Here is a 54204-nt window from a genome sequence, read left to right as displayed (position 1 = left end):
TCAAAGCGGGCGGATCCCGTTTCTGATAACGCGCAGCGCATTGCCGCCCATCAGCGCGCGAATTTCGGCTTCGGAGAAGCCCGCGTCCATCAGCGCCTGGGTCACGTGGACTAGCCGCGATGTGTCGAACGCCACTTCGGTCGCCCCGTCATAATCGCTGCCCAGCGCGACATGCTCGGCCCCCACGAGATCGCGGATATGCTTCATTGCGGCGGCGATCGCGCTGGGCTTGGTGTCGCAAATCGCTCCGGGCCAATAGCCGACCCCGATCACGCCGCCATTGGCCGCAACCGCGCGGATCTGCTCGTCGGTGAGGTTGCGATTGACTTCGCAAGTTGCCTGTACGCCGCCGTGGCTGGAGACGACCGGGCGCCGCGCCATGGCAAGAATGTCGCTCACGCATTGCGGGCTGCAATGCGCGATATCGACGATCATTCCCTTGTTCTCCATCGCACGGATGATCTCGCGTCCGAAGTCAGTCAGCCCCTGCTTGCTTTCTCCATGCATCGATCCGGCGAGCTCGTTGTCGAAGAAATGTGTCGGCGAGGCCATGCGATACCCGGCATCGTACAGCCTATCGAGATTGGCGCCGTCCCCCTCCAGGTTGTGCAGCCCTTCGATCGACAGCATCGCCCCGACAGGCTGGAGCATTTCGTCTCTGCGCGCGGCGTTGCGCGTGCCGAGCAGACTGCCGAGATCACCTGGCGTCTCGATTTTGCGCAATACGCCCTGCGAGCCGCTCACATTCCCGTTGAGCTTTCGCGCATGGAATAGCGAGCGCTCGACAAGTGACGACCACGTTTCGAACGGCTGGACCTGCGCCACGGCCAGCAGGGTCATGTTATCCATAGCGTCGGCCGAATTGTTGTCGTAGTTCTGGCCGCGCGGCGACTTGGTGACGCTGGAGAACACTTGCAGAGCCACATTGCCGTCGATCAGGCGCGGCACGTCCATATGGCCGCGCTGCGATCTCGCCATCAGGCTGCGGTCCCAGATCAGCGTGTCCGAATGCAGGTCGACGATGGTCAGGCTGGCATGCAGCGCACGGGCTTCATCCCGAACCTCGGGCAACTCGCCTACGGCTACCGTATTCATCGACCGTTCGGTCAGCATCGGCCCGAGAAGGAAAAACGCTGCGACCAGCGCAAGCACCAGCAGGAATAGGCCTGTCGTGATCCGCTGCATGATCATGGAGTTTTCTCCAGCGTGAGGAAGGAATATGCGGGGAGGCCATTGTGCGCAGGATGATCTTCGCGTGCAACCGTTTCCCATTCAGCGCCCAGTTGGGGCATGAAGGTATCGCCTTCGTATTCCGCGTGGATCTGGGTCAGCTCGACGCGCTGACAGACTTTCAGGAATACATCATAGATCGCCGCACCGCCCACGACTGCGATTTCGCCTGCGCCGGCTACGGCCAATGCTTCGGGGATCGAGCGAACGACTTCCGCTCCGGTTGAATCCCAGCGCTCTTTGCGGGTCAGCACGATGTGGCGCCGCCCCGGGAGAAGGCCGGGCAGGCTTTCGAAGGTCTTGCGGCCCATGATCATCGGTTTGTCCATGGTCAGCGCCTTGAAGCGTTTCAGATCTGCCGGGATATGCCATGGCAGCTTGCCATCCTGCCCGATCACGCCATTGGCGGCGCGGGCATAGATGCAGAATACTTCTTGATGGTGCTCTTCCTCGGCCATTAGCGCACGAGCCTCGTCACATGACCCATCTTGCGGCCTTCCACCGCTTGTTTCTTGCCGTAGATATGGACGTGTGTATCGCTCTCGCGCAGCCTTTCCAGCGCTCGTTCGATATCGGGACCGATAACATTGTCCATCGCCAATTCGCGCGCCACCAAGGAAGTAATCCCTAGCGGCAAGCCGCAAATCGCGCGGATGTGATTGGCGAACTGGCTCGTGGCAGCGCCTTCGATCGTCCAGTGACCCGAGTTGTGGACGCGCGGAGCCATTTCGTTGAAGATGGGGCCGGCAGAGGTGGCAAAGAATTCGAGTGTGAGCACGCCAACGTAATCCAGCGCGCTGGCAACCTTCGCGGCGAGTTCACGGGCCTCCTCGACCTGATCGACGATAATGGGCGCGGCGGGGAGCGATGATCTGGCGAGAATCCCGCCTTCGTGCACGTTTTGCGAGCTGTCCCAATAGCGGATCGCGCCATCGTGCCCCCGGGCAAGGATAACCGAAAACTCTGCTTCGAACTCGACGAAGCCCTCGTAGACAGTCGGCGCTGAAGGCAGGCGGATCGCTTCCGCATCGCGAGCTGATCGAATGCGCCACTGGCCCTTGCCGTCATATCCGTCGCGGCGGGTCTTGAGGATACCGGGCACGCCGATGCGTTCGATCGCCTCGGCCAGGTCAGTCTGGCTTTCAACCGGATGAAACGGCGCAGGTTTCCCGCCAAGCTCGGTAACGAAGCGCTTCTCGTTGAGACGGTCTTGCGCGATTTCGAGCGCACGTACTCCGGGAAATAGTTTGGCTGCGAGCGGTCCAAGCGGTGCGACCGGCACGTTTTCAAATTCAAGGGTAATGACATCGCAGTCGTCCGCGAACGCTCGTATCGCCTGATCATCAGTCCATGGTGAGCATGTGGTCTGATGGGAGACTTCACCGGCGACAGAATCGCGCTCCGGTGTGAAGACATGGCAGCGATAGCCCAGCGCCGCGGCTGCCATCGCGAGCATCCGGCCCAGCTGTCCGCCGCCCAGAATCCCGATCGTGCCCCCCTGATCGATCATGAAATGTCCCGCATCGCTCCCGCGCTCAGCCGGTAGGTCGCTCGGCGACGGCATCGCTGCGCGCCTGGCGCCACGCCTTCAGCCGCGCGGAAAGCGCATCGTCATGGGTCGCCAAGATAGACGCGGCCAGAAGCCCGGCATTGGTGGCTCCGGCCTCGCCGATCGCCAGCGTTCCCACGGGTACACCCGCGGGCATCTGGACAATCGAGAGCAGGCTGTCCTGGCCGCTCAATGCCTGCGATTTTACCGGTACACCCAACACCGGCAGATGCGTCATCGAAGCGATCATGCCTGGCAGGTGAGCGGCACCGCCAGCGCCGGCAATAATGACTTCGATGCCAGTATCGGCAGCGCCCTTGGCAAATGTCACCATTCGGTCCGGTGTGCGGTGTGCAGATACGATGCGCACATCGGTCTCGACTTCCAGCTCGGCCAGAACCTCGGCGGCGCAGCGCATGGTTTCCCAATCGGACTGGCTGCCCATCACCACAGCGACCTTGGCTCCCATCAGTCACGCTCCTTCAGATAGTAGCGTTCACCCGGACGCATCGCCTCATCGAATTCGTAAATGATCGGCTCGCCAGTCGGGATCTCTAGCCCGGTAATGTCATCGTCCGAAATGCCCGACAGGTGCTTGACCAGCGCGCGCAGCGAGTTGCCATGGGCGGAGATGATCACCGTTTCGCCGGACGATAGCACCGGGAAAATCTTGCTTTCCCAATATGGCAGCACGCGCTCGATCGTCAGTTTTAGGCTCTCGCTTGTCGGGACGCGCACCCCGGCGTACCGCGGATCGTCCGAAAGATCGTACTCGCTGCCCGATTTGATTTCGGGCGGAGGCACGTCGAAGCTGCGGCGCCAGATATGGACCTGTTCGTCACCATGTTTGTCGCGAGTTTCCTGCTTATTGAGCCCGGTGAGCCCTCCATAATGGCGCTCGTTGAGCCGCCAGTCTTTCACTTCAGGGATCCACAAGCGGCCCGCCTCTTCCAGCGCCAAATGTAGCGTCTTGATCGCGCGGGTCTGGAATGAAGTGAATGCCCGCGTTGGCAGTACGCCCTTGTTCTTGAGCAATACTCCGGCCGCCTGGGCTTCGGCGATCCCCTTTTCGGTCAGATCGACGTCCCACCAGCCGGTAAAGCGGTTTTCGAGGTTCCACTGGCTTTGACCGTGGCGAACTAGGATAAGGGTGGGCAAGAGTTGCTCCAATAAGCCGTCAGGAGCGCGACTTGTTAGCTCTCGCTGCGCTTGTTGGAAAGGCTTTCTGCGTCCGATTCGCTTGAACAATCGCCAGTTTCGTTCGCCATTTCGCGTCCTTGCGCCTTTCGTCGGCGCAGGTTCTCGCGCAATTTGGCTGCCAGCCGCTCTTCTCGCGACATTTTCTTGCCCGGTTCTTCACACATGTGAAATGCCTTGCCGATAGCGCCTGAACACTTCAAGCTTAGCTTGACATTGGCGGTCTCCGCAACGATAGGCGCGCCACCTCGAAAAGGCGCCGCGGTAGCTCAGTGGTAGAGCGCACCCTTGGTAAGGGTGAGGCCGAGAGTTCGATTCTCTCTCGTGGCACCATTTTCTGGCGCCAAAGCGTTGAGAAACGAGCATCCTCCACCCCCATTTTTGACGATTACCCGCATGCGCCGCATCCGGTAGGCCGTTCCCCAATACACCTCATTGGGAGAATGCGATCATGGATCTGGGACTAGCAGGCAAAAAAGTCATCATGAACGGCGGCGCGCACGGGCTGGGCCTCGCCTCGCTGAAGCTCTTCGCAGCAGAGGGCGCGGACGTCGCCTTTTTCAGCCGCAAAGATGACAAGATCGAAGCGGCCAAGGCAGCAATCGACGGTTGCGGCGATGGCAAAGTCTTCGCCGAAGTATTCGATATGGCCGAAGGCGGCGATGCCTACAAAGCGTGGCTGGAAAAAGCGGCTGGCGAGCTGGGCGGCTGCGACATCTTCATCCACACTGCCAGCTCCTCCGGGACCGGTGGTACGGGTGATTGGCAAAATGGTCTCGACATGGACATCATGGGTGCAGTCAACGGTGTTGAAGCACTTACTCCGCATCTTGCCAATTCGGACAGCGGATCGATCGTATTCATGAGCTCGACCGCAGCACTCGAGACCTTCATTGCGCCGCAGGCCTTCAATGCGCTTAAAGCTGCGCTGATCACCTATGGCTCCCAGCTTTCGCAGGCGCTTGCGCCGCAAGGTATCCGTGTCAATTGCGTGTCACCCGGTGCGATCGAATATCCCGGCGGGAACTGGGAGATGATCAAGGCGGGCATGCGTGAGCTTTATGACGCGACGCTCGCCAAGATGCCTATGGGCCGACTCGGCAATGACGAGGAAGTGGCGAAAGGTATTGTTTTCGTTGCAAGCCCCGCTGTGCCGTACATGACAGGCTCGAACATCGTCATCGATGGCGGTTTCACTCAGCGCGTCCAGTTCTAACTCAAGCTTAGTACAGAAAGGGCCCACCTATGGCCGAGATCGCCAAAGAAATCGGGCGCGATAAGCTGCTCGATATCTACACCCGCACGATGAAGGTGAACCGCACCGATGAGAAGTTCCGTGCCCTGCTGATGGAGGGCAAGGTTGCGGTAATGTATTATTGCGTGCGGGGACAGGAACTCGCTTCGGCAGCGGCCATGGCTGCGCTCGATGACGATGACTACGTTGTTTGCACCTATCGCGGCCAAGGCGAACAGACTGCCAAGGGCATTCCGATCAAGAAATGGTGGGGCGAATGCCTCGGCAAGGCCACCGGTACCTGCAAGGGCAAGGGCGGAACCATGCATATCACCGATCCGGAAACCGGCATCATGGTGACAACCGGCGTGGTTGGATCGGGCATCCCGATCGCCAACGGTCTTGCCATGGCGAGCCAGAACAGCGGCGATGGCAAGGTCACCCTGGTCAGCTTCGGTGACGGCGCAGCCAATATCGGCGGCTTTCACGAAGCGATGAATATGGCCCAGCTCTACAAACTACCCGTAGTCTTCTTCTGCCAGAACAACCGTTACGGCGAACACACGGCCTATGCCGACCATACGGACAGTGAGAATATTGCTTCGCGAGCAGCCGGCTACGGCATGAAGGGCGTGACCGTCGACGGGAACGATGTGAACCAGGTCTACCCGGCGGTGAAGGAGGCGGTCGACCGCGCTCGTGCAGGCGAAGGGCCGACCCTGGTCGAAGCCATGTGTTACCGCATGATGGGCCATTTCTTCGGATCGGATTTCTCCTACATGCCAAAGGAACATCTGGCCGAGATGCAGGCGGAAGATCCGCTTCCCAAGCTGCGCCAGGTCATGCTCAATCACCAGTTCACCGAGGACGAGCTCGACAAGATAGTCGCCGATATAGACGCCGAAATCGAAGAGGCTGTGCAACACGCGCTCGATGCGCCGCTGCCGGATACCGATGAAATCTACAAAGATGTGCTTGAGGAGGTCGGGTAATGGCTGAAATTACAATGACCGAGGCCCTCAACAAGGCCATCGACGAAGCAATGGGTGAAGATGACGGCGTGTTCTGCCTGGGCGAAGACGTTTCAGCCAAGCAGGGCGGCGGTGTCTTCAAGGTGACGCAGGGCCTGAGCGAGAAGTATGGCGCGCACCGTGTGCGCGCTACGCCGATTTCGGAGACGGCGATTATCGGCGCAGCAGTTGGTGCAGCGCTCGCGGGCCAGCGCCCGATTGCCGAAATCATGCTGATGAATTTTGTCGGCGTCTGCATGGACCAGATCGTCAACCACGCCGCCAAGCTGCGCTTCATGTCGGGCGGGCAAACGCCGTGCCCGATAGTGATCCGCACCACCACCGGTGTAGGAGTCGGTTTTGGCGGTCAGCACTCCGATATGCTCGAAGCGTGGTTCGCCCACGTTGCCGGTATCCATGTGGTGACGCCGTCCAATGCAGCCGATGCGCGCGGGCTGATGCGCTCAGCAATCGACGCAAATGATCCGGTGGTCTTCATCGAGAATATCCTTTGCTACGGCCTCAAAGCGGAAGATCCGGGGCCCGGATATCGCGTCCCGCTGGGCAAGGCTGCGATCGCCAAGGAAGGAAGCGATCTTTCGATCATCACCTATGGCCGCACCGTGCTTGATGCGCTCGAAGTGGCGGGGGAAATGGAGAAGGAAGGCGTTTCCGTTGAAGTCGTCGACTTGCGCACCATCGCTCCCTACGATGAAGCTACAGTACTGGCGTCGGTCAACAAGACGGGCCGCGCGCTCACGCTTCATGAAGCCGTTCGCCCTTTCGGCACGGGTGCTGAAATCGCCGCCAATATTCAGGAGAAATGCTGGGACAACCTCAAGGGACCGGTTCGCCGGATCGGCGGAACTTTCTCGGCTGTTCCCTTCGCCTCGCATCTTGAACAGGCATGGATCCCCACCAAGGGGGAGATTGTCGAACAGATCAAGGCATCGGTAGGTAAGGACTAGGGCGCGATGGCATCCGAAATTCGCATTCCCAAGCTCGGAATGAGCGCTCAGGAAGTCACGTTGACCGAATGGATGTTCGGCGATGGCGAGCAAGTCGAGAAAGGCGATGTGATCTACACCGTCGAAACCGACAAGACGACCAGCGAGATCGAGGCGCAAGCATCGGGCATCATCCACCCCACCGGGGTCGAAGGTGAGGTCTACAAGGTCGGCGCAGTCGTCGGCACGATCGACTAGGGCGGACCGCGCCATGTCCACTCCGCGCGAGCTGCTGTCGGCGATCTATGCCGCTGCCGGTGCGCGCGAGTGGGACACGGTCGCCAGCCTGCTGCACGATGATTTCGTCCTCCATGAGGCGGAAGTATTGCCGTTCGGCGGCGAATGGCGCGGCAAGGACGCCCTCCAGCGCTGCGCGGCTGCCATGTATGGGACCTGGGAAGAAGCCAAGGTCGACATCCATGACATTACCGGCGGCGACAGCTGGGCGGTTGTGGTGCTAACGTTGACAATGACGCCCAAGGGTGGTGGCGAGACTTTCCAGCAAACCGTTTGCGAGGCGGGCTCGTTCGAGGATGGCCTGCTCAAGGACCTGCGAATCCACTATTTCGACGCGGCCGAAGTCGCAGCAAAGGCGTAATCCAACCGTGGCAGACATCGAAAAAGTACTCGTCCTTGGCGCTCCCGCCGATCAGGGGATGCCGCTGGTCGAAGCGCTCCTGCGTGAAGGACTGAAAGTCACGGCCGGAGTGCGCCGCGCCGATGCGCTCAGGGAAACGCCGTTCCCCGACCTGCCGACTACGGCTGCCGACATTACCGATGCCGACGCGATGGCCGAGGCATTCAAGGGGCAGGACGCCGCCGCTTTTCACTTACCGTTCGAATTCGACCGCGAGCGAGCGGCGCTGTTTGGCCGTAGCATAGCCGAAGGGGCAAAGCGCGCAGGCCTCAAGAAGATTGTCTTCAACACTGCCTGCTTTGTGGCAGATCGCGATCTTGACCTGTCTGCGCATGATGGTCGGCGCGATATCGAGCGATCGCTTGAGGAAACCGGCATCCCCTGCGTCTTCATTGAGCCGACCGTATTCATGGACAACCAGTACCGCATCTGGACCAGGCCGCTGATCATGCGCGACGGGATTTTCGCCTATCCTGCCAAGCCCGATCTCAAGATCAACTGGGTGTGCCTTGAGGACGTGGGGCAGGCCATGACCAATGCCTTGCTCACCGACAAGGCCGACGGCCAGCACGTCCCGCTCGGAGGTCCGCAAGCGATGGTGGGCGACGAGGTTGCCGCCAGCCTTTCCGAGGCGCTCGGCCGGGAGGTTCGATTCCAGAGCCTAGCGCCCGAAGAATTTGCGGCGCGGATGAGCGAGCTGGTGACCGGATCGCGCGAAGTGCAACCGCTCAGCATCTATGACGGCATGGCCAAGTTCTACGCGTTCTACAATTCGCAGCCCACATCGCCCTTGGTGGTCGATCCGCAGAATGTGAAAGACCTACTGGGGCTTGAGCTGACCCCGCATCTTGAATGGGCGAAATCAAAAGACTGGATGGCGGGGCTGGGTTAAGACCTGGCGTCAAGCCATGCACGCGATGTGCGAGCCACTTCGCGTGCGCGTTCGTTCAGATCCGGGAAGGCGTTGCGGAGCGCTTCTGAGCGTTCTTCGATCGCGAAAACGATATCGCCGGGCAGGGCTTCGACCAGATCGCAAATCGCCAATCCGCCTTCACCCATAGGCATGCGGCGATTGATCGCATCATCGATGATGGCCTGCGGATCGCTCAAATCGGGAGGCTCGGCTGGTGCGTCGCATAGCTGCGCGTAACCGATCCATTCGCGCGGCACGGCGGTGACGTCGGCACCGGTTGCACCCGAGCGTGACCAGTGGAGCGCGTCGCACAGCAGGCCCTTATTCTCGCCTTCTACCTGATCGAGAATGTCGCGCGCTGCATGGATAGTCTTCACTTCGGTGAAAAGGCCATACTCGAGATTGACGCGCACATCCGTGCCCTTGGCGCGGTCCACCATGGCCTGGAACTTGGCGGCGGTTGCGTCCGATTCTGGCTCGCTCGATACGCACAGCAGGTTGGTGGCTTCCAGCGCGGCGGCGATATCGACCAACTCACACAGCCACGGGTCGGGGGGACCGGGCATGATCCAGGCGACTTCGAGATCCAGCAACCGGACTCCCGCGTCAGCAAGTTGGCGGCGAATCCTGCGCGTTGTTTCGGGGGTCCAATCGTCCTTCTCAACCCACATACCGCCAAAATCGAAGTCTGAGGCTGCAGCTGCCTCTACGAGTTGCGAAGGGCTAGCTTCGGGCATGATCCCGGCGGCCAGTGAAATCTGTCGCCTACTCATGTTCCATTTTCAAAGCGTCTGCCCGTCATCGAGCACGAAATCGGTGCCGGTCACGAACTCGGCGGCATCCGAGCACAGGAACAGCAGCATCGCGTCGAGCCCCTGTTCTTCCATCAGCCGTTTGCGCGGAAAGCGTGAGATCTGCTTCTTGCCCGGCTCGGTCTCGAACCAGTCGGCATTGATCTCGGTGCGGATATAGCCGGGCGAAATGGTGTTGATGCTGATCCCGCGCCGCGCCCACTCGCGCGCCATGCTCCGGGCCGCCTGGATCACACCTGCCTTGCTCGCTGAATAAGCGACCAGGCCGGGCGAAGGCTCGAACGCGGTAATCGACGCGATCATCACGATACGGCCCTTGGTAACGCCGGCTGCCATCATCCGTTTCGCGCCTTCGCGCGCGGTCAGGATCGCGCCCTTGAGATTGACATTGAGCGTCTGCTCGATTTCGGCTTCGGGCATCTCGGTGGCCATGCCAGCGCCATCGATGCCGGCGTTGGCGATGACCGTGTCGATCGTGCCGAAAGCGCTCTCGGCTGCATCGAAGCCTGCGATGATCTGGCTTTCGTGCACCACATCCATCGAGATCGGGCATGCGGCATTGCCGATTTCGCCGGCCAATGCCTCAAGCTTTTCCTTGCGCCGTGCAGCGAGCGCGACCTGCGCCCCCGAGCCCGCGAGGATACGCCCGAAGCGCGCACCAAGGCCCGAAGACGCTCCGGTTACGAGCGCCTTACGCCCCGACAGATCGAACGAGAAGCTCACCTCAGGCGGGGAGTTCGCCGTTGATATACTTGCGCAGCGTGGTCTGGAAATGGCGCACGCGGCTGTCTTGGTATGCGCCCAGTTCCATCACCCCGTTGCCGGATGCTTTCATCCCGGTCTGCACATGCGGCAGATTCGCCATGTCCTGATCGAACACATTGGCCAGCGCTTCGCCCATCGTCTCTTTTGCCCATGCGAAGGGCTCGTCATCCGGGATGTAGAGACGTTCGACTGCACGCGGCCGTTTCTCGCCTTTGACGGTTGGGAAAAGCAGGCGGATTTCCATCACGCACCAGTCGGGCGTGTCGCCAGGCAGCCAGCGATAGCACAGCGTCGGTAAGTAACCGATCCACGGAGCGAAGTTCGGAAAGATATTGTAGGTAAAATTGTCGAGAATTTCGGAATCCGACTTGTCCGAATAGTCGTAGCCATAGGCTTCCTTGAAACCGGCACGGCTTGCCTCCGCAAGGATCTTGCGGGCGCTGAGTTCGTCGGCATTGTCCACTTGGACTTCACTGTCGCTCACCGCATATCGGCGGTTTGTTTCCGCATCCGATCCGCCGGAAAATTCATTCTGCTTGTCGAGGATATATTGCTGATCCTTGCCCTTCAGATGGGGGCTGAGCACGCCCGATGGCGTGATCGCGCGATTGAAGTGATCGCCGATCAAATCGTATCGCGAGTTGGCATCGGCCAGGAACGGCAGCAGCTGCGGGTGCGTGGTTATCGAATGCCAAGCTTCCATGAAAGCCTCGGCAGTTGCCTTCCAGTTTGCCGGTATCCTTTTCGCCACCCACATGCCGGTGTAGCGATTCTCCATATCGTAATTGTCATAGTGGCTGGCAGCCGGACCAAGCCAGGTTTTGAAATCGGGCAGGTCGTGATTTTCCGTGATCATCACGAAGCCCTGCCATAGTTCCACCCGCACTTCGGGCAGACTGAGGTCCTTGTCTTCGAGATGCTTGAAATCCCATGCGCACGGAATCTCTTTCAGGCTACCGTCATTCTTCCAGGCGAAGCCGTGGAACGGACATTTCAGCTGGGCGGTATTCCCGGCCTTGGTGCGCAGCTTACGACCGCGGTGGAGGCACGAGTTGTAGAACGCCTTGACGCTGTTATCTTTCTGGCGAACCAGCAGGAAACTCTTGTCGTTGATCTCGAACACGACGGTATCGCCGACATCAGGCAACTCATCCTCGCGCGCTGCGAAGAGCCACACGTTGGGCCACAGCTTCTCGCGTTCCAGCTGGGCGAACTCTTCGCTGACGTAGGGTTCGATCGGCAGCGGGTCGGTCGGCATCTCGATGTTCGTTTCTTCGAACAGGTAATCCGGCGGTGTCCTGCTATCGCCTTCGAGCATGTCGGTATAGGTCATCCCCGGGCAACGGTCCTCACGGGGGGTGATTTTCTTGACCTCGTTCATGGGCTTAGCCCTCTCCTCGCAAATTGCGCAGTGTCTCTCGGCAATCTTATCGCACAAGCTGCGCGCAAGATCATCCTAGCGGATTGAAGAGGAGTTTGCAGCATGGCCAAGGCAAGTGGAATCGCAGCACTGGGAGAGATCATGCAGCTTGCGTTCGTGCCCGAGGATTTCGATGCAGCGATCAGGCACTGGACCGAGGTGATGGGTGTTGGCCCGTTCTTCCTGATCGAGAACATTCATCTCGAAGGGATGAAATATCGCGGCGAGCCGACCGATGCCGTCTTCTCGCTGGCGCTGGCCTATTGGGGCGATCTTCAAATCGAATTGATCAAACCGCATGATGACCATCCCTCGATTTACTCGGGCGAATACGCCGAAGTGACGGGACTGCACCATGTTTGCATCCTGGTCGATGATATCGCCCATGCGCGGGCCGTATGCGATGCGCAAGGAGCTGAAATCATGATCGAAGGCAAGTTTGGCGCCAGCGAGGTGATCTATGTCGATCCAGGTGAAGGACCCGGTAGTCTTGTCGAGATTCTTCAACAGGACCCGAGCGGTCCCGATCTGTTCGGAATGATCAAGGCAGCCGGAATCGATTGGGACGGTAACGACCCGGTTCGAACGCTAGGTTAGGCGATTGAATCCCTAGCTGCTGGCGCCAAGGTACCCAAGTTGACCCGCCTTGAATATCGTCTGAGCGCGGTTGACCGAATCGAGCTTTTCGCCAGCGCGGTGCACATGATAGCGGATCGTGGCGTGCGAACGCTCGAGGATCATGCTGATTTCCTTGTCAGTCTTGCCGATCGCCGCCCAGCGCAGGCACTCGACCTCACGTTTTGACAGAACACAATCTGAAGGAATCCGGCGTTTGGTCCGCATCGCCTGGACATATCCCGCGATAAAGCGCCGGGTGAGCTGCGAGAACAGCGATCCGTAAAGCGCGAATTCTTCGCTCAGATCTTCCTTCTCGCGGTCCATGCTGATGAAACTGTTGGCCGAAATCTGGCCGAATGGCAGATGAACCGGAATCACAATCGCCGCCTTACACAAAGATCGTTTCTCGAAATCGCTCAAATCAAGCTCATCAAGATAGGAGTTTGGCCAGCGGGTGTTGAAACCGTGTTCATTCACCCAAAATGGCTCGCTTTCGTAGCGGCATGCGCGCGGAAGCGGCGAATGCAAGGCAAGGCGATGGTCTTCCCACCAACGCGCTCCATCATCGAGCCAGCGGAAGATATCGGCGTTGAGGATCGTCCCCTCGGCATCGACCATTGGCTCCTTCGAAGAGATATCCTCGCACAAAGCCACCTGCAGTCCGCGCTCTTTCGCGACCCTAGCCAGCGTCACCGCCGCATCATGGATATCCTCCACGCAGCGAATGGTGACTTCTTCGAGCAATTGCTCAAGCGACTCGCGCCCATGCGGAACGCGCAACTCTATGACATTCTCACCCATGAGCTGAAATGTTCACGATTCTTCCGAGTCGCGCAAGAGCGTTGCGGTGAGCGCCCCGATCTCGCCTGACAAATTACCTAGATACAATTTCGGTGACTACCCGCTAGACGCTGAAACGATGACCGAATCGCAGCCCAATCCGCCGTTTCCCGGAGCCAATTTCGGGGTCGCCCTCAAAGCTATCGCGCAAGCCGTCGAACCGGATCGACCGGCGCTCGTGCACGGTGAGGAATCGATCAGCTGGGCCGAGTTCGACCGGATGACCGATTCGCTGGCCGCGATCCTGCTTGGTCTTGGGCTTTTGCCGGGCGATGTGGTCGGGCAGATGCAGCGCAACACCCCTGATTACATGCTCAATTACTTCGGTTGCCTCAAGGCAGGGCTGGTGCCGGTCAATGTGAACTTCCATTACAAGGACCGCGAACTGGCAGACATCTTCAGCCGGTTCGGCCTCATGGGTCTGTTCGTCGAGCCTGAGTTTGCCGACCGGGCGGAAGCGGCGATGCCGGAAGGCTCCTATCCGCCGATTGTCATTGGGGGTCCGATGAGCAATCGCGGTGCGCTGATGCTTTCGCCCTTGCCTGAGGACTTCGCACTGCATGACGATCCCGCCGCCCTTTTCCTGACTGCAACGGGCGGGACCACCGGCATGCCCAAGGCGGTGATGTGGCCGCATCACCAGGCGTGGCAAGCGTTCAGCATTTCCGTCTGGCAGCGCCCGCCCGGTGAGCCGCCATTCGTGGCTACATCGCTTGAGGAGCAAGCCGCCGAAGCTGCGCGCCTAACGCCCGGTCATCCGGCCAGTTCGTCCCCGATGCTGCTGCTCAGCCCGCTGATGCACGGTGCGGGTCAATTCACTGCGGTGATCCACCTGCTCAAGGGCGGCACGCTGGCGACATTGCCTTCCGAGAAATTCGATGCCGACCTTGCGATCGACGAGGTCAAGCGCCTCAGCGCGCGCGGGCTGTTTATCGTTGGCGACGCCTTTGCGCTGCCGCTGGCCGATGCGCTTGATCGAAGGCCCGATGCGGCCGATGCGATTGCCAGCTTGCGCACTATTGGCTCATCGGGCGCGGTTTTCTCCGAAAGCGTCAAGAAGCGGCTGATCGCGCATAATCCGGGGCTGATGATCTTCGACGCGCTGGGATCAAGCGAAAGCTCGGGCACGGCGATCGTGATCACCACGGCGCAGGGATCATCGGGCGGTGGAAAGTTCCAGGCGCTGCCGGGGCGCTCGACCAAGCTGTTCGACGAGAATCTCAATGAAGTGAAACCCGGATCCGATGGCGTGGGCATCGTCGCGCGCTCGGGCCCATTGCCGCTGGGCTATCTCGGCGAAGATGAGAAGAACGCCCAGACCTTCCCTGTCATCGATGGTGTTCGCTACCTGATGACGGGCGACCGCGCGCGCTGGGCCGAAGACGGCACGCTCGAATTCATCGGGCGCGACAATATGTGCATCAACACCGGCGGCGAGAAAGTATTCCCCGAAGAGGTCGAAGCTGTGCTGCAGGAGCATGCGCTGGTGAAGGACGTACGTGTGGTGGGCGTACCCGATCCGCGCTTTGGCAAGAAGATTGCCGCAGTGGTCGAGCCTCTGGGTGAAACCGGAGAAGATCTCGAAGAATTGCTGGATGCGCATGCCCGCGAGAGCTTGGCGGGCTACAAGATCCCCCGGCTCTACGTCTTCACCGGTGAGGGCTTGCGGCTGAACAATGGCAAGCCGGATTACAAGACCGCGCAACGGCTGGCCGAAGAAACGCAATCCTAGCTTGGCTCAAGTTGCGCGAAGCGCGGCCGGCTCCAAACGATGTGGCTAGACCGCCCGATCCTTCTTGTCCTTCTCATTGGTACCCTTGATCATCGCGCGCAGCTGTTCCCACTCGGTATCGCCGAGGCCTTGCAGCGGCGTCCAGAAGGTCCCGCCTGTCGCCTGGTATCCCGCACCATCGATCGCGATGGTCTGGCCATTCACGAATTCCGCACCGGGCCCCATCAGGAACACAGCGAGGTTTGCGAGTTCGTGCATCTGGCCGTGACGTTTCATCGGGTTGAGTTCATCGTTCGAATTGTCGCCGCGTCCGCCGGGCGAAAGCCGCGCGCTCATCCCCTTGGTCGGGAAAAGCCCCGGAGCGATCGCATTGAAGCGCATATTGTAGCGGCCCCACTCAACCGCGAGGCTTTGCGTCATCGTGTTGATCGCACTCTTCGACATCGCTGAAGGCACCACGAATGCCGAGCCGTTCCACACCCAGGTGGTGAGGATCGAGATGAAATTGCAGCGCCCGCCTTCGGCAATGATCCGCTTGCCGACATTGAGCGTGACGTAGAATGTACCGCGGAAGACGATATCGGCGATGGCGTTGAAGCCGTTGACCGAAAGATCTTCGGTTCGGCTGATGAAGTTACCTGCCGCGTTGTTGACTACGCCCGTCAGCGAGCCGCCGTCGGCCCAGATTTTGTCGATCATGTCGTTGATCGCGTCGGCATCGCGAATGTCGCAGGCATGGGCAACGACCTTGCCGCCATGCGCTTCCATCAGCTCGGCAGCTGTCTCATCCAGCTTGTTCTGCCGGCGTCCGCAAATGTAGACCTCGGCACCCAACTTGAGAAAGCCCTCGGCCATTTCGCGGCCCAGCCCGGTACCTCCGCCGGTGACGAGAATGCGCTCGCCTTCCATCAGGCCGTCGCGGAACATGAGTTTGGAAACGTCCATCAGGTATTCTCCAAGAAATGGGATTGAGGCGCGTGGCTAGAGGCCCAGCACCATCTTCGCGATAATATTCTTCTGCACCTCGTCCGAGCCGCCAAAAATGGTCGAGGCGCGATTGTTGAGATAGCCGCCAAGTGCCACCTGCGCCTCGCGCGAGCCGACCGGTTCGGGTGCCTCGTTGCCATAAAGCGGCCTCTCCATCGGCAATTGCAGGCTGTCATAGCCGAGCAGTTCCAACTCAATTGCATCGAGTCCTTGCCCGATATTGGTACCCAGCATCTTGGTGAGCGAAGTCTGTGGGCCGGGCTGGCGCCCCTTGGCCAGCTCGGCGAGAATCCGCAGTTCGGTGACTTCGAGCGCCTCGGCATGGAGGCGGGCCTGTGCCAGCTTGTCGCGCCAGCGCACGTCATGCGCCATCGCGCCATTCACGCCGGAAGGTTGTTCGTTCGCCATTGCCTCCAGCCGCTCGCAGCGCTGGATCAGGCGCGGAGCGAAGCACGATCCGCCGCGCTCGTTCTCGAGCAGGAACTTGGCAATCGTCCAGCCCTGGCCTTCTTCGCCGATGCGATTGTCGATGCTGGTGCGGGCATCGCTGAAGAACACCTGGTTGACCTCGTGATCGCCTGACATCGAGGGGATGGGTGAAATCTCGATCCCATCCTGATCCATTGGCACCAGCAGGAAGGTAATACCCTGTTGCTTGCGGCCCGAATTGTCAGTGCGCACGAGCGCGAAAATCCAGTCGGCATGGTGCGCATGCGTGGTCCAGATCTTCGAGCCGTTGATGACGTATTCGTCGCCATCGAGCTTTGCCGCTGTCGACAGCGACGCCAGGTCCGAACCGCTGCCGGGTTCCGAATATCCCTGGCACCAGTAGTCCTCGCCCGAGAGGATGCGCGGCAGGAACCGTTCTTTCTGCTCGGGCGTACCGAATTCGGCGATCACCGGGCCCACAAGTCGCAGGCCGAGGATCGAAATGCCCGGCGCGCCCGCCAGCGCGCATTCCTTTTCGAAAATGAACTTCTGCGTCGGCGTCCAGCCTGTGCCGCCGTGCTCCTTGGGCCAGAGGGGAGCGACCCAGCCTTTCCCGGCGAGGATCTTGTGCCATTCCATCCCGATATCGGGTTCGACAAAGACTCCCGGCGTGCGCGCAGCACCTTCCTTGAGGCGCTCGGTCAAGTTCTCTTTGAGAAACGCCCTGACCTCTTCGCGAAACGCGAGATCCTCGGGTGTGAATTCCAAGTCCATCGTGCTGCCCCCTCAGCTTTCTTCGCGCATGGCCCATGCGATCCCGCGGCGCAACAGATCGTAATAGACGTCGTAATTCCACGCGCACATCTCTTTGTGCGGATAGAAATCCTGCATTCCCGGCAGGTCGTAATGGCCACGGCAATGGCCAAGCGCGTTGTAGACGATCCGGCCCTTGCCGATATCGCGCGTGTAAAGGATCGGGACAGAGGTCTTGTCCCACTCGCCCTTGACGAATCCGGTTGCCTCGCCCTCGAATGTAGTCTGCATCAGCGTGACGATTGGCGCGGTTGTGTTCGAGAGATACAGCTCGTCGACGATCTCGAAATCCTCGATCCCCTTGGTCAACTCGTGCGTCTTGTTGACCACCTCTACTTCGAACTGCCCGATCGGCGGATGCGCTTTGAACTGGGTGCCGACGATTTCCATGAAATCGGCACGGCTGTCGGGTGCATCGACCAGGCCTTCCTCGGTGAACACCAGGATCGAATTGGTGCCGTGTAGCGCCAACCACTTGCCGCCCGCTTCGAGCCAGCTGCGCAGCTGCTTGGCCTGTTCTTCCGTGGGCACCAGATCGCAGGTGTAGGTCACCAGGAAGCGGCACTGGTCGAGCCGTTCGAGACCGGAATAATCCTGCGCCACCGTGGTGCGGATATGCGGATGTTCGAGCAGGAGCTTCAGCAGCTCTAGCCGCGCGTAATCGATATCGTGATACTTGCCAGCGGCGACAAAATGCGCGTCGATCCGGGTTGCAGGTTGCTGTCCCATAGCCCTAGCTCCGGATGCTTCCGCCGCCGTCGACGGTCAGGTCGACACCGGTCGTAAAGCTCGCTTCGTCGCTGGCGAGCCAGACCACCGCACGGGCGACTTCCTCGGGCTCGCCGATGCGATTCATTGGATGGGCCGCGGCCATGCCGGCTTCGATATTCTCCGGTTCATCTGCACCGGAGAACTTGTATCGCTCGTACATCGGAGTGCGGATCGCGCCGGGATGGACCATGTTCGCGCGGATCGGCACTCCGCGTTCGGCGCAATCGAGCGCGACCGAACGAGTCAGGCCTTGCAGGCCAGCCTTCGAGGCGCTGTAAGCAGCGACGAAAGACGCTGCGCGCATTGCTATCATCGAACCGATATTGACGATGGCGCATGGCTCGCCCGAGGCCTCCATCGCCGGGATCGCTGCGCGGCAGCCGTAGAATGGGCCGTTGAGGTTGATGTCGATAGTGCGTTCCCACACATCGAGCGTGCCATCAGAGATCGTACCGGGCTCCGAAATACCGGCAATATTGCACAGCACGGTCAGTTTGCCGAAGCGATCGGTGGTGGCTTTCACAGCGGCATCCCACTGATCGACATTGCGCACGTCTAGTTCGAAAGCGTCCGCGCGTTCGCCCAATTCGTCGGCCAGCGCCTTGGCCTTGTCGATCTGCAGGTCGCACAACATCACGCTGCCGCCTTCTGCGACCATCTGCCTGGCCACGGTCGCGCCGATACCTTCCGCGCCGCCCGTGATCAGTGCAACTTTCCCGTCCATGCGTCCCATGGATCTTCTCCTCTAGCGCTGAAGGATCGCGACAGCCGAAAGGCCGGGCGCGCCATAGACGTGGCTGTAAGCCACCTTGGGATTGTTCGGCACTTGCCGCGCTCCGCCTCGTCCGCGCAATTGCTGCACGTTTTCGTAGACTTGCCTGAGGCCTGAGGCGCCAATCGGCTCGCCGCAGGCGAGGCAGCCGCCATCGGTATTGACCGGCATGGCGCCGGTGATCTCGGTGCGGCCCTCGGCCAGCCACTGTTCCTGTTCGCCATCCTTGCAGAAGCCGTTCTCCGCCATGTGCATGATTTCCGCTCCGCTCTCGGTGTCCTGCAATTGCGCGACATCAATATCCTCCGGACCGATGCCGGACTTTTCGAACGCGGCCTTCGATGCGAGTTCGGTCGGCTTGCCGCCGTCCTTTATGCTGATCGCGGGCTGGAACACCTCGAAGCTGTCCGGCGGGCGCGTCTTGACCGAGATATTGGCGATCTTGACTCCGTCTGCGCCGAGTTCCTGCATCTTCTTCTTGCTCGCGAGGATCAGCGCCACGCCTCCCTCGGCGGGCGAGCAGAACATGTATTTGGTCAGCGGATCATTGATCATCGGCGCGTTGAGGATCGTGTCGAGATCGACTTCGCTGCGCCGCCAGGCGTGATCGGTTTTCGCACCGTTCCGGAAGGCTTTTTCCGCCACCAGCCCCAGTGTCTTGCGGCTGATCCCGTGCAACTGCATGTAGCGCTGGATCTTGAGGGCGAAGAACTGCGTAGTCAGCATCATGCCGGTCTTGCCGTACCACTCTGGCAGGCCGTAGGCCTTCGGATCGGCGTTGAAGGCACCGCGCTCATGCTTGTCGAACCCGGTTGCCAGCGCGAGATCGAACGCGCCCGAACCGACCGCATATTGCGCCGAGGCAAGCGAGCTACCGCCGGTCGCGCAGCCATTGGCGACATTGGTGAAGGGGAGGCCGGTCAGGCCCAACTCGTTGACCATGACATCGGCCGAGCCCGAAGAAGCCGAACCACCATAGGCGCATTCGATATCTTTCCAGTCGAGCCCCGCGTCATCAAGCGCCTGGCGCACGGCGAAAACGCCCTGCTCGCGGCCCGAGCGGCCCTCGGTACGGCCAAACGGGTGGATCCCGGCTCCGATGATGTAGACGTCTTCCATCGCTATTTCTCCGGCCGGAATGCAAATGTGGTGTGCTGATCGTTGAACGGCACGACGGCGAATTCCATCGCCATGCCAAGCTCGAGGTCTTCGAGATCAGCATCGACGAGCAGGCTCTCGACGATCACTTCGCCGGGCAATTCGACATAGCCGACAAGATACGGCTTGAAGTCATGCGGGCCTTCGCCCGGCCCCTCGTAGGGGGACTTGGGCCGGAAACCCTGGCTGGTGAAGGACCATAACTTGCCTGTGCGCGAAAGCGGGTACGGTTCGACGCCTTCGGCTGCATCGCCTTCAGGCATTGGAAAGATCACTTCGCCCGAAGGAAGCTTGCCACCCATGAGGCGCGGATCGGCTTCGTTGGTCCAGAGGTTATCCGCAATCGGTGTGCCCATGATTATGCCGCCTCCGCATATTCGGCGCGCGCCGTTTCGCCATCGCCGAACAGCTTGGCGAGCAGCATGACGCGTTTCATCGCATGCCCGATCGATAGCTCGTCGGTTATGCCCATACCGCCGTGCATCTGCACGGCTTCGCGCGCGACCATGTCGATCTGATCGGCGAGATAGGCTTTGGCTCCGGCTGCCGAGCGTTTCCATGCTTCCACATTGCTGCGATCTGCGAGCGCAGCGCGGTAGACCATCGAGCGTGCCTGCTCGAGCGCGCCATAGCATGTAACCAGCCGGTGCTGCAGCGCCTGGAAGCTGCCAATCGGCACGCCGAATTGTTCGCGTTCCTTCACATAGGTGAGCGTATCGGCGAAGAGCCGCGCGCCCAGGCCCAGCAGTTCGGCCGCACTGAGCAAGCGCACATCCGAAACGATTTCCTCGAGATCGGCCAGATTCAGATCGAGCCTGGCAGCGCTGTCAACGTTGCAACCGTTGAGGCGCAGCTCGCTCGCCACGCCTCCGTCCGCGATGCGGTAGTCGCGTCGATCGAGGCCTTCGGCATCTCCGGCGATGAGAAATGCGGCCGTCTCGCCATCCAGTACTGCGGTGACGATAAAGGCATCGGCCATCCCGCCGCCCAGTACGAAGGTCTTCTCGCCCGACAGCAGATAGCCATCGCCTGAAGCCAGGGCTTTCATGCTGCTCGCCGCCAGATTGTAACGTTGGCCGCGCTCGGCGTGCGCGAAAGCGACGATCGAACTGCCCGAAATAACACCTTCGAGCGCGTCAGCTGCGCCGCCTTTGGCCAGCAGCCGTACAGGCAAGACGCCGTTTTCCAGCCATGGATCGGGCGCAATGCCGTTACCCAGGGCTTCTGCGATTACGGCTAGATCGATCGCCGATCCGCCCAAGCCGCCCGCTTCCTCGGGTGCGGCGACCGCAATCAGGCCAAGCTCGGCCAACTCCTGCCAGCGCGCACGGTCATAGCCGTTGTCCTTGCTGCGCAGCTTGCGCCGGAACTCGGTATCGATCGGTTGAACGAAACGTTCGGCACTGGCCTTGAATAGCTCCTGCTCTTCGGAAAGGTCGAAATTCATGCGGCCTTCTCGAAGGTGATCGGAAGCTTGGTGACGCCGCGCAGCAGGATGTTCGGCAGAATCGTGATCGCATCCTCGTCAGCGAGCTGGAAATTGTCGAGCCGGCTCAAGAGCTCGTCGAACGCAACGAACATTTCCTTGCGGCTGAGCATGTTGCCCACGCACATATGCGGACCCTTGCCGAAAGCGAGGTGCGCGCGCGCGTTCTTGCGCTCGATATCGAATTTGTCCGGGTTTTCGAACTTGGCAGGATCTCGGTTGGCGGCCGAATAGCGCAGCTGGAGCATGGTTCCGGCCTTGAGCTCCACACCGCCCAGCTCTGTATCTTCCTTGACCACGCGCCACATGCCCGCAGTTGGCGTTTCATAGCGAAGCGCTTCCTCGACCATGTTCTGGATAAGCTTGGGATCATTGCCACCCGCTGCCGCCTTGGCCTTCTCCATCTGGTCCGGATTGCGGATCAGCTGGAGCATCGCCCCGGCGATAGTTGACGTCGTCGTCTCGTTACCCGCGACCATGAATTGCTGCATGATCGAGGTGATTTCCTCGTCGGTTAGCGGAGTTTCGCCTTCGACGCGCGCTTCGACCAAATCGGTCAGCAGGTCGTCGCCGCCATTTTCGCGGCGATCGGCGATCTTGCCCATCATGTATTTCTGATATTCGACAAACGAGCGGGCGCATTCGAGCTCGCGCTCGCGGTCGACCATCTGGCTGAAGCGATCGACGGCCGCGTCGGACCAGGCTTTCACCTGCTTGGGGTCGTTATCGAGCCCGATCTGCTGCGCAATCATCGCGACCGGCAGGGGAATCGAGAACTCTTCGACGAATTCGCATTCGCCACGGTCCGCAAATCTCTCGATCAGCTCGATCGATTTGGCGCGCATGTCATCTTCGATTGCGTTTACGCGCGGTGCAGAGAAAGCGAGATTGACGAGCTTGCGATTGCGCGTGTGGACCGGATGATCGGCAGTCAGCAGCGTGGGGGGATTGTCCCACCCTTCAGCCAGAATTGCCTCGATCTCCTCGTCTTCGGAGCCCATCGCGCCGCCGAAATCATTGGAGAAAACTTCGGGCCGCCCGGTCGCTTCCGAACACAGGTCATAACTATATACCACCCACGTGTTCATCTCCGGCAGATGCTGCATCTTCGTACCCGAAGCATGCATCTCCGCATAGAAGTCCCACGGATCGAGCAGCGTCTCCGGTGAGAATACGTGCTTGTTGTCGACTGGCTTGTTCATCGCCCAAAATCCCGATCTACTATCGCTAACTTCCTAGCGAGAGGCGGGCCTGTGTGGCGATGCGTGAAAGTGTTAGGAATCCGCGCTTCCGGGCGGAATAGAGCCTACCCGCCTGCCAGATCGCCGAACTCGCGCTGGAATTCGGCACTGTCAAAATAGTCGCGCCATTTCGCGATCTTGCCGTCACCGTTGAGCTCGAAAGTGCCCATCACGCGAATGGTGCGCCTCTTGCCCTTCATCTCGAACCAGTCGGTCCGCTCGGTGAGCACGACATTGCCGTTTGCCGCGATATGGTGCGTATCGAAGCCGCATGCCTCGACTCCGGGGAACGCCGCCATCTTGGCGCGGACCTGGTCGATCCCGTTGACGATCGAGAGCGGCACATCTTCCCACATGATATCGTCAGCCATGAAGGAATAGATCTTCTCCAGATCATACTCGTCCCAGGCGGCGATAAAGGCTTCGATGGTTTGGGTGGGGGTCATCACTGTGCTCCTGATGTAAATGCAAGCGCGTTGGAGAGCGCGCGGCGGACGAAAGGGTTAGCGTAGGTTTCGGGGCCATCGCCGAACTGGAGGTAGACCAGCCGCGAGGTTCCGACTTCTTTCCACCAGGCGACGAGATTGCTGCCATCGGGATGGTCCCAGTCGGTGTTGGAGAACATCTTCCCCGCGACAGCCTGTGCGGCGGAATAGAAATTGTCGCGGGTGAATGAGTGTCGCGCGCGGATCAGCGGATGGACGGCTCCTTCATCGATTGGCGCGAGGTAGAGCTCGTCGACCATAGGGAATGTGGCCGGAAGTCCGGCTGTAACCGGATGGTCGGCGACGACTTCGGCTTCGTAGGCGACATCGTGACGATAACCCGAATCGGGCATTGGCTCGCCGCGCCATTCGCCCGGCTGGTAAAGGAAACGCCCGCCCAGCACTTCCGCCCATGCGGGCCAATCGGCCCATCCGGCAATCGCGTGATGCATCGCGACCGCACCTTTGCCCGCAGCAAAACGTCTTTCGATCGCTTCCTTGAAACCTTTGGACGGCGGCCGCGATGTGACCTTGCCATCGGCAAATTCATATCCGCCCATATCGTAGAACAGCAGCGCATCGGCATGATCCGCCGCGCCCGCAGCGACACGCTCTTCCGCTTCCGGATGGACCAGGTGCGTTACGTCCCATTCGCCTAGCGAATGCGCCACCGAGCGGATCAAATCCTCGAATGGTTCGGCTTCGTAAGGGTGCCCGCCGGAAAGAACGAGCAAGTTTGCCATTAGGCGATCTTGAGGATCATCTTGCCTTGGTTCGAACCGGCGAAGAGCCGCATGAAGGCTTCGTAGGCATTCTCGAGGCCGTCATCGATGTGCTCGTCGACCACCAGCTTGCCCGCGCTGGCCCACTCGCCCATCGTCGCCGCGCCTTCGCCAAAACGCTCGACATAGTCGGCCACCAGCAGCCCCTCGATCTTCGCGCGCTTGACGATGAGGCGCCATAGATTGCGCGCGCCAACCGGATCAGTGTTGTATTCGCTGATCAAGCCGCACAGTCCGATGCGCCCCTTCATGGCGATATTCTCAAGACCTGCATCGAGGATGATCCCGCCGACATTCTCGAAAATCACGTCGACGCCATTGGGTGCTGCAGCGGCAATTTCGGATTCGAGTGCCGCCTGGTCCTTGCCGCGATAATCGATCGCAACATCATAGCCATAGCGCTCGGTCAGCTTGGCGCATTTCTCCGGCCCGCCAGCTATGCCGATGACCTTGCAGCCGGTGATCTTGGCAAGCTGGCCAACAATCGAGCCGACCGCGCCTGCAGCGCCTGTGACCAATACCGTCTCGCCCGCCTTGGGTTCGCAGACATCGAACAGGCCGAAATAGGCGGTCATACCCACCGCGCCGAACAGCGAGAGAAAATTCGTGACTTCGGGTACCATGCCCGGATCGATCGGCTGGGTGAAACCGCCCGCCTGGCTGACGGAATAGTCTTCCAGCGCATGCAGGCCCATCACCCACTGGCCCTTCTCGAAGCCATCGGCGCGGCTTTCCTCGACCACGCCGATTGTGCTGGCGCGGACAGGCGCGCCCAGCGGAATCGGCGGCATGTAGCTGTCGGCGTCGTCCATCCATCCGCGCATCGCCGGATCGAGCGAGGCATAATGATTGCGGATCAGGAACTGGCCATCGGCGAGCTCCGGGGTGTCTTCGGTGATCAGCTCGAAGTCTTCGGGGACCGGCTCGCCGTCTGGCCGGCGCTGGAGGAGGAAGCGCCTGTTCTGGGGCATGTCTAATCCTATCTATAGTTCGTCTAAGCGGCGGCGATCTTCACCGGGATTGCGCTTTGCAGTGCCTGTCCGGTGATGGGATCGTAATCCACTTCGTCGCTGGTAAGGCGATTGGTCGAACCGCCCATTTCGCGCACATTGTGCTTGCCCGCTTCGCTGTCGCCAAAGGCATGCGCCATCGAGATCAGTCCGCGCCGTACGCGGTCGCTGGGTTTGGCCACGCCATGGATCGAAGAGTGAGGCGAAGTAATCTCGATCACATCGCCCTCCGATATGCCCTGCTCGGCCATGTCATCCGGATGGATGTAGGCGGGGTTCGTGGTGACCTTCTTGCCGAGGTTCTTGAGCGGCTGGCCAATCGAATTGAATCGGCCCTTCGAACGGCGCGAGATCAGGCGGAAATCGAACCCGGCGGCGCGTGCATCTGCCTTGCCATACTTTTCGAGCTGTTTGGGCATGTCGCCTGCTGCGAGCTGGAAGCGGTGCATATGCTCTTCATCAGGCGCGGTGATGACCGGGTGCAGGTCGTCATAAACGACCGCCGCCCCGCCAGCCGCCTGCGCATCCTTGCGTACCTGGCTTGGCGGGACGATACATCCGGCCGTCATCAGGTCGAGGAACTCCTGCTTGCTCGGGCACTCGTCCATCGGTACATCGCCGCCGGGTAGCTGCATCTGCACACCCAAGTGCTTGCCGATTGTCCAGAGCATCTCATACTCGTCGATTGTGTCACCGGGCGCATCCGCCAGCGCCTCTGTGTAGCGGGCGTAGGCGGTCTCGTGCCACCACTCGGAAAGGTTGGTGATGTCCTCGCGCTCGAGGCATTGCTTGGGCGCGAGCACCACGTCAGCGCGTTTGGCGCTGGCGCTCATCCACGGATCGACTTGCACGAACAGCTCGAGGTCATCGAGCGCCTTGCGCATCTTGAGCTGGTTGGGGAAGCCGACCTCGGGATTCCCGCCGACCGAGATCAGCGCGCGGATCTGGCCTTCACCGGGTGTCAGGATCTCGTCCGCCATCACATTGCAGGGCATTTCGAACAACAGTTGGCCCAGCCCGCGGAAACGGGATTTCGCCATGCCGGGGGCGCCGAACATCGGGGCCGGCGGAGCGACCTGAGCGCGCTTCGGGCCTTGCGGCGTCGTGAAGACACCGGGGACGCCGCACTTCTCGCCTTCCTGCTTGAAGCGTGCGCAAACGGTGTTGAGGCAGGTGACAAGATATTCGGTCAGCGTACCATTCCCGGCCATTTCGGGGCCGGTCCCGGTAACTGCGCAGCCTTTCGAGCCGCCTGCGAACATCCGCGCTGCAGCGACTAGCTGGTCTTTTTCGACACCGGCACGCTCTGCGGCGACGTCGGGCGTAAAAGCGGCAACCGCTTCCTTGAGCTCCTCGATGCCGTCGACATGGGCGGAGACAAAATTGCGATCGTAAAGCTCTTCATCGAAGATCACGTTGAGCATACCCGCGAGCAGCGCGGGGTCCTCGCCGGGTTTCACAGGGAGGTAGATGTCAGCCAGCTGGCCGACTTCCGCGAGCCGCGGATCGGCGACGATCAGCTTGAGACCTTCCTTCTTGCGGTCGCGGATCCGCTTCGACGGGCTGAACGGTGGAACTCCGCCGACTGGCGCGTAATGCGACACGATCGGATTATTGCCGATGAACAGCGCGACATCGGCATCGGAGAAGTTGTTCACGCCCCCCATCCATTTGCCATAGCGTTCGGTCGTGAACACCTTGGCCGGCTGGTCGAGCGTCACCGAAGTGAAGAAATGCTTGGTGCCGATTGCCCGTGCCAGGCTGAGCGTCGCCATCATCGCCGAGCTATTCTGGTAGCCGCCCGAACCCATGAAGAGCGCGATGCTATCTGGCCCATATTTGTCGATGATGCGGCGGAATTCGCTCCCGACATGCGCCAGCGCCTCGTCCATCGGCGTCTCGACAAACTCGCCGGCGTCATTGCGCACGAGGCTGTGATGCAGGCGATCTTCCGAATTATGCGAATCCGGCAGTTCGCGGCCCTTTTTGCAGGTGTAGCCGCCGTACTCAGGATCATCGGGATCCCCGCGCACGGCTTTCACTTTACCATCCTCGACATCCACCAACATCGCGCAATTGGCGTGGCAGAAGCGGCAGAAAGTCTTGTGTGTCTGGACACCCATGGCGTTCAATCCTCTTTCCTATAGTGTGCAGGATACCAGATAGGGCGCTGCGAACGACTGACACTTTTGTCCGTGGCTAGCGGGCCGGTTGCACCGCATTAGGCTGGCCTGAAAACCATCAGATACGGAGCGCTTCATGCCAACCACCACTCGCCAATGGCTCTTGAACGGACATCCGCGCGGGCGGGGCATAGTCGAAGATGACTTCAAGCTGGTTGAGACCGAGCTGCCCGATCCCGGCGAAGGCGAGATGTTGCTGCAGACGCGCTGGCTGGGATTCGATCCGGCACAAAAAGGCTGGATGGAGAACATTGCCGACTATGTCGCGCCGATGGCGATCGGCGATGTGATGCGCGGCAGCGGCATTGCTGAAGTGATCGAAAGCAATGGCGGGCGCTTCAAGGTGGGCGACATGGTCTTCGGTACCACTGGCTGGACCGAGCACCTGGTTACCGACGGCAAGGATTTGACCAAGGTCGAGACCGACCTCTCGCCGACAGCAGTGCTTTCCGTACTCGGTACGACGGGCGTTACGGCCTATTGCGGGCTCTTCAAGGTCGGCAAGCCGGTCGCAGGCGACACAGTGCTGGTGTCAGGCGCGGCAGGCGCGACCGGATCGGTCGTGGGGCAACTCGCCAAGATCGCCGGCTGCCGCGCAGTCGGCATCGCGGGCGGGCCTGACAAGTGCAAGTGGCTGGTCGAAGAAGCCGGATACGATGCCGCAATCGACTACAAGGCGGGCGACGTGAAAGCCCAGATCAAGGAGCATTGTCCGCGCGGCGTCGACGTGATCTTCGACAATGTCGGCGGCGAAATTCTCAACGACATGCTGGCGAATATCGCCACCGCAGCGCGCGTGGTGATCTGCGGCGGGATCAGTCGCTACGAAACAGGATCACTCCCGGCCGGACCGCAGAATTATTTCAATCTCGTGTTCCGGCGCGCTTCGATGGCGGGCTTTATCGTGCTTGATTGGGCGAGCGAGTTTCCGCAGATTCGCAAACGACTCGAAGGCTTTGTGCATGATGAGACCCTCCACTACCAGGAGGACATCCAGCACGGATTCGAGAATGCGCCTGACACGCTGCAACGCCTGTTCTCGGGCAAGAATCGCGGCAAACAGATGCTGGAGCTTTGATCCTGATCTGAGTGAAGCCGTAGCCACACGTTCTACACCAGGTCCTCGGGCCGGTTCACATTTGCAATTGGGGGATCGAAGCGCTCCAGCCTCGCGCCCACGTGTTCGGCAAAGCCATAGAGCGCTCGCCCGCCACCGGCGATGAACGCATCCAGATCACGCGCCAGCGAAGAGGGCCAATATCCGATCACCGGCTGGCTTTGGACCACGCCCGGGCCATCACCCGAGAGGTGTTCGGCCAGGCTTTCCGGAAGGTTGAGCGCATCGCAGCCGCTCGAAAGAACGGCTTTGAAGCTGTGGGTTTGAGCATAGTGGAGGGCTGCGCATAGCCCGCCCAGCGGGCCCAGGCCTGGCTCCGGTCGATCAGCTATGCAAGTGAACTCCGGGTCCTCTCGCCCGCAGACGACCAAAGCATCGGTCTGGCCGGAAAGACTGGCCGCTACGCGGTCGATCAACCGCTTGCCACCGATCCGCGCCTCGGCCTTGTCGCTGCCGAAGCGCTGCGCCTTGCCGCCCGCGAGGATGGCCCCGAGAAGGCGATCCGGTTGGCTCAGTCGAAAGCCTCGGTCGCTTGGCCCTGTTCGTTGTAAACGGGGCCTTCCCGGTCCACGCGATACTTCTTGCTGGCGGCTCCGGTCAGACCGAATTGCCCGATGTGGTCGCGCATCCCCGTGTAGGCTGGGTCCTTGAAGTGGTTGGCGAGGTCCTCCTCGCTTTCCCATTCCTCAAACACATTGACCCGTGCATCGTTGAAGGGATCGGCGCTCCATGAGTAATGGATGCAACCCTTCTCCGCTAATGCGGCATCGATATGCGGCTTGGCCTTGCGTAGCGCTTCTGCGCGCTGGGCCGGATCGAGATCGATCTGGGCTGCGATAACAATTTTGGCCATACTCAGCCCTCCTGTGCGTTATATTCGGCAACAACCTTGAACACGCGGCTGGTATAAAGCCACTTTCCGTCGATCTTCGCCAGCTTGTCGTCATAGAGGCCGCCGATCACGCGCGTGTTGCCATCGGCCTGCTTCATCACTTCCTGCGTTTGTACGCGGCTCGTCGCGGTGTCACCATCGACTTCGATCGAGGCCGGCACACAGGAAAAGCTGACCGCTTCGAAATTGGTCATCGCGCCTTGCCACATCTGGACAATGGCGGCCTTGCCTTCGACTTCCATCCCCATCAGGTTCCAATGTGCATCATCCGCCCACACCGAACCCCATGTGTCGGCATCAATGCGGACGACACCGTCGCCGTAGGTCTCGTGTAGTTCGCGGATCGCCAGGCGATCTTCAATCGGTCCGGTAAACATCTGCACTCTCCTTCAAGCCTGCGCTATCGCTGTGAGCACCCGTTTGCGGCAATGGACACTTTTGGGAAGGGCAGGTCCTAGTCGAAACGCCTAGGGTGACTTCCAACCAACAGAATCGGAGGGCGACATGGCTCTATTGGAAGGCAAGAAAGCAGTAATCCTGGGCGCGGCCAGCAAGGACAATATGGGCCAGGTCACGGCGCGCAAGTTCGCTGCCGAAGGCGCGGAAGTGATGGTCGCCGGGCGCAACGAAGACGTGCTCAAGGAACTGGCCGAGGAGTTGGGTGGACACTATGTGATCTGCGATATCACCAAGCGCGCCGATAACCAGGCGATGGCCAAGGAGGCGGCCGAGAAGATGGGCCGGGTCGATGCTGCGGTCAATTGCACCGGCTGGGGCCTGCTCAAGAGCATGGAAGAGATCACCGAAGAAGAGCTCGACCAGATCGTCGACCTCCAGTTCAAGGGCGTGCATCACTTCCTGCAAGCCTTCATCGAGCAGATGATGGCGCAGGATCCGCAAGGCGGCTCGTTGATCTCGCTATCAAGCGCGACGACCAAGGCGCATATCAACAATCATGCCGCATACATCGGGACCAAGACAGGCTCCGAAGCGCTGATCCGCTGCGTCGCGAATGATTATGGTCAGTATGGTATCAAGGCGAATACCGTCTCACCAGCATTCACTTCATCGCCGATGACCGAAGGAGCGTTCGCGACCCCGGGCCTCGTGGACGCTTTCCTGCCGCGCTATCCGATGGGGCGGCTCAATACGTCTGAGGACGTGGCAAATGCCTGCGCGTGGCTCTGCAGCGACGAAGCCTATGTCACTGGCGAGAATATCCAGCCCAACGGCGGCCTGCGCATTCGCGGCAACCCGCAAGCGTTTGATATCGAGCGCACGGTCGGCGCTGCGATGGCGAAGATGCAGCAGGAAAGCTGAGTAGCCTCAGTACTGGGCGGTTCCCCCATCGACACTGATCGCGGCGCCGGTGATCCCGGCGCCTGCTTTAGACGCCAGTAGTAGTGCCACCGCAGCAATCTCTTCGACCGTATTGGGCCGCTTGATCGCCGCTTCGGCAGCGAACATCTCGATCATCTCGTCGAATTCCATGCCCATCGCCTTGGCGGTTTCGGGGCCATTGTTCTTGATGATGTCGGTGATGACGAGGCCGGGGCAGATGCAATTCGCGGTAACGCCTGCGGTGCCAACTTCGCGTGCGAGCGATTTGGTCATGCCGATCACTGCGTGCTTGGCTGCGGTGTAGGCAGTGAAAACCGGTTTTCCGTGCTTGCCCTCCATCGATGACATGTTGATCACACGGCCCCATTTGCGATCGATCATGCCGCCCAATGCGCGGCGTGTGGCCCAGAATGTCGAATAGACATTCCATTTCATTGCTTCGTCGAACGCCTCGTCGGAGAGCATGTGCAGCGGCTGCAGATCGCCAGCGCCTCCGGCATTGTTAACGAGGATATCGACGCGGCCAAAGCTCTCCGCCGTCTTGTCTATTAAACCCTCGACATCGGACTGTTTCATGACGTCGCCGGAAACGAAGATTGCTCGGTCGCCGACTCCGAGTTCTTCGAGCACCGCGGCGCCCTTCTCTGGATTGCGGGCGAACAGCGCGACACTGGCACCTTCCTCGAGAAATGATTCCGCGATCCCCCGACCGAGGCCTGCGGTCCCCCCAGTGATGGCTGCAATCTTGCCTTCGAGCTTCATCGTGATCTCCTTTGCGGCGTGTCTAGCCGCGGATGCGGATCCACGCACCTCGCCAAAATGAAGGGTTGGCGCCGGGAGCCACGCAGCGCAACACGGGGCGCATGGAAGAAGTCGATGTCATAATCCTGGGTTGCGGCGCTGCGGGCATGACTGCAGCCCTGGCTGCGCATGAAGCGGGCGCATCGGTTGCGCTGGTTGAAAGGTTCGACCGGATTGGCGGAACCGCTGCGATTTCGGGCGGTGTGATCTGGGTGGCGAACAATCCGCGCCAACAGGCGGCTGGGATGGACGATAGCCGGGAGGAGGCACTGGCTTACTTCCGCGCGCTCGATCACGGAGACCTGGTCGACGAAACGCTGGAAGCATTCGTTGACCGCGGTCCCGAAGCGCTGGCTTTCCTTGAAGACATCGATGCGCTCAAAGTCTCGCTGCTGGCGGGATATCCTGATTATTACATGGATCGGCCGGGTGCGAAGCCGGAGGGCGGCCGCGCGCTCGACCATGATCTATTTGCGCTGGGCGAACTCGGCGAATGGGCCGGGAGGATCTATTCGATCGAAGAGCCCAAACCGATGATGCTGCGCGAAACACCGCTTGGCGGCGGCACCGGCGTCGTCGAGCCCGAAGAGCTGGGTCGCCGGATGGCCAAGAATGAGCGCGGCTTCGGGCAGGCGATGGTCGCGCGCTTGCTCAAAGCCTGCCTTGCGCGCGGAATAGAGCCGATTACGGGGGTCGAAACCAAAAGCCTGGTGCGCGAAGGCAGAAAGATCACCGGAATTGACGGGGAGAAGGACGGAGAACCGTTCTCGCTGCGCGCGCGCAACGGCGTGATCGTCGCCACCGGCGGTTTCGAATGGGACGAAGAGATGCGGCAGGCCTTTCTGCGCGGCCCAATGGACGCTCCTGCCAGCCCGCCGACCGCGCGCGGCGAAGGGCTGAAGCTCGCGATGCAGGCGGGTGCGAAAATCGGCAATATGACTCAAGCCTGGTGGGCTCCCACGCTGGTCACGCCCGACACGCCGTGGGAAAGCGGCGAGCAGCGGGCTGCTCCCGTCCTGATCGAGCGCACCGTACCCCATTCGATCATGGTCAATCGCCAGGCCGAGCGGTTCTGCAACGAAGCGGCGAATTATTCGGCGCTGGCCGGGGCATTTCATGCCTTCGATCCGCAAAGCTATGATTATCTCAATTTGCCTGCATGGTTGGTGTTCGACGAGAACTATGTCGAGCGCTATCCGATCGGGTCGCGATTGCCGGGCCAGCCGGTGCCCGAGTGGGTAATGTGCGCCGATACGCTAGGCGAACTTGCAGAAAAACTCGGAATCGATGGACCGGTGCTTGAAGCGACCGTCGATCGCTTCAATGCGCATTGCGAAGCAGGCGAAGATCCCGATTTCCAGCGCGGCACCTCGGCCTATGACCATTTCTACGGCGACCGTACGCGGGAAGGCACTGCAGTTACGCTCGGCCCGATCAAGCGCGGACCGTTCTACGCAGTCGAGATTCGCATGGGGCTGCTCGGTACCAATGGCGGGCCACGCACGGATAGCTGCGCACGCATCCTCGGCCATGATGGCGAACCGCTGCCCGGGCTCTTCGGCGCAGGCAATGCTATCGCTTGCCCCACCGGCGGGATCTATGCGGGTGCTGGTGGAACGCTCGGCCCGGCGATCACCTTCGGCTATATTGCAGGGCGCACCGCCGCGAAGGTCAACGCGCACTAAGACCTCGTTTCCGAACGAGTTGGGCCAGGAGATATTCCGCCCATGAATTTTCTCCGATTGATGCAGGTCAATGCGGCGCAAGAATCCCTGGGTAAGCTGGCGTTATAGTGAGACGACATAGTCATGCCCCCAGACAGGAGACAGAAGATGTTTACCAGGATAGCCACTATTCCCGCGGTATTTGCATACCGTTTCGAAGGCGAGATCACCGCATCCGACGTCGATGAAATCTATGACGAGCTGCTTGCTGGACTCGATGAGCACGACAAAATCAGCGTTTATGCCGAAGTATTGGGCGAGTTTGATATGAATGGCGATGCGGTATGGCGCGACATGACGCGCGCGCATGAGATGTTCGGGCATTTTCGCCAGTTTGATCGTATCGCATTTGTAGCCGCGCCTAGCTGGATCACTACAATTGCAAAGCTTGAGGAATCCCTCCTGGCGTTCTTCGACTTCGAAATGCATGTGTTTGACCCGTCAGAGGGCGATTATGCCTTGGCCTGGGTGAAGGGTGAGAAAGACGAAAAGGACGCTTCCTCGGTGCGCGAACTCCCCAGCGAAGATCCGGGCATCGCAATCTTCGAGATCGACGGCAAGATACGTAAGCGCGACCTGGAAGTTTCGAAACAGATACTGAGGAGATTTCAGGACGACTCGGAGCCGAGGAAACTGATGGCAGTTATCAAAAGGTTCACCGGCTTCGAGATCGCCCTGCTCGCCGATCGTGAGCTCTTCAAGATGAAGCTCGAAGCGGCGAAGCACCTTGATCGTTATGCTTTTGTCGGGGCACCCGACTGGCTGAAAGGCTATATCGAGACGATGGACGGACTCCTTGATACCGAGATTCGCACCTTCGATACCGACGAACGCGCCGATGCAATCGCTTGGCTCAGGGAGGACGAATTGGTCAGCTAGCCGGACAAAAGATCCAGATCGAACTCAAGGCTTCTTCGGCTCGAACTCGATGTGAAGCTGCTTGAGACTGCGCAGCAGGAAATGTGGGTGGTAGGAGAAGTCATTCTTGCCGTCCGCGAACCACATATCCTCGAAGCGGTCGACCACTGCGGTGAAGCCCCAGGTCAATTCGCGTCTGGCAAGTGGCGCACCGAGGCAATGGTGTACCCCTGAGCCAAAGCCCATATGCGCACCAGCTTTCGGCCGGTCGAGGTCGAGCTTCTCGGGGCATTCGAATTGGCGCTCATCGCGGTTGGCCGCGGCAAAGCGCACATTGATCATCGCCCCGCCGGGAATGGTCACGCCTGCCAGCTTAGTATCCTCAGCGGCAAAGCGCATCAGGCTCTGCACCGGCGATTCGAGCCGCACGACCTCCTCGACGAAGGTCTTCATGTACTTGTCGGGATCGAACTTGAGCTGCTGCCACACGTCCTTGTTTCCAATCAGCAGCTTCATGCCTGCAGCGAGCGCATTGGTGGTCGTTTCGCTGCCGCCCACGAAGGTATCGGCCATCATCTCGGCATGCAGCTCGTTGTCGTTGAGCGGGCGGCCCCACTCCTCGATCACGGTGTTGACCAGCACACTGATCAGCGAATCGTCCGGCTCACTGCGCAATTTCTCGAATATAGGTTGGAAGTAGTGCTGTGCCTCGATCTCGCGGTCTACCATCTCGAGGTGCTGGTCTTCGGGCAGCATGAAGGAGATTCGCTGGAAGAAGGCATCGGTCCAGCGTTTTATCTGCCACATGTCCTCGCGCTTCGCGCCCATCTGCTCTCCGATGATGAAGAGCGGCAAAGGGATGCAGAACTGGCTAACCCATTCGCAATGCCCATTATCGACGAAGCCATCGATCAGCTCGTAAGCGAGGTTCTCGACCTGCGGGTCGATCTCTTTGATTTTCGATGGCTTGAACGCCTGGTTGAACATCGCGCGCATCTGCTTGTGCACCGGATCATCGCGCCCGTTGAGCGTAGGCGCGGGTAACCAACCCTTCTCTTCGAAGCGCTCTGCGACCTTCTTCGCCCGCTCCAGATCGTTCGCGCCAGCCCTGAATTGCGTATCCGCCGCCGAGCTGGGAAACCGCGCCGGGTCCATCAGCACTTCGCGCACATGCTCGTAGCGCGAGACGACATACATGTCGGTGCCGGGAATGTTGTACACTGGCGCTTCGTCGCGCAGCTCCCGGTAGGCATCATAGGGGCATTGCTGCACCTCAGGGTCAAACAGGTTGATTTCTGGCTGATTTCCCAAACTGCCCTCCCAAAAACGCGCGTGGCCATTGCCGGGACGCTGAAGCGATAAGGAAGGGGGCGCAATTGGCGCATTTGGGGAGAGAGCGATGGACGCCGCGATTCGGGAATTGCTCGACAAGAAAGCGATCGAAGAAGTCGTATGGCGCTATTCGCGTACGCTCGATTGGCTGGATGATGAAGGGCAGGCGAGCTGCTACTGGCCCGATGCGGATATCGATTACGGCTTCTTCAAGGGAAAGGCGGCGGAGTTCTTGCCGATCGTGATGGAGATCGAACGCGGCTCGGACCGGCGTTGGCACATGCTGTCCGGCCTCATCATCAAGCTCCATTCGGCGACCAGTGCGAGCAGCGAGTGCTATGGTTTGTTTGCCGGCGCAAGCAGGCAGGACGACGGGACGCTCGCAGGCAATCTCTATGGCGGGCGCTATCTCGACGAATGGGAGAAGCGAGGAGGAGGCGATGGACCCGAATGGCGCATCTCCAAGCGGCTCTATCTGGTCGACTGGCAACACGATCTGAAGAACCAGCCGGACTTTGCGCCCAATCCGGATTTTCCGCTGCCGACTGCGCAGATCGCCGAAAGCGGACACCCGCTGTATCGGAAGTTGTAGGCTGAGCTACTTCTTCATCAGCGCGGCGATGCGGTCCCGCATATCCGGGCCGCGGCCTTCGCCTTCCATCCATTCGCGAATCAACGCTTCGTCTGCGGCCTTGCCATCGGCACGATCAAGCAAGCGCTTGTTCGCCGCATGGCTGAAATGGCTCTGCGCCGCGATCTGCAAGGCGAGCTTTTCGATCTCAGCATCGAACGTTTCATCAGGGACCGAGTATTCGGCGAGACCGATCCGCACCGCTTCGTCCGCGCCGAACATCTGCGCGGTAAACATCAACCGCTTGGCCGTTGCGATACCAACGCGGCGCGGCAGCCGCACGCTCATACCCCAGACGGGCGTGAGCGCGAACTTGGCATGCGTATCGCCGAAGCGCGCGTTCTCGCTGGCGATGATGAAATCGGCTGCCAGCGCGACTTCGAGCGCGCCGGTGTAGCAATGGCCATGCACCGCCGCGACGACGGGGATCGGCAGCTTCTCGAGCATGCGCAAAGTCTCGGAATGCCAGCCTTTTGAGGGCGGGTGCTCGCCGGCAGAGATGTCGGAAAGGTCGTGTCCGGCGGAAAAGCACTTGCCTGCGCCCCGGATCACCACGCAGCCGATGCCATCGCTGGCGGCAAGGTCTTCGATATGGCTGCGCAGCTCGGCAAACATGCCGACAGTAAGCGAATTGAGCTTCTCCGGCCGGTTGAGCGTCAGCTGGCTCCAGCCATCGAAGTCTTCACGCAGGATCGTGTCGCCCATGTCAGGCGTCTCCCTCTGGGGGCGGGTCCATATAGTCGCGGTAGTAAGTCAGCTGGCTGTCTTGGACCTTGTAGATTCCCACACCGCCACGCGATCCTTCAGGTGAATGCATCGTCCAGCGCGCCCAGCAACAGTGCTCGTCGCCACAAATCTCATCGACGGTGAAATGGATTTTCCTTGTCCCCATTTCCTTCACCATAGTGGTCATGAAGGTCATGATCGCATCGCGGCCTTCGTACCGGCCCCAGATCGGGTCTTCGAGCAGAGCGTCTTCGGCGAACAGATCGACCAACTGGGTGTAGTCGCCGCTGTCCTGCACTTGCCAGAAACGTTCGATCGTTTGTTGTGCGTCGCCTGCCATGGCGCCCTCCTCAGGTATTGATACGTTCAGGATGCCGCTCGGCGAGCGAGAAGCCGGCTTGGCGAGCTGTCGGAAGCTGCTGGTAAACCGAAGTGTCGTAGAAATCGTGCAGACGCGCGATCTTGCCATCGCGGATCTCGACTATTCCGCAGATATGCGGCGTCATGAGGTCGCGCCCCTCGGCATCCCAGTGATGGTCGATCCGCTCGGTGAAGACTGCATTCCCATTGCTGGCAATGTGGACGAGGTCGGCGGTGAAGTGCGTCATCTCGGCGAGGATCGGGATTTCGTTGGCAAAGCCGCCACTGGTCAGCAGCGCGATCACTTCTTCCTGACCGCGCAGATCGGGAAGGCCGCTGTTCGACCAGACAAAATCAGGCGTCGTCAGCTCGGGGATCGCGTCGACGATCCGTCCGTCATCCATCGCCTTGAATATCTCCAGTGCGAGCCGCTCATTGGCGTTTGTCGCATCGTCCAGATTGATCATTCTAGGCTCCCAGTTCGCGGATCGGCGCCGAACCGTCCCAATCCTGCGCTGCTCCGCGCACCATGTCGTAGAAACCCACAAGGACTGTTGTGGGCTCGTATAGCTCGATCATATGGCCTAGCGCCGCGCTGGTATCGACGAAGGCAAACCGCGTTCCGCCTTCGGTCACGCAGTCCTGTGCCAGTGCAAAACCATCGGCCTCGAACTGCTCGATCGCGGTATCGATATCTTCGACGATCATGGCGGCGTGGTGAAGGCCGTATCGGCCTGAACCTACCGGAAACAGGTCATGACACGCGCTCGGACCATCACCGTTCTGCTGGAGGAATTCGACCATCACGTCGCCCCACTGCCCATAGGCGGAGCTGTGATCGAATGGATGCCTCTCACCCCGATAGAAGCTGCTTTTGAGCGCAATGTGCCGCGCCGCGAAGAAAGGGCCCGAACCGAACACGGCGCTATGCTGCCGCGCGGCTTCGTCGATATCGGGCACGAAATAGGCGAGCTGGCGAACGGGCGATCTTATGCCCGCAAGCATATCAGTTAACCGCCCTAATTGACATTTCTGGCCTTGCCATCCCAATAGGGCGCACGAAGGTCTTTGCGGAGGATCTTGCCCGATGGATTGCGCGGCAACGCCGGGATGAAATCGATCGATTTCGGGCACTTGTAGCCAGCGATATTCTCGCGGGCATGCGCGATTATTTCAGCCTCGGAGAGTTCCTCGCCGGGTTTGACGACCACGCATGCCTTGACCTCTTCGCCCCATTTCTCGCTCGGGATTCCGATCACGGCAACATCGGCCACCTTGGGATGCGCGTAGAGCGCGTTTTCGACTTCGGCCGGATAGACATTCTCGCCGCCCGAAATGATCATGTCCTTCACCCGGTCCTGGATGTAGAGGTAGCCGTCTTCGTCGAGATAGCCTGCGTCTCCGGTGCGCAACCAGCCCTCCTTGTCGATGGTTTCCTCGCTTGCTTCGGGGCGATTCCAGTAGCCCTTCATGTTCTTTGGGCTGCGCGTAGCGATCTCGCCAATCGTGCCGGTTGGGACGTCGTTGCCCTCCTCGTCGATGACCTTGATCTCGACATCTTTCAATGGCGTGCCGACCGAGCGCATCCGCGCATTTCCCTTGGGGTCATGGTCTTCGGGATTGAGCGTGACGATCGTGCCCGAGGTTTCAGTCATGCCGTACATCTGGACGAACCCGCATCCGAGAACATCCATTGCCTGTTTCATCAATTCAAGCGGGATGGGGGACGCGCCGTAGAAAATATATTTGAGATTGGAGAAATCGACTTCACCCACGCGTGGGTGATTTAGCAGGATCTGGATCGCTGCCGGGACCATGAAGATTTTCGAAATATTGTAATTCTCGATCAGGTCGAGCGCCTGGGTCGGGTCGTATTCGGACAGTACGACGGAGCTTGAGCCGGCAAACAGCGCTGAAAGACCGAAGCCTGTCCCGGCGATGTGGAAGCAAGGCATCGCCACCATCGAAACCTCGCCATCGACCGGCCGCTGCCAATCCATAAGGTCGGGATCATCCCGCTCGTTCATACGTGACGAGAAGATCGATCCATGGGTCAGGACGGCACCCTTGGGATAGCCTGTCGTACCAGAGGTATAGAGCTGGATCGCGTCATCATCGACCGTGATCGGAACATGTGGGTCCGTGTCATCGAACTCGTCGCGCCACTCGGGATAACCGGGATATTCACCCACCGGCCCTTCCGCGCCGATGATCTTGGTGATGTGTTCCAGCTTGTCTTCAATCGCCGCGACCTGCTCGTCAAAACCCGGGCCGATGAACAGCACTTTGGCCTGGCAATCGTTTAGCACGTAGATCACTTCGGGCTTGGCCAGCCGCCAGTTGACCGGGGTCATCACCGCGCCGATCTTCGCTGCACCGGCAAGGATCTGGAAATAGAGATGCGAGTTCTTGCCGAGGTAGGAGATCCGGTCGCCGCGCTCTACACCGAGCGATAGCAATGCGTTGGCAGCTCGGTTGCTGCCTTCGTCCAACTCGCGGAACGAGAGATGATCGCCCTCGAAGGATAGCGCCGATTGGTCGCCCAGTTCGCGGGCCTGGTGGCGGATCAGGTCTCCGATTGTCTGCGGATCATCGATATTCGACATGCAAATCCTCTCTCGTGCTGGCCTCTTGGCTCAGTTGCGCTTGCCTTAGTCGGACCAAGGCGCGCTGCCATTTGGCATAATTCATAGCATGGCTATCGAGGGAGTCATGCGATACTCGACGCCGACAGTGACGTTGGGAGTGGTCGATGGACGATGCAGGACAGGCTGAATTACCCGAAGGATTCACGCGCGCCGATTTCTCGCCCGGCTTCCTCGACCATGGCGGTCCTTACTACCTCAAGCCCGATGGCGAACGGCAGCTGGTCGGGCTGCGTCTACTCGACCAACACATGAACTACCGCGATATGGCGCATGGCGGGGTGCTTTCGACATTCGCCGATGTTGCGATGAGCTGGCAGGTCTATTGCAGCGAGGATCCGCCCGTCCCGATTTCGACGATCACGCTGGCGGTGAACTTCCTTGGGTCGGCGCGGCTGGGCGACTGGTTGGTCGCCGACATGCGGATCGATCGGAAAGGCAGGCAGGTCGCCTATTGCTCGGGCCGGATCATGCGCGGCGATGACGTGCTGGCGACTGCGAGCGCGAGCTTCGCCTTGATGCGGCCCAAGTAGCCGTTAGCTGCCGCGCCACCTGGTGACGGCCGGGGTCGAAGGGTCGCGGTCGTCATGATAGCCGCACGAGCCTTCGGGCAATTCGCTCAGATCGATACCTTCCAGCTCGCGATATTCGCGCCAGTCATAGATCCCGCTGCGATGCGCGATCCGCCATTCGCCCCCGTGTTTGTTGGCCCGCTTTTCGAAGCGATCGACATAGCGTCCTGCGATCACGGCAGAGTAAGTCTTGCCCTTGTCGGGGAAGACTTCGGTGGTTGGGTATCCGGCAGGCACGGTGTGCATGGCGGTCATGTAGGTCTCGCAATGGGCGATGTCCTCGCCTTCGAATCCGATCAGTGTTTGGCCCAGCTGGTGCTGGGTAATAAGGCAGGGGTCGATGACGCCCTTGGCCTGTTCGACGAAGCCGCGCCAGTCACCCTGGATGATCCCGAAGCCAAAGGTGGCATCGTCGTGGAACAGCTGCGGCATCATGTCCCAACGCCGCCGATCGATGGCATGCGCATAGGCGGCGATCACTTCGGTGATGGCGGCGCGATCTTCAAGGCGAGCACTCATGTTTTCAGCTCCACGATAACCTTGCCGATGTTGCCGCCGCTGAAGAGCTTGGCATAGGCTGTCAGCACGTTTTCGAGGCCGTGCGTGGTGTCATAGGGCATCACCAGCTCGCCCGCCTCGGTCCATGACTTCAGCCGCTCGGTCAGCTCGGGGCCGTGATGCATGAAATCGGGCGAAAAGAACCCTTCGATCCTGAGGCGCCGCATCAGCACCTGGTCGAACTCGGACGGGGTCGTGCGATTGCCGTGGTAATCGGCGAGGAGGCCGCATACGGCCACCCGTCCGTAGTGGTTCATCCGTGTCAGAACCTCGTCGAGCAGCTGCCCGCCAACATTGTCGAAATAGACATCAATTCCGCCTGCCGCATCGAGCTGCGATCCGAAATCGCCAGTCTTGTAATCGATCGCCCCGTCGAGGCCGAGCTCGCCAGTCAGGTATGCGCATTTATCCGGTCCGCCCGCGATGCCCCAGACCTTGCAGCCAAGCAGCTTGGCGACCTGGCATGCAAGGATGCCCGTGGCCCCGGCAGCGGCAGAAACCAGCACGGTTTCACCTTTCTTGGCGGCGCCGATCTTCTCGATGCCCCACAGCGCGGTCCACCCATTCATGCCGAGCGGGCCGAACCATGCGCGCTTGTCTTCCACGCTGTCGTCGAGCAGCACCGCCCCCGACATTTCCGCATCGACGCAGCTATAATCGGCCCAATTACCGAACGCGCGGACTAGCGATCCTTCGGGGAATCCGTCATGCCGCGATGCCTCAACCCGGCCAATGGCCAGCCCAACCATCGGTGTGCCGACCGGCAGCGGCGGCTGGTAGCCGTCTTCGCGGTCGCTCATCCACATCCGCGTGCCCGCGTCCATCGAAAGCAATTCGTTGCGGATCAGGATTTGACCGTCTTGAGGCTGGGGAATCGGGCCTTCCTGCAGCGAAAGCGCGGAAGCGAAGTCCTGACCATCAGGCCGGTCGTCGAGGCGCCAATAGCGATTGGTCATGGCCAACTGTCTCTTCCCTGCTTGCGCTGCCCGCAATGCCGCATTTCGCTAGGATGCTATCAAATTGGTCCGGCGCAAGCGCAAACAATCCGATCTACCTTCCAGCCAGAATCAGCAATCACACTGGGAGAGTCGGCATGGCTTTGATCACGGTAATCGGTGCCTCGGGCAGGCAGGGACTGGCGCAGGTGCGCCAATCGCTCAAGAAGGGCTACAAGGTTCGCGCCATTTCGCGCCAGGCCGATCCCTTCGCAGGATCGATGATCAACGGGATCGAGAATGTCGAGATCCGTCCGATGGATCTCTACGACCCCGCTTCCTATCGCGATGCGCTCGAAGGCAGTGACTACATCTTCTACACCCATCCGCTGCAGGCGCGCGCCGACCGCGCGGTGCTGGTCGGCGATATCGGCAAGGCCGCCGCCGAGCTCGGCGTGAGGCGCGTGGTGTGGAATACCTCGAGCTGGATCCCTGACAAGCCGGGCGATGCGCATACCTACGCCGGCAACACCGCAGGCATCAACGCGCTGTGGCGTTCAGGCGCACCCGGAACGGTGTTCGGCTCAGTACTGTTCATGGACAATCTGCTGACCAACTGGGCGCGGCCCTTCATCGTCAACGAAGGGCGCTATGTCTATCCGCACAAGCCCGAGCTGGAAGCCAACTGGATCAGCCTCGACGATGTGGCGAAGTTCATGCTCGCGAGCTTAGAGCGCCCCGATATGGAAGGTGCCTGGCTCAATATCGGCGGGCCGGAACGGATGCGCGGGCCTCAGGTCTCTGAAATCCTGTCCGACACGCTGGGCAAGCCGATCAAATACGATCCTTGCACACCAGAAGAATTCGGCCGCTATCTGGTTGAAGCGGGTGGCGACAGCATGCCGGCCGAAATGCGTGATGAGTTCGCCAAGGGCATCCAGGCATTCTACGAATACAATAACGATTCACCGACGAAGCCGTTCGAAGTCGATATGGATCACGTCTATGATCGCTTCCCCGAGCTGGTCGATGAACTTGAACCGATGAGCGAGTGGGCACCGAAGCAGGATTGGGGGGAATCGAACTTCCGACCGGCGTTTGGCTAGGGTCTATTCCGCCGCTTGAGCCATCTCTCGGGCAAAGATATCTTTCAGTTCTGCGTTGCTCGCGTTGGTGAGCTTCTCGACCCATTGGTGGAACACCTGTCCGCCGCGCTCATTGCGGCCGAACAGCACTTCGTCAAGCAACCCCGATTGCAGCGCTTCGTGCTGGCGCTTGCCGGTCTTGTAGTCCTCGTCGCGCACCACGATCTCGAGGAAATCGAACTGCTCGTGCGCGGCCTTAATCGAATCCTCGTCTTCGGGCTTCTCGGCCATGACATAGTACTGCGTGGTATAGCTCTCGCCCACTCTGTTGCCGGGGAATAGCTGGCTGATCATCGCGCCGCGCAGGCCGCCGCCGTAGAAGCTGGCGATCGAGATATGCGGGAATATCGTCCATACGCCCTGGACCAGCACTTCATAGGGCAGTTCGTCGTCGGACATCGCTTCGAGGTCCATCTGCTGGTCATCATCGCCCGAGACCTTGATTGCAAATTTCGACGGGGTCGAAAGGCGCTGGTGCGGGCCGAAGGCAAAATAGTTCGCGCGGTTGTAGAAATCGGCCCCGAAGGTGTCCTTATGCAGGATTGGCAAGTGGTAAAAATCGAGATAGCCGTCATAGGCCGTCTTCCAGTTCGGTCCGGCGAGCGTGCGCTGGCTAAAAAGGTGCCAGTTCTCGAACCCGAAGGCGTCGAGCAGCCCATCATAGCCACATAGGTAGTCGGCGATGTCGAGCTCGGACTTGGGATCGAGCGTCGCCCAGATCAGGCCTGCGCTCTCGTAGACAGGGAAGCGGGTGAGGCAGTGGGCGGCCTTGTCGATTGCGCCGAAGTCCTTGGGGTCTGCCACGCCGATAAGAGTGCCATCATTCTTGTAAGTCCAGCCATGATAGCCGCACATCAGCCGTGTGGCATTGCCCGTCCCTTCGGCGAGCGGGTTGCCGCGATGCTTGCACATGTTGAGAAACGCGCCGACCGAACCATCCTTCAGCCGCGTCAGCAGCAGCGGTACACCGCATATATCCATCGCCTTGTAATCGCCCGGTTCAGGCAGCTCGCAAGAGGGCGCGACCATCAGCGGCAGGCGGCGAAAGATCTGGCGCTTCTCGAGGTCGAACAGCGCATCGTCGGTATAGGCCGAGGCCGGGATGCGGACGACCTCGTCGGCATACTCCATTGTGTCGGCGGCCCCATGGGCGACCAGCGACCGGGTCATCTCGACCAGTTGCTCGCGTGACATTGCTAACTCCTTTGGCGCGCTTGCGAATGTGTCAGGCATAATGTGGGCAGGCGACCAGACGCGCAATGCACGTTTTTGGATAGGGTTGGGGCTAGGGGGGAGCCCAAAGAAAACGGGCGGCCCCTGCGAAGGGACCGCCCACTTGTTTTTCCCTTGTGGCAATCAGAAGCGGAAGCTGGCTTCCACGAATACCTGACGGCCGCGGTTCTGGGTAAGGATCGTGTCGTTTGCCTCGAGGCCGGCAACCGCCTGGAACGGTCGCTCTCCCGCAGTATTTGCCCAAATCTCGTCTGTCAGATTTGTACCGACCAATGCCAGTTTCCAGTTCCCGTCGGGATGCTGGACTGATACCGAAGCATCAAGTGAGACATAGCTGTCCTGAACGTACTGAACGGGACCGTTGCTCGCGAAATAGCTGTCCGAGTACGCGGCGTTGCCGCTCAGACCGAGCTCAAGCGAATCACCGAGCGGTGCAGTGAAATCAACTGCAATGTTTCCAGACCATTCGGGAGCCCGCGCGACATCGCGACCATCGAGATCGATGGCACCACCGCCCACGAGGAAAGTGTCGGTGAACTTGCCATCAAGCCAGGCGATGTTGCCCGAAAGAGCGAGGCCATCGACCGGCGTTTGCCAACCCCAGCCGATGTCGACCCCCTTGGTTGTTACCTTACCCGCGTTTTGCGTAATGAACTGGATGTTCACCCCGTCGAAGTTCTGCACCTGAAGGTCATCGAACTTGTAATAATAGCCGGTGACATTGAGGGTAACGTCACCATTCGCAAACTGTGATTTGACCCCGATTTCACCACCCTCGGCTGTTTCGGAATTAAAGATCAGGCCGGCGGCGGCAGCTTCGCGGACTGCAGGATCCGGGCTGCCGAAACCACGGAGCGAATTCGATGGCAGGGCCGAGTTATCAATACCGCCTGATTTGAAACCAGTCTTGTAAGACGCAAATACATTTACGTCCGGTGTCACCTGATACTTGATCGTCACTTCGGGCGACCAATTGCTATCGCTGAACTCGATCGGGCCTGAGAAAAAGCCGCTCGGGGCAAATCCCAGCGCGGTTTCGAGGAAGGTGTGCATATACGGAATGGTTATCCGTTGAACCTTGTTCTCGTCCGTCCAACGAATACCGCCAGAAAGCTCAAGTTGGTCGGTGATATCGAGCGTCACGCTACCGAAAAGCGACAGGGCTTCGGTTTTTGTGAGGTGAACCTTGTCCCAGTCATAAGTGTAACCGGTCACCGGATCGGGACCGGCCAGCAATGTCGCGTTCACGCCATTCTGAGCGGTGGCGAACGTAAAAGTGCGATCCTCGTAAAATACGCCCATCATGAAGTTGAACATGCTGTCAAAGTCACTGGCGAGACGGATTTCCTGCGTGTATTGCTCCAGCTTATTGGTGGGGTCGCTTGTCCCCACGCCGCCGGGCGCTCCCACCGGAAGGAAGCTGCCGCCGGGCGCAAATATTCCATCCCCGATGCCGCCATAAGAGTAATTATCGAAGTCAACCGCATCGAGATTCACGATACCTGTAACTGAGGTCAGCGTAAGCTCGTCCGACATGTCGAAATCGAAGCGGAGGCGGCCGAACCAGAGATCGGTCTTACCGAAAGGAACGCCGTTCCGACCCGCTGCCTCAGATGGTTCCGGTACACCGGGCGCAAGAGCGGGATGAGTATCCGGCAGAAAGTACTTCTGGTCGAAGGCGTTGCAGTCATAGCCCGCCGGGATCTGGAACAAACCACTGAACAGGGTGATGGGGTCCGCCACTCCATCATTGCAGATCAAATCGGAATGCTGGATGCCGCCGTCATTCTCGTTCTTGACATACTGCACCTTAAGGTTGGCGCTGAAGCGGTCATCCGGATCCCAAGCCAATGTGCCGCGCGCAACGAAGTTCTTTACGCCCCTATACCGCCCATTCGCAGCAGGTGTACCTTCCTGCAACTCGGCGTAGTGATCGATCTTGTTGTATTGTGCTGCCAAGCGAATTCCCACCGTGTCGCTGATGGGGCCTGATACGAAGCCCTGTACGGTGTAGCCTTGTTCCTCGAACTCATAGGAAGCCTTGCCACCGATTTCCCATGTCGGCGTAGGATCGGCTGAGCGGATCGAGAATACGCCTGCAGACGCTGACTTGCCGAAGAACAGCGATTGCGGTCCCTTGAGAACGTCGATCTGCTGCGTATCGAAGAAACCGGCCTGCACTAGGCGCATGGTGCTTACCTGGACGCCGTCGAAATCGAACGCGACGGCGGAATCAAACGCGGCGGAGATGTTGGAGGAGCCAACCCCACGTAAGCTAATCTGGCCTCCGGAACCGGAACCACCAACTTGCACATTCAGCGTGGGAACGCGGCTGACCACATCTGCCACCTGGTCGACATTGTATTTCTCGAGCGTTTCGCTGCTGACGCTGGTGATCGTAACCGGAACTTCCTGCAGCGTTTCCGCCTGCTTACGTGCCAGAACGATGATCTCGTTGCCTTCGAATGCCTCGCTATCCGGCTGACCAGCATCGCCGGCGGCATCCTGTGCAAAGGCCGCTGAAGGAAGGCCGATCAGGGCCGCGCTTGCAACAGAACGAAGCAAAATGGAGCGCCCGGCGCTCGCAAAACGGATTTTGGGTGCAGATTTGTTCAAAGGACATCCTCCCGCTTGGGCCGCCTCGGCTTGTGCGCCTCGTGTCGGTCCCGGTTACGAAAACTCGTATTTGAGCCTCGCAATTTGTTACGCAGCGAGCGGAAAAGCCTCATCTAGCAAAAGCGCTAGGCTGCCCTTTTCGCTAGGGAATCGTGGCTTTTCGGCACTAGCAATTGTAGCCCGGCTCTCGCTCCATTTGCGCGATGCGTGGATCGTTGGGCCAGGTCCATTCGGGGCCGATGACCTGCTCCACGCGCAGTTCTTCGGGCACATTCTCGATCCCGATCATCTTGTCGCAATTCTGGTGGAAACTGTAGATGCGCGCCTCCTGGTAGCTCAGTGGCACGCTTTTGAACCCCTGGCTTTCCATCGATTTCTGGATCGCCTCGCCAAATTGCGTATCCTCAAGGATGATCGGGCTCATATCGCGGCCGTTGGGCCTGTTTTCGTCGGGTACGGTCCACAAATCGGGTGCGGGGCTATCTCCCCAGTCGAGGGCCATTGTAACCAATTCGAGACGGGTGGTATTGAGGCTGGTCGGCCAGAATACCAGCGGCGGAACGAAATAGTTCGACAGCGGTGAAACCCAGTTGGGGAACATGGTGTAGCTCTGGGTCGCCGTGCGCCCGAGTTCGCCAACGGTCTCGATTTGCTTCCATTCGGGCGGGCTGTCGATCGCGCGGACGTGCTCGCGGTCGGTTTGTCTAGGAGCAGGGGCCATCATGCGCGCATGTCCGTTGGGATACATGTGATTGACGTTGCGCTTGGAATCAACCAACGGCGCGACTGTTTCGGGATGGATGAAGGGGACATGGTAAACTTCCATGTTGGCCTCCATCGCGACCTTCCAGTTGCAATTGAGATCGAAGGAGTGGCGCGCCCCGAGACGGATATTCTCGAACTGGAATTCCGCCCATTCATCGGCGATCGGGCCGAGCCATTCGGTGAGCGGCATCGCGTGCTCGTCGAAGTTGACGAAGATGACGTTGCCAAACATCTCGCAGCACACCGGCAGCAAGCCGCGGCAGCTCATGTCGAAGTCCGGCGGGAAATCCTGCCGCTCGGGCACGCCGATCAACGTCCCGTCGGTCTTGTAGGTCCAGTTGTGATAGCCGCACATCAAGCGGCTGGATTTTCCGCGATCTTCGGTAACGACAGGCGCGCCTCTGTGACGGCAGGTGTTGTAGAAGGCGCGGACTTCGCCATCCATGCCGTGCACGATCACGATCGGATCGCCCGCATTGTGCCAGCGCATATAGCACCCCGGATCGGGGATCTCGTCGATATGTCCTGCGAACAGCCAGCTCTTGCGGAAGATATGCTCCTGCTCGAGCGCAAAATATTCAGGCGATGTGTAACGGGCTGCAGGCATGTCAGGCAGCTTGGGAAAACCTTCGGGCGGAGCCTTCCGCTCGCCTTCCCACTCCATCAGCGCTTTCAGGATCTTGATCTCAGCTGCTTCCACTGTGGTCTCCCGAGGTCTGGGCCAGGTCTAACCACATCTACCCAAGCTCTGCGACTGGCGAAAATGGCGATTACTCGCGCTTCTGACAGTATGTCCGGATCGTCCATCCCGATAGGCACGGCCTTAGAGAAGATGGGAGAGACGAATGGCGGGACGCGTCGAAGGCAAGATTGCCCTGGTGACCGGCGGGGCCATGGGCCTTGGAAAGGCCGACTGCGAAATGCTGGCAGCCGAGGGCGCGCGCGTAATCGTGACTGATCGCGAATGCGAACAGGCGCACAAGGTTGCCGAGCGCATTGGCGGCGATGCCATGGCGCTCGATGTGAAGAGCGAAGAGCAGTGGCAGGAAGTTCTCAAGGCGGTCGAAGAACGCCACGGCGGCCTCGACATCCTCGTCAACAATGCGGGCAATGTCATTTTCGAGAGCGTGGAGGACTCCTCGCTCAAGAACTTCAAACTGCATATGGCGATCCATGTCGAAGGGACATTCCTCGGCTGCAAGTATGCCATCCCCCTGATGAAGAACCGGGGCGGCGCCTCGATCGTCAATATGGCTTCGACGGCAGCGCTGATGGGCTATGGCAATATCGTTGCCTACACCGCCGCGAAGGGGGCGATTCGCGCCATGACTCGCTCGATCGCGATGCACTGCCAGGATGAAGGTTACGGGATCCGTTGCAACGCGATTGCGCCAGGCGGCATCGAGACGCCGATGGTGCGCGATATTTCGGGCAGAGGCGGTGAGGAACTGATGGAGATTCCGGACGGGCCACTTCCCGCCGACGCGTTGGGCGCACCCAAGGATGTGGCGGCCGCGGTACTCTACCTGGCAAGCGACGAATCACGCTTCGTCAACGGGATTGTCATCCCGGTCGATAACGGTCTCGATGCCAGACCCCATCACTGAGACCCAATCTGACCGGGATGATGCGCCTCCCGGGCGCTACCGCTGGTATGTGCTGGCGCTGCTCACCGTCGTCAGCCTATTTTCAATCGCTGACCGGTTGGTGTTCTCGATCCTGATTGAGGATATCAAAGCTGAGTTCGACCTCACCGATTTGCAACTGGGGCTCGTCGGCGGCCTCGCATTCACTGCGACCTATGTGATCGCCGGATTTCCTGCCGCGCGTCTCGCAGACCGGTCTGTGCGCAAAAACATCGTTGCCGCGGCCATCGCGTTCTGGAGCGGGATGACAGCACTGTGCGGTCTCGCCACCGGGTTCTGGACGCTTTTCCTTGCCCGCACAGGTGTGGGCGTGGGCGAGGGGTGTTCCGGCCCCGCCTCGCAAAGCCTTGTTGCTGATTATTTCCGGCGCGAAGAGCTGGCCAAGGCGATGGGCTTCCTGACGCTGGGCGCCACTTTGGGGACCGCCACAGGCCTCATTGCTGGCGGATTGCTGGCCGAGGCATTCGGCTGGCGCTGGGCGTTTGTACTGATGGGCCTGCCCGGATTGCTGATTGGCGCGATCCTCTATTTTACTGTGCGCGAACCAAGGCGTGGACGCTATGCCGCAGCGGATGCCAAGACCGTGCAAGAACCACTCGGTGACACCATTAGAACCGTCTTTTCGAACAAGGTTTTCGTCGGATTGGCGGCTGGCTGGGCCCTGCAGATCGTGATCGGATATGCGCTTGCCGTGTGGATGGCGCCGGTCATGATCCGCAGCTTTGAATTTTCGACCGGTGACATTGGGCTTTATCTGGGGCTGACCTTCGCTTTGGGCGGAATTCCGGGTCCGCTGCTTGGCGGATATATCACTGGCTGGCTAACCAAGCGCGATGAACGCTGGCGGGCGTGGTTTCCCGGAATAGTCAGCCTGCTGTGTCTGGCGCCGCTCGCAATGGCGCTGACCTCGACAGATTTCTGGATCTTCCTCGCATGGTTCGCCCTCGCCTATGCAATCTATGTTGCGAGCCAAGCCCCAATCCTGTCGGGCATTCAGGCAGCGGTCGAACCAGCCAATCGCGGGTTCGCGGTCGCCTCTGCATTGTTCTTCAACAACCTCATTGGTCAGGCGATTGGCCTCGCCATGATCGGCGGCATAAGCGATGGGCTAACAGAAACCTACGGCACAAGTAGCCTCGCCATCGCGATGTTTGCTGTGAGCGCTCTTGCCGGTGTGCTGGCTATGCTCGCTTTCGCTTGGACCGCCCGCCAGATGGGCCCCAGCGGCTATCTGGCGAAGATGGGTCGGGCCTGAACTCAGAAGCCGGGGTGGATCGAAAGCGCGCCGCCATCCACCAACAATTCCGCACCCGTCATGAAGGGGCATTCGTCTGAAGCAAGGAAGGCGATGGCTGCAGCGGTCTCTGCAGGATCGGCCAAGCGGTTCATGGGTGACGTTGATGCCACCGCCGCTTTTAGCCCTGGCGTCACTTGCTCTGCTTTGTCGAGAATGCCTGTTTCAGTTGCGCCAGGGATCACCGTGTTACAGCGGATTGCGTAGCCTTGCTGCGCGCACCATGTGGCGACCGATTTCGACAGCACGCGCACGCCGCCCTTGCTCGCCGAGTAGCCGACGTCGCTCGGCAGCGGTGCCATTGCCGTCGTCGATGAGATGTTGATGATTGATCCAGACGCACCACCGGGGTTGTCCTTCATCGCCGCAATTGCAGCGCGGCATCCGGCCATGGTTCCAGTGAGATTGACCGCGATGACCCGGTCCCAGGTATCGTCATCCACGTCGCCGATCGACGCTCCCGAGACCATTCCTGCATTGTTGACCAAGATATCAAGTCGTCCGAATACAGCGACGGCTTCGGCCACGATGTCAGGCCAGCGGCTCCGATCAGAAACATCCTGCTGGGCAAAGCGCGCGCCGTGTTCGTGGCATAGCGCCTCGCCAGCTGCGACATCGATATCGGTGCCGAGCACCTCGGCTCCATCGGCGCGCAGCCGCTTGACCGTAGCCGCGCCAATGCCCGAGGCGCAGCCGGTGACAATGGCGACTTTCCCTAGCAGTTTGGGGCCGGAAAGATCCGGCACTACTCTGCCTGTTGCCAGATCGCAGCGCTTTCCCGCTTGTTGTGTTCCGCGACGAAGCGCGTGAGGTTGTCTGTTCCCTCAGGAAGTTTCCATCCAACCGTGAAGCCGAAATTGGCGAAGCAGAAGATGATCAGATCGGCGAAGGTAAAGCGGCCAAGCGCGAAATGGTTGCTGTCGCCCAGCACGCTGTCGAAATAGCGCCATTTCTCATCAGACATGGCGGAGAGCTCGGCGCCTGCTTCGGCGCTGACAACGCTCATCCGTGGTTCGAACATCGGGCGTCCGCCCCCGGCACGGAAGCCCATCGTCATTGGCACAACCACTTCCTGGTCAAACAGGCGAACCCATTTACGCACTTCGGCACGCTCCTTGGGTGTCTCACCGAACAGGTTGGGTTCGGGATGCATTTCCTCGATGAATTCGCAAATTGGCCAACTCTCGGTCAGACAGGTGCCGTCTTCCAACTCGAATGTGGGGATGGTGCCGAGCGGGTTCTTCGCCAGATAATCCGCATCCTGCCGGTTCTCGCCGGTGATGATGTCGTAGTGAATACGCTCGACATGATCTTCACCGATGCCCTTCTCGACCAGGAACATGCGCACGAGGCGCGGATTGGGTCCGAGGCTGGAATGCAGTTTTGGCATCGATGGTCTCCTAATTTTGCTGCGCGGCTGATCTTATGGCGGAGACTGCGGGCTGCGTCCTGCCAAATCCGCTAGGTCCATCACCAAGCGTATTCTCAGCTCGGCGTTTCGGCGCGCAGATCGGCCCATTCGGGATGTTTGCGGAACTGCGCTTCGACATAGGGGCATTGCGGAACGATGGTGAAGCCCTGCGCGCGCGCTTCAGCGACCATCGCTTTGACCAGCTTTAGCGCGATACCTTTGCCGCGAGCCTCAGGCGGGGTGAAAGTATGATCGGCAATGCGGGCTTTGCCGCGTGCCTTCCATGTCAGCTCGGCTTGCCTGTCTGCGCCTTCGACTTCGGCGCGATAGGCGCCGTGGGTGGTTTCATCGGTCCGGATAATATCGATCGTATCGCTCATGCGTGAATGCTCCTTCTTGTCATCAACGGGCGGCGAGGCCATGGCGTTCCGATGCAGTTTCTCTCGGACAATGCAGCATCGGTCCATCCCAAGGTCTGGGAGGCAATGCATGCCGCTGATGCGGTCGATGCCCCCTACGATGGCGATGCCTTCTCGAAAGCGCTGGACGAGCGCTTTTCTGACCTGTTCGGGCGCGAATGCGCGGCGCTGTGGGCGGCGACGGGAACGGCAGCCAACTGCCTGGCGCTGGCGACGATGTGCGAGCCGCAGGGCGGGGTGGTATGTCACCGCGAAGCGCACATCGAAGTGGACGAAGCCGGCGCGCCGGGGTTTTATCTCCATGGTGCCAAGCTGTTGTTGGCCGAAGGTGAGGGGGCCATACTCACACCGGACGGTGTTCGTGCCGTGATCGATCCGATCCGTGAAGGTGTCCACCAGGTGCAACCGCATGCGATATCGATCACGCAGGCGAGCGAATATGGCCGAAACTATCGTCCCGAAGAGGTGGCGGCGATTTCCTCCTTGGCCGAGGAACGCGGTCTTGGCCTGCATATCGACGGCGCGCGATTTGCCAATGCGGTGGCGTTCCTTGGCTGCTCTGCGGCGGAGGCGGTGGGCAGCGCGCAGGCACTCAGCTTCGGCTTCATCAAGAACGGCGCGATGAGTGCAGAGGCAGTGGTGCTGTTCGATCTGTCTGCAGCCGACCTGGTTCGATACCGGCGCAAACGCGCTGGACACTTGCAAAGCAAGGGGCGTTTCCTCGCGGCACAGATCATCGCCATGCTGGAGGGCGATCTGTGGCTGAACAATGCCCGCGCGGCGAATGCCGCCGCAGCCGAAATCGGCCATGCCTGTGTTGACCGACTGATGCACCCGGTTGAGGCCAACGAGGTCTTTATGCGCTGCACTGCTTCGGAGCGCGAGGCGCTGCGCAAGCAAGGTTTCAGCTTTTACGACTGGGGCGATGATGCTGCGCGCTTCGTCGCTGCCTGGAATGCGCGCGAGGAAGACGCGGTAGCGCTCGGCAAGGCTATTGTTAGCCTATGAGCGCCGAGACGGGAGCGCAGTCGCAATCTCTGCTTCATCCCCGCAACGCGATATCGTTCCTGCTGGTGTCGCTGATCTGGGGTTCCACATGGTGGGTAATTCTCGGGCAAATTGAAGCGGTCTCACCGACTTGGTCGGTGGCGATGCGCTTTGCGATTGCCGCACCGGCGATGTTTGTGGTGGCGTTGGTGATGGGAAAATCGCTCGCACTTGGGAAGCATGGTCACCTGCTCGCTCTTGCCATCGGGCTGGTGCAATTCGGGCTTAATCTCAACTTCGTCTATCGCGCGGAATTGCACCTGACTTCGGGGATCGTGGCGACGATGTTCGGCCTGCAGATCGTGACCAATGCGGTGCTGGGCCTGATTTTCCTCGGCCAGCAGATCACCCGGAATTTCGTGATCGGAACCTTTGTGGCGCTCACCGGCGTATCACTCTTGTTGGTGCACGAATGGCAAGCGGGCAAGGTTGGCGGCGACGTGCCGCTCGGCATCGTGCTGGCGATTGCCGGGATCCTCGCTGCATCGATTGCGAACATCATGCAAGCGGGCAAGACCGGGCGAAGCGTGCCGATGGTCAGCATGCTGGCTTGGGCGATGCTCTACGGCACACTCATGAATGTCGCCTTCGCATGGGCCATTGCCGGTCCGCCGGTCTTTCCTTCGGCGCCCGAATTCTGGGCCGGACTGGCGTGGCTGGCACTCGCCGGATCGGTGCTGACTTTCCCCCTGCATTACACGCTGGTGCGCGAGATCGGGGCAGGACGAGCAACTTACAGCAATATCCTCGTCATCATTATCGCCATGCTGCTCTCAACCGTGTTCGAGGGTTATTCCTGGACGCCGCTCACTGCCTCGGGCGCAGTATTCGCGCTTGCCGGACTGCTCATCGCACTGAGGGCGCGCAAGCCCTCGCGGTAAGTCGGGTACTTTGGCTGCCAACCCAGAACGCGCTTGGCCTTGCCGTTCGCGACACGACGATTTTCCGAATAGAATCCACGCGCCATTTCGCTGAGATTGGCTTCCTCGATTGTCTGCAGCGGCGGCGGATCGAGGCCGAGCAGGCGGCAGGCTTCTTCTGTTACGGCATTGCCG

61 protein-coding genes and 1 tRNA gene (2 of these 62 running past the window's edge) are annotated in these 54204 nt (G+C 60.1%); 20 read left to right on the top strand and 42 right to left on the bottom strand.

Annotated features, from left to right (window positions below; translation table 11 throughout):
• Window positions 1-4: the start of a bifunctional riboflavin kinase/FAD synthetase gene (locus ACEWMW_RS04035; RefSeq protein WP_409412604.1), read on the bottom strand. 923 nt of this gene lie to the left of the window's left edge; 4 of the gene's 927 nt are visible here — the first part of the coding sequence; its start codon is at window positions 2-4; its stop codon lies off the left edge, out of view.
• Window positions 1-1185 carry a dipeptidase gene (locus ACEWMW_RS04030; RefSeq protein WP_409413602.1) on the bottom strand — a complete coding sequence of 395 codons (1185 nt, stop codon included), beginning with the start codon at window positions 1183-1185 and terminating at the stop codon, window positions 1-3. Before ACEWMW_RS04030 ends, ACEWMW_RS04035 begins: the two co-directional genes overlap by 4 nt.
• Before the next feature lie 2 nt (window positions 1186-1187).
• On the bottom strand, window positions 1188-1688 hold the full coding sequence (locus ACEWMW_RS04025; protein WP_409412603.1) for a dihydrofolate reductase: 501 nt from the start codon (window positions 1686-1688) through the stop codon (window positions 1188-1190).
• The gene (locus ACEWMW_RS04020; protein ID WP_409412602.1) at window positions 1688-2740 is read right to left on the bottom strand and encodes a 5-(carboxyamino)imidazole ribonucleotide synthase; all 1053 of its coding nucleotides are present in this window, start codon (window positions 2738-2740) and stop codon (window positions 1688-1690) included. Before ACEWMW_RS04020 ends, ACEWMW_RS04025 begins: the two co-directional genes overlap by 1 nt.
• Window positions 2741-2765: 25 nt before the next feature.
• Window positions 2766-3248: a 5-(carboxyamino)imidazole ribonucleotide mutase gene (gene purE, locus ACEWMW_RS04015; RefSeq protein WP_409412601.1), complete on the bottom strand. Its 483-nt coding sequence runs from the start codon at window positions 3246-3248 to the stop codon at window positions 2766-2768.
• Window positions 3248-3937, bottom strand: a complete 690-nt coding sequence (gene gpmA / locus ACEWMW_RS04010) for a 2,3-diphosphoglycerate-dependent phosphoglycerate mutase (RefSeq protein WP_409412600.1) — start codon at window positions 3935-3937, stop codon at window positions 3248-3250. Before gpmA ends, purE begins: the two co-directional genes overlap by 1 nt.
• 35 nt (window positions 3938-3972) lie before the next feature.
• Complete coding sequence (locus ACEWMW_RS04005) at window positions 3973-4143, bottom strand: hypothetical protein (RefSeq protein WP_409412599.1); 171 nt, start codon at window positions 4141-4143, stop codon at window positions 3973-3975.
• Window positions 4144-4234: 91 nt separating this feature from the next.
• Between ACEWMW_RS04005 and ACEWMW_RS04000 the strand changes: the two genes are divergently transcribed.
• The 7 genes from ACEWMW_RS04000 to ACEWMW_RS03970 all read left to right on the top strand — a co-directional run bounded on the left by ACEWMW_RS04000 (window position 4235) and on the right by ACEWMW_RS03970 (window position 8756).
• Window positions 4235-4309, top strand: a tRNA-Thr gene (locus tag ACEWMW_RS04000).
• A 118-nt stretch (window positions 4310-4427) separates the two neighbouring features.
• A complete protein-coding gene (locus ACEWMW_RS03995; RefSeq protein WP_409412598.1) occupies window positions 4428-5192 on the top strand; it encodes an SDR family NAD(P)-dependent oxidoreductase in 765 nt (254 codons plus the stop codon).
• Window positions 5193-5221: 29 nt separating this feature from the next.
• The gene (locus ACEWMW_RS03990) at window positions 5222-6202 is read left to right on the top strand and encodes a thiamine pyrophosphate-dependent dehydrogenase E1 component subunit alpha (protein ID WP_409412597.1); all 981 of its coding nucleotides are present in this window, start codon (window positions 5222-5224) and stop codon (window positions 6200-6202) included.
• The gene (locus ACEWMW_RS03985; RefSeq protein WP_409412596.1) at window positions 6202-7188 is read left to right on the top strand and encodes an alpha-ketoacid dehydrogenase subunit beta; all 987 of its coding nucleotides are present in this window, start codon (window positions 6202-6204) and stop codon (window positions 7186-7188) included. Before ACEWMW_RS03990 ends, ACEWMW_RS03985 begins: the two co-directional genes overlap by 1 nt.
• A gap of 6 nt (window positions 7189-7194) precedes the next feature.
• Entirely contained in the window at window positions 7195-7425 is a 231-nt protein-coding gene (locus ACEWMW_RS03980; protein WP_409412595.1) for a biotin/lipoyl-containing protein, read from the top strand.
• Window positions 7426-7438: 13 nt separating this feature from the next.
• Entirely contained in the window at window positions 7439-7825 is a 387-nt protein-coding gene (locus ACEWMW_RS03975; RefSeq protein ID WP_409412594.1) for a nuclear transport factor 2 family protein, read from the top strand.
• A gap of 7 nt (window positions 7826-7832) precedes the next feature.
• The gene (locus ACEWMW_RS03970; RefSeq protein ID WP_409412593.1) at window positions 7833-8756 is read left to right on the top strand and encodes an SDR family oxidoreductase; all 924 of its coding nucleotides are present in this window, start codon (window positions 7833-7835) and stop codon (window positions 8754-8756) included.
• Here the strand turns inward: ACEWMW_RS03970 and ACEWMW_RS03965 are convergent.
• Genes ACEWMW_RS03965 through ACEWMW_RS03955 form a run of 3 tightly spaced genes read right to left on the bottom strand, consistent with a single transcriptional unit; the run spans window position 8753 to window position 11735 of the window.
• Complete coding sequence (locus tag ACEWMW_RS03965; protein WP_409412592.1) at window positions 8753-9550, bottom strand: sugar phosphate isomerase/epimerase family protein; 798 nt, start codon at window positions 9548-9550, stop codon at window positions 8753-8755. The two genes, ACEWMW_RS03970 and ACEWMW_RS03965, sit on opposite strands and share 4 nt — an antisense overlap.
• Window positions 9551-9559: 9 nt before the next feature.
• The gene (locus tag ACEWMW_RS03960) at window positions 9560-10312 is read right to left on the bottom strand and encodes an SDR family NAD(P)-dependent oxidoreductase (RefSeq protein WP_409412591.1); all 753 of its coding nucleotides are present in this window, start codon (window positions 10310-10312) and stop codon (window positions 9560-9562) included.
• Between the two features lies 1 nt (window position 10313).
• Window positions 10314-11735, bottom strand: coding sequence for an aromatic ring-hydroxylating oxygenase subunit alpha (locus ACEWMW_RS03955; RefSeq protein ID WP_409412590.1), 1422 nt, complete (start codon window positions 11733-11735; stop codon window positions 10314-10316).
• Between the two features lie 102 nt (window positions 11736-11837).
• On the opposite strand from ACEWMW_RS03955, the gene ACEWMW_RS03950 reads away from it, so the two are divergent.
• Complete coding sequence (locus tag ACEWMW_RS03950; protein ID WP_409412589.1) at window positions 11838-12371, top strand: VOC family protein; 534 nt, start codon at window positions 11838-11840, stop codon at window positions 12369-12371.
• A 12-nt stretch (window positions 12372-12383) separates the two neighbouring features.
• Here ACEWMW_RS03950 and ACEWMW_RS03945 read toward each other — a convergent pair whose 3' ends face one another.
• Complete coding sequence (locus tag ACEWMW_RS03945; protein WP_409412588.1) at window positions 12384-13193, bottom strand: helix-turn-helix transcriptional regulator; 810 nt, start codon at window positions 13191-13193, stop codon at window positions 12384-12386.
• A gap of 118 nt (window positions 13194-13311) precedes the next feature.
• On the opposite strand from ACEWMW_RS03945, the gene ACEWMW_RS03940 reads away from it, so the two are divergent.
• Entirely contained in the window at window positions 13312-14964 is a 1653-nt protein-coding gene (locus ACEWMW_RS03940; protein WP_409412587.1) for an AMP-binding protein, read from the top strand.
• Between the two features lie 45 nt (window positions 14965-15009).
• On the opposite strand, the gene ACEWMW_RS03935 is transcribed toward ACEWMW_RS03940, so the two are convergent.
• From ACEWMW_RS03935 to ACEWMW_RS03880, 12 genes are all read right to left on the bottom strand, one after another.
• Window positions 15010-15909 (bottom strand): SDR family oxidoreductase, encoded by a 900-nt coding sequence (locus ACEWMW_RS03935; RefSeq protein ID WP_409412586.1) that lies wholly within the window; start codon window positions 15907-15909, stop codon window positions 15010-15012.
• Between the two features lie 36 nt (window positions 15910-15945).
• On the bottom strand, window positions 15946-17154 hold the full coding sequence (locus tag ACEWMW_RS03930) for an acyl-CoA dehydrogenase family protein (RefSeq protein WP_409412585.1): 1209 nt from the start codon (window positions 17152-17154) through the stop codon (window positions 15946-15948).
• A gap of 12 nt (window positions 17155-17166) precedes the next feature.
• The gene (locus ACEWMW_RS03925; RefSeq protein ID WP_409412584.1) at window positions 17167-17922 is read right to left on the bottom strand and encodes a ThuA domain-containing protein; all 756 of its coding nucleotides are present in this window, start codon (window positions 17920-17922) and stop codon (window positions 17167-17169) included.
• A 4-nt stretch (window positions 17923-17926) separates the two neighbouring features.
• Entirely contained in the window at window positions 17927-18697 is a 771-nt protein-coding gene (locus tag ACEWMW_RS03920; protein WP_409412583.1) for an SDR family NAD(P)-dependent oxidoreductase, read from the bottom strand.
• 12 nt (window positions 18698-18709) lie between these two features.
• Window positions 18710-19855, bottom strand: a complete 1146-nt coding sequence (locus ACEWMW_RS03915) for a thiolase family protein (protein WP_409412582.1) — start codon at window positions 19853-19855, stop codon at window positions 18710-18712.
• Between the two features lie 2 nt (window positions 19856-19857).
• A complete protein-coding gene (locus ACEWMW_RS03910) occupies window positions 19858-20250 on the bottom strand; it encodes a Zn-ribbon domain-containing OB-fold protein (RefSeq protein WP_409412581.1) in 393 nt (130 codons plus the stop codon).
• Between the two features lie 2 nt (window positions 20251-20252).
• Window positions 20253-21341 carry an acyl-CoA dehydrogenase family protein gene (locus ACEWMW_RS03905; protein ID WP_409412580.1) on the bottom strand — a complete coding sequence of 363 codons (1089 nt, stop codon included), beginning with the start codon at window positions 21339-21341 and terminating at the stop codon, window positions 20253-20255.
• Window positions 21338-22582 carry a cytochrome P450 gene (locus ACEWMW_RS03900; protein WP_409412579.1) on the bottom strand — a complete coding sequence of 415 codons (1245 nt, stop codon included), beginning with the start codon at window positions 22580-22582 and terminating at the stop codon, window positions 21338-21340. The genes ACEWMW_RS03905 and ACEWMW_RS03900 overlap by 4 nt, the downstream gene beginning before the upstream one ends.
• Window positions 22583-22686: 104 nt before the next feature.
• On the bottom strand, window positions 22687-23067 hold the full coding sequence (locus ACEWMW_RS03895; RefSeq protein ID WP_409412578.1) for a limonene-1,2-epoxide hydrolase family protein: 381 nt from the start codon (window positions 23065-23067) through the stop codon (window positions 22687-22689).
• Entirely contained in the window at window positions 23067-23849 is a 783-nt protein-coding gene (locus tag ACEWMW_RS03890) for a ThuA domain-containing protein (protein WP_409412577.1), read from the bottom strand. Before ACEWMW_RS03890 ends, ACEWMW_RS03895 begins: the two co-directional genes overlap by 1 nt.
• The gene (locus tag ACEWMW_RS03885; protein WP_409412576.1) at window positions 23849-24859 is read right to left on the bottom strand and encodes an NADP-dependent oxidoreductase; all 1011 of its coding nucleotides are present in this window, start codon (window positions 24857-24859) and stop codon (window positions 23849-23851) included. The genes ACEWMW_RS03890 and ACEWMW_RS03885 overlap by 1 nt, the downstream gene beginning before the upstream one ends.
• A 23-nt stretch (window positions 24860-24882) precedes the next feature.
• Window positions 24883-27021, bottom strand: coding sequence for a molybdopterin-containing oxidoreductase family protein (locus ACEWMW_RS03880; protein WP_409412575.1), 2139 nt, complete (start codon window positions 27019-27021; stop codon window positions 24883-24885).
• A gap of 136 nt (window positions 27022-27157) precedes the next feature.
• On the opposite strand from ACEWMW_RS03880, the gene ACEWMW_RS03875 reads away from it, so the two are divergent.
• A complete protein-coding gene (locus tag ACEWMW_RS03875) occupies window positions 27158-28159 on the top strand; it encodes an NADP-dependent oxidoreductase (RefSeq protein WP_409412574.1) in 1002 nt (333 codons plus the stop codon).
• A gap of 32 nt (window positions 28160-28191) precedes the next feature.
• On the opposite strand, the gene mobA is transcribed toward ACEWMW_RS03875, so the two are convergent.
• The 3 genes from mobA to ACEWMW_RS03860 are packed head-to-tail and all read right to left on the bottom strand — an operon-like array spanning window position 28192 to window position 29467.
• Entirely contained in the window at window positions 28192-28683 is a 492-nt protein-coding gene (gene mobA / locus ACEWMW_RS03870; RefSeq protein WP_409413601.1) for a molybdenum cofactor guanylyltransferase, read from the bottom strand.
• Window positions 28684-28709: 26 nt separating this feature from the next.
• Window positions 28710-29051 (bottom strand): putative quinol monooxygenase, encoded by a 342-nt coding sequence (locus ACEWMW_RS03865; RefSeq protein WP_409412573.1) that lies wholly within the window; start codon window positions 29049-29051, stop codon window positions 28710-28712.
• Between the two features lie 2 nt (window positions 29052-29053).
• On the bottom strand, window positions 29054-29467 hold the full coding sequence (locus ACEWMW_RS03860) for a nuclear transport factor 2 family protein (RefSeq protein WP_409412572.1): 414 nt from the start codon (window positions 29465-29467) through the stop codon (window positions 29054-29056).
• Between the two features lie 127 nt (window positions 29468-29594).
• On the opposite strand from ACEWMW_RS03860, the gene ACEWMW_RS03855 reads away from it, so the two are divergent.
• Entirely contained in the window at window positions 29595-30410 is an 816-nt protein-coding gene (locus tag ACEWMW_RS03855; protein WP_409412571.1) for an SDR family NAD(P)-dependent oxidoreductase, read from the top strand.
• Between the two features lie 6 nt (window positions 30411-30416).
• Here the strand turns inward: ACEWMW_RS03855 and ACEWMW_RS03850 are convergent, their stop codons facing one another.
• Window positions 30417-31193 (bottom strand): SDR family NAD(P)-dependent oxidoreductase, encoded by a 777-nt coding sequence (locus ACEWMW_RS03850; RefSeq protein ID WP_409412570.1) that lies wholly within the window; start codon window positions 31191-31193, stop codon window positions 30417-30419.
• Between the two features lie 101 nt (window positions 31194-31294).
• On the opposite strand from ACEWMW_RS03850, the gene ACEWMW_RS03845 reads away from it, so the two are divergent.
• Entirely contained in the window at window positions 31295-32917 is a 1623-nt protein-coding gene (locus tag ACEWMW_RS03845) for an FAD-dependent oxidoreductase (protein ID WP_409412569.1), read from the top strand.
• A gap of 147 nt (window positions 32918-33064) precedes the next feature.
• Window positions 33065-33835 (top strand): SpoIIAA family protein, encoded by a 771-nt coding sequence (locus ACEWMW_RS03840; RefSeq protein ID WP_409412568.1) that lies wholly within the window; start codon window positions 33065-33067, stop codon window positions 33833-33835.
• A 24-nt stretch (window positions 33836-33859) separates the two neighbouring features.
• Here ACEWMW_RS03840 and ACEWMW_RS03835 read toward each other — a convergent pair whose 3' ends face one another.
• Window positions 33860-35125 (bottom strand): cytochrome P450, encoded by a 1266-nt coding sequence (locus ACEWMW_RS03835; RefSeq protein WP_409412567.1) that lies wholly within the window; start codon window positions 35123-35125, stop codon window positions 33860-33862.
• 88 nt (window positions 35126-35213) lie between these two features.
• Between ACEWMW_RS03835 and ACEWMW_RS03830 the strand changes: the two genes are divergently transcribed.
• Window positions 35214-35738, top strand: coding sequence for a nuclear transport factor 2 family protein (locus tag ACEWMW_RS03830; RefSeq protein ID WP_409412566.1), 525 nt, complete (start codon window positions 35214-35216; stop codon window positions 35736-35738).
• A gap of 6 nt (window positions 35739-35744) precedes the next feature.
• Here the strand turns inward: ACEWMW_RS03830 and ACEWMW_RS03825 are convergent, their stop codons facing one another.
• From ACEWMW_RS03825 to ACEWMW_RS03805, 5 genes are read right to left on the bottom strand one after another with little or no spacing between them, the layout of a single operon-like run.
• Complete coding sequence (locus ACEWMW_RS03825; protein WP_409412565.1) at window positions 35745-36482, bottom strand: enoyl-CoA hydratase/isomerase family protein; 738 nt, start codon at window positions 36480-36482, stop codon at window positions 35745-35747.
• Window position 36483: 1 nt separating this feature from the next.
• A complete protein-coding gene (locus ACEWMW_RS03820; RefSeq protein ID WP_409412564.1) occupies window positions 36484-36843 on the bottom strand; it encodes a nuclear transport factor 2 family protein in 360 nt (119 codons plus the stop codon).
• A 10-nt stretch (window positions 36844-36853) separates the two neighbouring features.
• A complete protein-coding gene (locus tag ACEWMW_RS03815) occupies window positions 36854-37330 on the bottom strand; it encodes a limonene-1,2-epoxide hydrolase family protein (protein ID WP_409412563.1) in 477 nt (158 codons plus the stop codon).
• A 1-nt stretch (window position 37331) separates the two neighbouring features.
• The gene (locus ACEWMW_RS03810) at window positions 37332-37868 is read right to left on the bottom strand and encodes a VOC family protein (protein ID WP_409412562.1); all 537 of its coding nucleotides are present in this window, start codon (window positions 37866-37868) and stop codon (window positions 37332-37334) included.
• A gap of 14 nt (window positions 37869-37882) precedes the next feature.
• Entirely contained in the window at window positions 37883-39469 is a 1587-nt protein-coding gene (locus ACEWMW_RS03805; protein ID WP_409412561.1) for a fatty acid--CoA ligase, read from the bottom strand.
• Window positions 39470-39615: 146 nt separating this feature from the next.
• Between ACEWMW_RS03805 and ACEWMW_RS03800 the strand changes: the two genes are divergently transcribed.
• On the top strand, window positions 39616-40041 hold the full coding sequence (locus tag ACEWMW_RS03800) for a PaaI family thioesterase (protein WP_409412560.1): 426 nt from the start codon (window positions 39616-39618) through the stop codon (window positions 40039-40041).
• A gap of 3 nt (window positions 40042-40044) precedes the next feature.
• Here ACEWMW_RS03800 and ACEWMW_RS03795 read toward each other — a convergent pair whose 3' ends face one another.
• Both ACEWMW_RS03795 and ACEWMW_RS03790 read right to left on the bottom strand, forming a co-directional pair.
• Entirely contained in the window at window positions 40045-40599 is a 555-nt protein-coding gene (locus tag ACEWMW_RS03795; RefSeq protein ID WP_409412559.1) for a nuclear transport factor 2 family protein, read from the bottom strand.
• Window positions 40596-41594 (bottom strand): NADP-dependent oxidoreductase, encoded by a 999-nt coding sequence (locus ACEWMW_RS03790; protein ID WP_409412558.1) that lies wholly within the window; start codon window positions 41592-41594, stop codon window positions 40596-40598. Before ACEWMW_RS03790 ends, ACEWMW_RS03795 begins: the two co-directional genes overlap by 4 nt.
• Before the next feature lie 137 nt (window positions 41595-41731).
• Between ACEWMW_RS03790 and ACEWMW_RS03785 the strand changes: the two genes are divergently transcribed.
• Window positions 41732-42679 carry an SDR family oxidoreductase gene (locus ACEWMW_RS03785; RefSeq protein WP_409412557.1) on the top strand — a complete coding sequence of 316 codons (948 nt, stop codon included), beginning with the start codon at window positions 41732-41734 and terminating at the stop codon, window positions 42677-42679.
• Between the two features lie 3 nt (window positions 42680-42682).
• Here ACEWMW_RS03785 and ACEWMW_RS03780 read toward each other — a convergent pair whose 3' ends face one another.
• From ACEWMW_RS03780 to ACEWMW_RS03770, 3 genes are all read right to left on the bottom strand, one after another.
• Window positions 42683-43912 carry an aromatic ring-hydroxylating oxygenase subunit alpha gene (locus tag ACEWMW_RS03780; RefSeq protein WP_409412556.1) on the bottom strand — a complete coding sequence of 410 codons (1230 nt, stop codon included), beginning with the start codon at window positions 43910-43912 and terminating at the stop codon, window positions 42683-42685.
• A 162-nt stretch (window positions 43913-44074) separates the two neighbouring features.
• Window positions 44075-46516, bottom strand: a complete 2442-nt coding sequence (locus tag ACEWMW_RS03775) for a TonB-dependent receptor (RefSeq protein ID WP_409412555.1) — start codon at window positions 46514-46516, stop codon at window positions 44075-44077.
• A 217-nt stretch (window positions 46517-46733) separates the two neighbouring features.
• A complete protein-coding gene (locus tag ACEWMW_RS03770) occupies window positions 46734-48032 on the bottom strand; it encodes an aromatic ring-hydroxylating oxygenase subunit alpha (RefSeq protein WP_409412554.1) in 1299 nt (432 codons plus the stop codon).
• 145 nt (window positions 48033-48177) lie between these two features.
• Between ACEWMW_RS03770 and ACEWMW_RS03765 the strand changes: the two genes are divergently transcribed.
• Window positions 48178-48939, top strand: coding sequence for an SDR family oxidoreductase (locus ACEWMW_RS03765; protein ID WP_409412553.1), 762 nt, complete (start codon window positions 48178-48180; stop codon window positions 48937-48939).
• On the top strand, window positions 48920-50233 hold the full coding sequence (locus ACEWMW_RS03760; RefSeq protein ID WP_409412552.1) for a spinster family MFS transporter: 1314 nt from the start codon (window positions 48920-48922) through the stop codon (window positions 50231-50233). The genes ACEWMW_RS03765 and ACEWMW_RS03760 overlap by 20 nt, the downstream gene beginning before the upstream one ends.
• 2 nt (window positions 50234-50235) lie before the next feature.
• Here ACEWMW_RS03760 and ACEWMW_RS03755 read toward each other — a convergent pair whose 3' ends face one another.
• The 3 genes from ACEWMW_RS03755 to ACEWMW_RS03745 form a co-directional block, all read right to left on the bottom strand.
• Window positions 50236-51018, bottom strand: coding sequence for an SDR family NAD(P)-dependent oxidoreductase (locus ACEWMW_RS03755; protein ID WP_409412551.1), 783 nt, complete (start codon window positions 51016-51018; stop codon window positions 50236-50238).
• Window positions 51018-51662, bottom strand: coding sequence for a glutathione S-transferase family protein (locus ACEWMW_RS03750; RefSeq protein ID WP_409412550.1), 645 nt, complete (start codon window positions 51660-51662; stop codon window positions 51018-51020). Before ACEWMW_RS03750 ends, ACEWMW_RS03755 begins: the two co-directional genes overlap by 1 nt.
• 95 nt (window positions 51663-51757) lie before the next feature.
• Window positions 51758-52063 (bottom strand): GNAT family N-acetyltransferase, encoded by a 306-nt coding sequence (locus ACEWMW_RS03745; RefSeq protein ID WP_409412549.1) that lies wholly within the window; start codon window positions 52061-52063, stop codon window positions 51758-51760.
• A gap of 51 nt (window positions 52064-52114) precedes the next feature.
• On the opposite strand from ACEWMW_RS03745, the gene ACEWMW_RS03740 reads away from it, so the two are divergent.
• Both ACEWMW_RS03740 and ACEWMW_RS03735 read left to right on the top strand, forming a co-directional pair.
• On the top strand, window positions 52115-53110 hold the full coding sequence (locus ACEWMW_RS03740; RefSeq protein WP_409413600.1) for a threonine aldolase family protein: 996 nt from the start codon (window positions 52115-52117) through the stop codon (window positions 53108-53110).
• A complete protein-coding gene (locus tag ACEWMW_RS03735; protein ID WP_409412548.1) occupies window positions 53107-54030 on the top strand; it encodes a DMT family transporter in 924 nt (307 codons plus the stop codon). Before ACEWMW_RS03740 ends, ACEWMW_RS03735 begins: the two co-directional genes overlap by 4 nt.
• On the opposite strand, the gene ACEWMW_RS03730 is transcribed toward ACEWMW_RS03735, so the two are convergent.
• Window positions 53940-54204: the 3' end of a Rossmann-fold NAD(P)-binding domain-containing protein gene (locus tag ACEWMW_RS03730; RefSeq protein ID WP_409412547.1), read on the bottom strand. Its footprint extends 578 nt past the window's final position; only the last 265 of its 843 coding nucleotides appear in the window; its start codon lies beyond the right edge, outside the window; the stop codon is at window positions 53940-53942. The two genes, ACEWMW_RS03735 and ACEWMW_RS03730, sit on opposite strands and share 91 nt — an antisense overlap.

It is taken from the genome of Litorerythrobacter xanthomarinus (assembly GCF_046254955.1).
Lineage (GTDB): Bacteria > Pseudomonadota > Alphaproteobacteria > Sphingomonadales > Sphingomonadaceae > Qipengyuania_C.
Note: the sequence above shows the minus strand (reverse complement) of the source record. Positions and strands in the feature narration are given on the sequence as shown.

What these genes read in the sequence shown, in the direction of transcription:
- ACEWMW_RS03895 (WP_409412578.1), bottom strand. Translation starts at nt 23,067, where the DNA reads ATGACCCCCACCCAAACCATCGAAGCCTTTATCGCCGCCTGGGACGAG.
- ACEWMW_RS03820 (WP_409412564.1), bottom strand. Translation starts at nt 36,843, where the DNA reads ATGGCAGGCGACGCACAACAAACGATCGAACGTTTCTGGCAAGTGCAG.
- ACEWMW_RS03885 (WP_409412576.1), bottom strand. Translation starts at nt 24,859, where the DNA reads ATGCCCCAGAACAGGCGCTTCCTCCTCCAGCGCCGGCCAGACGGCGAG.
- ACEWMW_RS03875 (WP_409412574.1), top strand. Translation starts at nt 27,158, where the DNA reads ATGCCAACCACCACTCGCCAATGGCTCTTGAACGGACATCCGCGCGGG.
- ACEWMW_RS03880 (WP_409412575.1), bottom strand. Translation starts at nt 27,021, where the DNA reads ATGGGTGTCCAGACACACAAGACTTTCTGCCGCTTCTGCCACGCCAAT.
- ACEWMW_RS03845 (WP_409412569.1), top strand. Translation starts at nt 31,295, where the DNA reads ATGGAAGAAGTCGATGTCATAATCCTGGGTTGCGGCGCTGCGGGCATG.
- ACEWMW_RS03830 (WP_409412566.1), top strand. Translation starts at nt 35,214, where the DNA reads ATGGACGCCGCGATTCGGGAATTGCTCGACAAGAAAGCGATCGAAGAA.
- ACEWMW_RS03935 (WP_409412586.1), bottom strand. Translation starts at nt 15,909, where the DNA reads ATGGACGTTTCCAAACTCATGTTCCGCGACGGCCTGATGGAAGGCGAG.
- ACEWMW_RS03780 (WP_409412556.1), bottom strand. Translation starts at nt 43,912, where the DNA reads ATGTCACGCGAGCAACTGGTCGAGATGACCCGGTCGCTGGTCGCCCAT.
- ACEWMW_RS03995 (WP_409412598.1), top strand. Translation starts at nt 4,428, where the DNA reads ATGGATCTGGGACTAGCAGGCAAAAAAGTCATCATGAACGGCGGCGCG.
- ACEWMW_RS03745 (WP_409412549.1), bottom strand. Translation starts at nt 52,063, where the DNA reads ATGAGCGATACGATCGATATTATCCGGACCGATGAAACCACCCACGGC.
- ACEWMW_RS03950 (WP_409412589.1), top strand. Translation starts at nt 11,838, where the DNA reads ATGGCCAAGGCAAGTGGAATCGCAGCACTGGGAGAGATCATGCAGCTT.
- ACEWMW_RS04005 (WP_409412599.1), bottom strand. Translation starts at nt 4,143, where the DNA reads ATGTGTGAAGAACCGGGCAAGAAAATGTCGCGAGAAGAGCGGCTGGCA.
- ACEWMW_RS03750 (WP_409412550.1), bottom strand. Translation starts at nt 51,662, where the DNA reads ATGCCAAAACTGCATTCCAGCCTCGGACCCAATCCGCGCCTCGTGCGC.
- ACEWMW_RS03985 (WP_409412596.1), top strand. Translation starts at nt 6,202, where the DNA reads ATGGCTGAAATTACAATGACCGAGGCCCTCAACAAGGCCATCGACGAA.
- ACEWMW_RS03795 (WP_409412559.1), bottom strand. Translation starts at nt 40,599, where the DNA reads ATGAGTGCTCGCCTTGAAGATCGCGCCGCCATCACCGAAGTGATCGCC.
- ACEWMW_RS04025 (WP_409412603.1), bottom strand. Translation starts at nt 1,688, where the DNA reads ATGGCCGAGGAAGAGCACCATCAAGAAGTATTCTGCATCTATGCCCGC.
- ACEWMW_RS03805 (WP_409412561.1), bottom strand. Translation starts at nt 39,469, where the DNA reads ATGTCGAATATCGATGATCCGCAGACAATCGGAGACCTGATCCGCCAC.
- ACEWMW_RS03865 (WP_409412573.1), bottom strand. Translation starts at nt 29,051, where the DNA reads ATGGCCAAAATTGTTATCGCAGCCCAGATCGATCTCGATCCGGCCCAG.
- ACEWMW_RS03800 (WP_409412560.1), top strand. Translation starts at nt 39,616, where the DNA reads ATGGACGATGCAGGACAGGCTGAATTACCCGAAGGATTCACGCGCGCC.
- ACEWMW_RS03910 (WP_409412581.1), bottom strand. Translation starts at nt 20,250, where the DNA reads ATGGGCACACCGATTGCGGATAACCTCTGGACCAACGAAGCCGATCCG.
- ACEWMW_RS03915 (WP_409412582.1), bottom strand. Translation starts at nt 19,855, where the DNA reads ATGGAAGACGTCTACATCATCGGAGCCGGGATCCACCCGTTTGGCCGT.
- ACEWMW_RS03900 (WP_409412579.1), bottom strand. Translation starts at nt 22,582, where the DNA reads ATGAACAAGCCAGTCGACAACAAGCACGTATTCTCACCGGAGACGCTG.
- ACEWMW_RS03945 (WP_409412588.1), bottom strand. Translation starts at nt 13,193, where the DNA reads ATGGGTGAGAATGTCATAGAGTTGCGCGTTCCGCATGGGCGCGAGTCG.
- ACEWMW_RS03790 (WP_409412558.1), bottom strand. Translation starts at nt 41,594, where the DNA reads ATGACCAATCGCTATTGGCGCCTCGACGACCGGCCTGATGGTCAGGAC.
- ACEWMW_RS03765 (WP_409412553.1), top strand. Translation starts at nt 48,178, where the DNA reads ATGGCGGGACGCGTCGAAGGCAAGATTGCCCTGGTGACCGGCGGGGCC.
- ACEWMW_RS03840 (WP_409412568.1), top strand. Translation starts at nt 33,065, where the DNA reads ATGTTTACCAGGATAGCCACTATTCCCGCGGTATTTGCATACCGTTTC.
- ACEWMW_RS03810 (WP_409412562.1), bottom strand. Translation starts at nt 37,868, where the DNA reads ATGCTTGCGGGCATAAGATCGCCCGTTCGCCAGCTCGCCTATTTCGTG.
- ACEWMW_RS03940 (WP_409412587.1), top strand. Translation starts at nt 13,312, where the DNA reads ATGACCGAATCGCAGCCCAATCCGCCGTTTCCCGGAGCCAATTTCGGG.
- ACEWMW_RS03890 (WP_409412577.1), bottom strand. Translation starts at nt 23,849, where the DNA reads ATGGCAAACTTGCTCGTTCTTTCCGGCGGGCACCCTTACGAAGCCGAA.
- ACEWMW_RS03760 (WP_409412552.1), top strand. Translation starts at nt 48,920, where the DNA reads ATGCCAGACCCCATCACTGAGACCCAATCTGACCGGGATGATGCGCCT.
- ACEWMW_RS03735 (WP_409412548.1), top strand. Translation starts at nt 53,107, where the DNA reads ATGAGCGCCGAGACGGGAGCGCAGTCGCAATCTCTGCTTCATCCCCGC.
- ACEWMW_RS04020 (WP_409412602.1), bottom strand. Translation starts at nt 2,740, where the DNA reads ATGATCGATCAGGGGGGCACGATCGGGATTCTGGGCGGCGGACAGCTG.
- ACEWMW_RS03860 (WP_409412572.1), bottom strand. Translation starts at nt 29,467, where the DNA reads ATGTTTACCGGACCGATTGAAGATCGCCTGGCGATCCGCGAACTACAC.
- ACEWMW_RS03740 (WP_409413600.1), top strand. Translation starts at nt 52,115, where the DNA reads ATGCAGTTTCTCTCGGACAATGCAGCATCGGTCCATCCCAAGGTCTGG.
- purE (WP_409412601.1), bottom strand. Translation starts at nt 3,248, where the DNA reads ATGGGAGCCAAGGTCGCTGTGGTGATGGGCAGCCAGTCCGATTGGGAA.
- ACEWMW_RS03825 (WP_409412565.1), bottom strand. Translation starts at nt 36,482, where the DNA reads ATGGGCGACACGATCCTGCGTGAAGACTTCGATGGCTGGAGCCAGCTG.
- ACEWMW_RS03920 (WP_409412583.1), bottom strand. Translation starts at nt 18,697, where the DNA reads ATGGGACGCATGGACGGGAAAGTTGCACTGATCACGGGCGGCGCGGAA.
- ACEWMW_RS03785 (WP_409412557.1), top strand. Translation starts at nt 41,732, where the DNA reads ATGGCTTTGATCACGGTAATCGGTGCCTCGGGCAGGCAGGGACTGGCG.
- ACEWMW_RS03925 (WP_409412584.1), bottom strand. Translation starts at nt 17,922, where the DNA reads ATGGGACAGCAACCTGCAACCCGGATCGACGCGCATTTTGTCGCCGCT.
- ACEWMW_RS03930 (WP_409412585.1), bottom strand. Translation starts at nt 17,154, where the DNA reads ATGGACTTGGAATTCACACCCGAGGATCTCGCGTTTCGCGAAGAGGTC.
- ACEWMW_RS04030 (WP_409413602.1), bottom strand. Translation starts at nt 1,185, where the DNA reads ATGCAGCGGATCACGACAGGCCTATTCCTGCTGGTGCTTGCGCTGGTC.
- ACEWMW_RS03975 (WP_409412594.1), top strand. Translation starts at nt 7,439, where the DNA reads ATGTCCACTCCGCGCGAGCTGCTGTCGGCGATCTATGCCGCTGCCGGT.
- ACEWMW_RS03850 (WP_409412570.1), bottom strand. Translation starts at nt 31,193, where the DNA reads ATGAAGCTCGAAGGCAAGATTGCAGCCATCACTGGGGGGACCGCAGGC.
- ACEWMW_RS03905 (WP_409412580.1), bottom strand. Translation starts at nt 21,341, where the DNA reads ATGAATTTCGACCTTTCCGAAGAGCAGGAGCTATTCAAGGCCAGTGCC.
- ACEWMW_RS03955 (WP_409412590.1), bottom strand. Translation starts at nt 11,735, where the DNA reads ATGAACGAGGTCAAGAAAATCACCCCCCGTGAGGACCGTTGCCCGGGG.
- ACEWMW_RS03965 (WP_409412592.1), bottom strand. Translation starts at nt 9,550, where the DNA reads ATGAGTAGGCGACAGATTTCACTGGCCGCCGGGATCATGCCCGAAGCT.
- ACEWMW_RS03855 (WP_409412571.1), top strand. Translation starts at nt 29,595, where the DNA reads ATGGCTCTATTGGAAGGCAAGAAAGCAGTAATCCTGGGCGCGGCCAGC.
- ACEWMW_RS03990 (WP_409412597.1), top strand. Translation starts at nt 5,222, where the DNA reads ATGGCCGAGATCGCCAAAGAAATCGGGCGCGATAAGCTGCTCGATATC.
- ACEWMW_RS03980 (WP_409412595.1), top strand. Translation starts at nt 7,195, where the DNA reads ATGGCATCCGAAATTCGCATTCCCAAGCTCGGAATGAGCGCTCAGGAA.
- ACEWMW_RS03815 (WP_409412563.1), bottom strand. Translation starts at nt 37,330, where the DNA reads ATGATCAATCTGGACGATGCGACAAACGCCAATGAGCGGCTCGCACTG.